Here is a 56,641-nt window from a genome sequence, read left to right on the forward strand (position 1 = left end):
CGCCGCATACAAGTCAATCCATGTCCCGCTCGATAGACTGAATCCGGCCTGTGAAACTCGCAGCGGAGCCCTGCCCTGGCAACCCCGCGCCATCCGTCGCCGGCCAGCGAACGTCGACAGCAATCCTGCGGGCGCGCCCCGCACGCGATGCATGTCGATACCAGTCGAGAACTGAGGGGCACGCAGCCGGGCTGCCACATGCCTCCAAACCGGAGACAACGCTCATGACGAGCTACTCATTCCCCGCCGGCGCGACCTCGTCGCCGCTACCTGGCTCGTGCGCCGCGAGCGCCACTGAAGTCGACGTCGAGGCCTTCATCGATTTGCATAAATTTTCTGGCTTCCAGTGGACCATCCTGGTCCTGTGCTTCCTGATTCTCGCCGCCGACGGCTTCGACACGGCCGCGATCGGCTTTATCGCGCCCGCGCTGGTCAAGCAATGGGGCGTGAGCAAGGCCGACCTGGGCCCGGTCATGAGCGCCGCCCTGTTCGGGCTTGCCGCCGGCGCATTGCTGGCCGGCCCGCTGTCGGACAGGGTAGGGCGCAAGATCGTGCTGGTTGTTTCGATCGTGTGGTTCGGCGGCTGGAGCCTGGCATCGGCGTTCGCCGGCTCAATCGAGGCGCTGACGGTGATGCGCTTCCTGACCGGCGTGGGCCTGGGTGCCGCGATGCCCAACGCGGTCACGCTGATGTCGGAGTATTCGCCCGCCACGCGGCGCGGACTTGCCGTCAACACCATGTTCTGCGGATTCACGCTGGGCGCATCCGCGGGCGGCTTCGTCGCGGCGTGGCTGATCCCGGCGTACGGCTGGCAGTCCGTGCTGCTGGTCGGCGGCATTGCCCCACTGCTGCTGGCCGTCGCCCTCGTTGCGATGCTGCCCGAGTCGGTGCGCTTCATGGTGACGCGGGGATCCGAAGGCGCCCGCATCGCCAGGGTCCTGGCGCGTATCGCGCCGGGACGGCTGACCGGGACTGAGATATTCATCGTCAGGGAACAGGCGGAAGCCACGCAATGCTCGCCGCTGGGCCAGGTCCTTTCGCAAAAGTTCGCGCTGGCTTCGGTGATGCTATGGGTCACCTACTTCATGGGCCTGCTGGTCTTCTACCTGCTGACCAGCTGGCTGCCGACCCTGATCACGGACACCGGCGTTCCGATCCGTAGCGCTGCGGTGATCACTGCGCTGTTCCCCCTCGGCGGCTGCCTCGGCACCGTGGCGGCAGGATGGCTGATGGACCGGGCCAGCCCATATCGTGTGGTTGCGCGGGCTTACGCGGTGGCAGGGCTGCTGATCTTCGCGGTGGGCTACGGGGCCGGCCACCTGGTCCTGCTGGGCGCCCTGATCTTTGGCGCCGGCATCTGCATGAACGGGGCGCAGTCTTCCATGCCGACGCTGGCCGCAGCGCACTATCCCACCAACTGCCGCGCCACCGGCGTGTCCTGGATGCTCGGCATGGGCCGCTTCGGTGGAATCAGCGGGGCGCTGCTCGGGGCCCAGCTTGTCGGGCTGGGGTGGAGCTTCATGACGATCTTCGGGCTGCTGGCGGTGCCGGCCTTCGGCGCTTCGCTGGCGCTGCTTGCGGCGCGCGTAAGGACCGGCAACGCCCACCATGCGCCGGGCACCGTCGGCGCGGAGGTCTGAGCCGCGCCAGCGCAACCTACCGCAGTGCGCGCTAGCGAACAGCGACCCCACCATCAGGCCGAGGTTCCAGCCGCGAAAGCCGCCAGGATTGGCCAGCGCGGCTGTCAACTGATCGCCGATCATTCGGCTTGCCAGAGCTTTCGCGTTCGCAGGGGGAAGTCCCGAGGACAGCGCCAGTCTGACTTGGAACCCCCTTTCCTCACCGGGTGAATGCCGAGCGGCGCAGCTTGGACATGGCGGCAGGGCGGCTGGTAGGGGGAGGAGCGACATAGTTAGTCGCGCTGTACCGTAAGGACGGCACCCCATATTGCGCAGGACAATATCGACCTGTCGCAGCGCACCGAGGAACAGGCGTCGTCGCTGGAGCAGACCGCGGCCAGCATGGAGCAGCTCACCGTCACTGCGCAACAGAACGCCGGCAGCGCCAGGTAGGCCAGCGAGCCGGCGCGCGAAGCCTCTGGCATTGCGCTGGCCGGCGGCGAGACGGTGGGCCGCATGCAGCAGACCATGCAGCAGATCGAGGCCGATTCGCGCCGCATCGTCGACATCATCGCGGTGATCGACAGCATTGCCTTCCAGACCATCCTGGCGCTGAATGCGGAGGTGGAAGCCGCGCGCGCCGGCGAGGCCGGCCGCGGATTCGCCGTGGTGACCGAGGTGCGCGGACTGGCGCAGCGCGCGGGCAGTTCGGCCAAGGAGATCCGTGCGCTGATCTCGCAGGCCGCGGACCGGGTGGCATCCGACAACACGCTGGCACTGGATGCGGCCGCGACCATGGAGAACACCGTCAGCGCGATCCGGCGGGTCACCGCCATGATGGACGAGATCAGCCACGCTTCGCGCGAACAGACCACCGGCATCGCCCAGGTCAACCAGGCGATTGCGCAGATGGACCAGGTCACGCAGCAGAACGCCGCGCTGGTGGAACAGGCCGCCGCCGCGGCGCAGTCGCTGCAGGAGCAGGCGCAGCATATGCAGCGGGCGATGGGGGTGTTTCGGGCGGAGGTGGGAGCCAAGCCGGCGCTGCCGTACCTGGCTTACGCGGCCTACCTGGCGTTCAGCGCCGGAAGATCCAGATCACGACCGATACCACCACCGACACCAGAATGCAGGTCGTGATCGGGAAGTAGAAGCTGAAGCCGTCCCGGACGACATGGATATCGCCGGGCAGCCGCCCGAGCGGCAGCTTCGACAGCCAGGGCCAGGTAGCGGCGGCGGCGATCAGCAGGCCGCCGAGGATGAGAAGCAGGCGTTGCATGGGTGGGATCGATCAGGTTCTGCAATGTTCTTAGGCGTTGGACCGACGCGTGGGCGCAGGATTCCGCCGACGTCCATCCGTATCTCGTGGCGCCACCACGCGTTGAAGTCGTACACATAGAGGAAGCCTTCGTGTTCGCGGAGATGAAACGCGGTCAGCAGGGTTCGTTTGCCACGGTGGAGAACTGCAAGACGCCCTCATGAGCTTCGCCGTAACGCCTGCCACGAATGCTGAACGTGTGCAGATGTTCGTCCGCCCAGCCCATGACTACCTGAATGACGTTGTGCAATTGTCTGAGCGTCAAGTGCTTGGGGACGAGGACGCGGCGGGCTCAGGCCCCGCAGAGCAATTCGAAGTTGAAGGACGGAGGTCGCCGGCCCAGGATCGGATGCCAGTCGCGCATTGTAGGTGCCTTATTGGACTCTCAGCAGCAGTCCGGTCGTCAGCCCCCGCTTTGGCGCGGTCTCCATCAACGGCGGGCAGCACATGCGGTGAGTCTGATGGGCCGTTCCAGTGCCCTACACAGGCCGGAGCGCTGGACATAGTCTGCTTTGACCGGAAGGAAACAGTGCGGCCTTCCTGCAGGCAGCTAAGCGTGGTTGGTATCTCTGCCACTGTGTCGAGCCAATGACGGAGGCGTCTGAGCAACACAATAGTTAACCCTGATATTAGGGCTATCTAATTCGCCTTTAAATTGAGCGCTGTAGGACCCGCTACCACCCGCGCTACCACCCTCGGCAACGCGGGTTCTTTTTTTAGGTCGGCCCCTGTTCAGCCCTCGCGCGCCGGCGTCTTCGCTCAGTGTACTCATTGCTCTAGATCCTATGAGACAGGGGGGCCATCGACAAGCGCCCATGCTTAAAATCAGCGTGTCATGCTTGGCTCACAGGAGAGCATCATGCGTACAGATCAGGCATCCACGGGTACCGAGGAGCGGGTGTTGGCGGTGTCGCTCGAACTGGCGGCCGCGAAGTGGAAAGTCGCGTTACACGACGGGCCAGCGAACACCGCCCTGGTTCGAATGTGGGCGTAGGACATACGTAGCGTCGTCTTCCCGAGTACCCGCCGCAAAGCCTTGCAGCTATTCGCAAGAGTTCGAGGGGCCCACAGGCGATGGCGGTGGCAATCCGGCAGGCTAGTCGACGCGAACTTCTACTCAAATGAAGTGCATCATGAGACATCTCCTGTTTAGGCGGCACTCCGCGAGTGTCGCGCAAAAGCGTCGCCATGTAACGACGAACCAACGTTGAACTCAACTGTTACAAGGCGGCGCAGGGTATGCCGTTAGAATCCGCCCGACCGCGCTCTGGACCTTCTACGAGCGTCGTTGGAATGTGCTTTGGCGGCCATAGGAGCAGAGGTTGATATTGGTGGAAGCGGTATGGCGTTGATGAAGTTTGCCGGGGCCTTTCTGGCACGCCCCCCTCTTTTCATCGTAGGGGCGCTTGCAGCCGCTGTGACCCTGGCGTGCATCACTGCCATATCGCTTTACCAAATGCGCTTGGACGCGCTCGCGCGAGCCCGCGACGCTGCGGACAATCTCTCTCTGATTCTGCAGCGTGATATCGAACGCAACATCGAGGTTTACGAACTGTCGATACAGGCCGTCATTGACGGGGTCAACGACCCGGGCACGCTGCGACTGCCGTCACAGATTCGGCAGCGTGTCCTCTTCGACAGGTCAACCAACGCCCAAGATATGGGCTCGCTCTTGGTTACAAACACTGCGGGCGAGGTCGTCATTGATTCTCACTCGGTTCCACCTCGACAGCTCAACCTCAGTGACCGAGATTACTTCAGGGTTCAACAACAGTCGGCCGATACCGGCCTCTTCATCAGCAAACCATTCTCACCGCATCTAACGAAGGCGGACACGTCGATTGGACTAAGCCAACGGCTGACGGATAGCCACGGCCACTTTGCAGGCATCGTTGTCGGGACACTTCGGCTTAACTACTTCCACCGCTTGTTTGATGGGATGACGCTTGGCGACCACGGCTCCATCACGTTGCTGCGACCCGACGGAACGGTCCTAATGCGACGCCCCTACAACCAGCGGGAAATCGGTCAGAGCATTGCAGGCGTCCCATCATTCAAGCCGCTCATTCAAGCTGACAGTGGCTGTTACATTGGTACTGCGGCGTTGGATGGTGCCCAGCGCCTGTACAGTTTCAAGCATATCGGGAAATACCCGTTGATAGTCGTCGTGGGGCTCGCGACCGAGGACATCTATGCAGAGTGGAAACGGCGCGCTCGGGCCATCGGCAGCGTTGTGGCAGTGCTCGATATTCTCATCGTTGTGATGTCGGTGATGTTCGCGAAGCAATTTCGCAAGCGACTCGGCATGGAACAGCAACTCCATCTGCTCGCGAATACGGATAGCCTGACAGGTGTGGGCACGCGCCGTCTTCTGGATTCAACCGTTGAAGCTGAGTGGCGGCGTGCGAGCAGAAACAGGCAGAGCCTCTCGGTACTGATGGTAGATGCCGATAACTTCAAGAGCTTCAACGACCATTATGGGCACGCTACCGGAGACAGTGCACTAAGAGCCATCGCTCGCTGTATTGTTGAGAACATCCGTCGTCCAGGCGACTTCGTCGGGCGCTATGGTGGCGAAGAGTTTTGCGTACTGCTCCCGAATACAGAGCTGTGGGGTGCGGTGCAGGTAGCGGAGAAGGTTCGTTCTGCGGTCCTTGCAACTGGTCATGCGAACTTCGCCAGCCCAGTCGGAAGACTAAGCGTAAGCATTGGCGTCGCCTTTTTTGACGGCAATGCCATGCCTGGTGATACGCCCGACCAGCTCGTGCACCTTGCCGACCGGCGGCTTTATGAAGCAAAGGCGGCTGGTCGTAATACCGTAATGCCGCAGCAAGCGCACCCTCAATTGGCGGTAGCCTGAGGATTGATTTCGGAACTTTCCGAAAATCCCAAGCCGCCTCGCCCCGCGTCCGCTCCGTTGTCCACTCGATATGCTGCCACCGGAGCCAAGCTCGAGTACGGCTTCGTCAAAGAGGCTACGGCGAGCGCGCCGGTTTGAGCGTGGCGGACACAAATTCGGCCACTGCCTTTCTGACTTCCGTCGCTGCCTTCTCGTCGTATGCGATGGTTGCTCCCCGTTCGATGCAGGGGTCGTCGTACGAGAACGTCTGCCTGGTCTGTGTATTGAAAAGCTGCCCGCCTGCCGCCTCCTCCCATCGACAATTTCTCATAGTCTGCGCTCGTGGCATGACTACGGGTTTTTTGAACGACCGCCCATCGAAGACATGTGCGGCACCAGAATATTCAATAAGCTGGGCGTCTTTCCCCCTGGCTTTCAATCTCTCGATGTACGAGCGGCACGGCGCAATGGGATTGTAATTGTCGCTCGTGCCGTGAAACACGCGGACAGGCCCAGCAATATTCTCGTCCTCATGGTATGTAAAGCTGCGGTCAGGGTAGAGGGCGACGTATGCCGAAAAATGTGCCTCTGATGCGGCAGCATGCATGCGCTGAAACCGGACGAGGCTCGCATAGAGGGTGTTTGTACCGCCTTGCGAGAAACCTATTAGCATTACCCGCGCGGGGTCAATGCGTGGGTGCTTTGCTAGAAGGCCGAGCGCACGGTATGCATCCTCAGTTTGCGCTAGTCGACCAAGTTGCGCTAGGTCGTTGTTCATGCTCGTAATGCCACGACTCGTGAAACTATCAATGACGAAGGTAGCGACGCCCATCGCGAGAAGCTCCTCTTCCCAATCGAGGAGGTAGCCACCGACACCTCCTGAGCCATGAAGCAATATGATAAGCGGAAATCGCTCGTTGCCCGCACGTGGCAGCCGAAGTTCACCAGCCAAGGTCACTCGTTTGCCGTCATCGCGACCTGCCAGGAATTCCTGGTCTGTCAGCGTAGTGGACTCAAAGGGAATGACCTCCATTCGTGCCCCCTGAGCGTATCCATCGCGCGAGAGAACGGAGAAGAGGATGTAAAGCGCAGCCAGAACTACGTGGCGGAGACATGTGCGAGACCTTCCAAACGTCACCATGGCGGAATCCTTCTTCATCGCGTTTAGTTGGCAATCCTGATCCTGATAGCGTAGTCCATGCTCCTGCAAAGGATTTAGCCGGCGACGAGGTATTTGGAAAGACTAGTATATGGATGCGGGATTTCATGTGAAATCAAGTTTATTCACAACAGCCTTAAACGTCATAAATTGGATGATGTCGTATTTGGCAGGCGGTTTGTGCCCACTTGTCGTGCTTCTTGACAAGCGCGTGCATCGCGGATGAAACAAATCCATCGGATTGGCCAACGACGGAAAGGCTGCTCGGTAGGTTGAGGGCAGCGGCTGGAATCCCCAGCCCGAACAATTAGTTGGCCAAGCCGGCTTGCTACAAGGGGACCTTTACACCACCATGCGGAAAGACACGGGCATCCGTTCGGTTGTCAGCGATGAAACAAAGTCTCGTCCTGACCAATTCGTGGCGCTCGCCGTAGTAGCGATAGAGCTTAGATACCAGGGTCACATCCGCTTCTTTCGCAGACCAGCGTTGGCAGGCTCCATTGACGATATCCCTGTGACTGACCCAACGACGTTTCGGGTGCAGTCACCACTCTTTCATTTCTCGATTCCAACAAACAATTGGTTACTATCTGAGGGCCTGAACACTCCCGTGGGGACCGGCTCTGCAGTCAGCGACGGGTACTAGCTGATGATAAGGCCACTGCCTCCTGGCTTACACAAGATTCATGTTGAAGGCGCCTTCGTCCAAGGCGGGTCTGTTGTGTTCTCAGAGAACGTGAACTACTTCATCACCGTAGCCCATCCATAGCAGCGAATTCGGGTGTCAATGACGCCCCCTTCATGAGATGGCAGGAAATGACGCAGTTCCTGTGGCGGCATGACTCTTCGTGAGAAATTCGGGGGGCTTGATGCTGGGGACCTATGGGAGGCAGACCCTCTCTATGACCCCGCGACCACGGCAGAAGTAGGGTGGCCCGTCCAGGTCACTGCGCGGAGGTACTCATGGCTGGACTCATTCGCCAAGCAGGCGTCCCAGTGACGCTGGTTTCAATCCTCCTCCTCGCAGGGTGTGTATTTGGAACCCGACAGCGACGCTGACTTATCCTCCCGCAGCTGGTTCCAGGGAGTCATCTGTTGCTCACGCAGCCGAAAAAACGCCCCAAAGAGACGTGCAATTTTTTCTTGGTCTGCTCACTAATAAGCGTTCGGATAAGAAGACAGTGGGTACCGTTAGAAATGCGTTCCGCATGCGCACTGCCGAAGTCGTGCCGACAAATAGTGTCCCTCACTGAGTACTACAGGCCGTCAGCAAGGAGTTGAAGGATACCCCCTTGATAAATTCCGGGGTAGCGCCATGCCTTTCTCGACGATGGGCCGAGAATTCATCGGCCAACTAGTCAATGTCACCTACTTGTGTCGAAGATGAAACGCTTCCGACGTTTCCGCTGCCACCTAATGTTGCTACTTCTCCCTGAGTCCGCCCAAATCAGCGTGCGGACTTAGCTGGCATGAGCATTGCCTACCTTGCCCAGTTGGCCTGAGCCATTGCGGGCAACGGCAATCGTCATATGGATTGCGAGTTAGTTTCAACGGAGGTCAATATGAACTGCGAGGCAAAGTATCAGCGCTTCCCGCTCGCCCTGGCAATGGTCGGCATCCTCTTAAGCGCCGCAAGCCGCAAGGTGTTGGTTCCGCTCAAATGCGGAGCCATCCTTCGCGTCCTAGCTATTCTAGGGCTGTCGCTGGTCGCGACCGCCGAAGAGGCGACCGCGCAATCACATGCTTTTGTCGCCAACGCCCGTTCGAACACGGTATCGGTCATCGACCGGACCACCCATGCCGTTGTGACCACGATTGCGGTTGGGTCCTTTCCGGTTGACGTTGCAGTCACCCCGAGTGCGGCGCAGGTCTACGTCGCCAACAGCGGCACGAACACCGTGTCCATCATCGCCACGGCAAGCAATACGGTGGTTACAACAGTTGAGGTGGGGGCCGGTCCCGTGAGTACAGCCTTCACGCCAGATGGGAAACACGCGTACGTCGTCAATGCCCGCGCCAATTCCGTTTCCGTTATCGACACGGCCACGCAGACCGTCGTCGCCACCGTGCCTGTTGGCATCGTCCCGAATAAGGTTGTCATTACACCGGACGGCGCGAATGCCTATGTGACGAATGCGGGCGGCCACACGGTGTCCGTTATCGCCACAGCGACAAATGCTGTCTCGTCCACCGTGACGGTAGGGGCCAATCCTTTCGACGTTGCCACTCCAGCCCCGACGTGCTTTGACGGTATGAAGAACGGTCAGGAGACCGATGTCGATTGCGGCGGCCCGACCTGCGCACGATGCGCGACGAGCAAGATGTGCTTGGTTGGCTCTGACTGTCAAAGTGTTGTCTGTTCGCAAGGCACCTGCCAGGCCCCGTCGTGCTCTGACGGTATCAAGAACGGCCTGGAGACCGATGTCGATTGCGGCGGGCCGACCTGCACAAAGTGCGCGACGGCCAAAGTGTGCGCGCAGAACTCTGACTGCGTAAGCAACAGATGTGGAATTATGGGCAGCATTGGCACTTGCCTGCCTTGATGGTTTGTTCGGTGGAACCTGCCTCACCGTCGAGGCTGGGCCAAGAGGAGTGAGGATTCTAATTGGCAAGACAGCCCGCATGGGGTCGATGGTGCTTCTCCTCTGTTTGTACGTGGAGAACATGGGGTATGGGAGTCCGAGCGACCCATATGGGGCGCACAAACCAGACGACCTGGATGAACGGCCGCCGCGATGTGTGCGCGTATATGTCAGGAAGGGGACGACGCCGCTCTGAAGCCACCCACAACACCGTTTCGACTGGCTTCATCGCCACCGATGGTGACGGCCGTGGCACAGGAGATACTCGATACCAAAATCATCCCGCAAATCCCTGTGGGCCGCCTTGGGAAACCAGAAGAAGTGGCGGCATTGATTGCGAACCTATGCTCGGAGGACGCCGCGAGGGAGCAACGGCCGGGCGAATCAAATTGAGCTCGAGTGGGGCTCTCAGCCGGGTTGCCGATAAGCCTTATGCTACCAACGAGCGACCGCATGGCGTGCCGCCGGGCATGCAGAAAGCGCGTACTCCGAAGTTCCTCTCCAGAGCGCGTTACGAAGCGCACTCGGTGCCAGACGACCTCAACGTTGTCGCGGGACAGGGAAGTCCCTCATATTTGAAAAGTTCTGTTGATACGGTTTCCCAGAAATCTCAGGCGTCCTCGAACCCTCAACCGACTGACGATTATCCAATCCGGGCCGGTCTGGGAGGTCGGGTTTTCGCAGATTCTGCCCGCGGAGCCCGCATTCGGCTGATCCCGCCATTCCGATCGCTTCAGTGTCCGAAGGTCCGCCAGAGCAGGAACTCCTGAGCGATAAGCGAATTTCCCAAACTGGCGGACTACACCCATTGAAGCTGGTGGTGGGGAACGGCCGCAACCGGCTACTGCCGTTGCGCCATCCCCGCTGGCGATCAACCGGACAGACTGGAAGACGCGGGGTGAGCAGGATGACACGCCGTCGCGCCGACGCAGATAGGGCGCGATAACGTTGCCTTATCTCGAATAATCGGGAGGCACGCTCCGATGCTTGGAGATCTTGCGTGCTTCCAAGATCGGGGGCACCGTCATCTCGGACTTCTTGCTCCCGGTTTCGCGCTGCCGCACGTGCGGATTAAGCATTCCGGGCTGTCCGCTGATTACGCCGGCTGCCGGAAGCGTCGCCACACAATGATGAGCCAGACCGCTATTAGGTGTGCCACCGCTGCGGTTATACTTCAAGATCGACACTGCAGGAAGCTACGCGACGAAGGCTGGCCTGCAGATTTCCGCCATTATGCGCATGCTTGATCGCCTCGCTGGCGCCTATAGCGGCTGGCAGGCACCCGCTAGCCATGGGCCGTTCGCCGTGACGGATTTCACCGATCGGCAGGTGGCTCTGCGCTGGGGACATGTGGCGCGTGCCGCCAGCTACAACTTATATCGTGCTGACTCGAGCGACGGCCCGTTTGCACGGATAAACATGAACGGCCCGATCACCAGCGATGTGTACGTCGATGTCACAACGGCCGTCATGAAGACCTATTTCTACATGCTGAAGGGCATCGACAGTGCTGGCCAAGAAATGAGCGGATCGAGGGTAATGGTCAGAACGGCGCAATCGCCGCCGCCGTGCGATCCGTATTTCAGCATTGTCGCAAACGGCTCCGTCACGAAGACGGGCGCCCCAACTGTCCAGGCGTGCCCGTAGGTTCGCACCATCGCTCTCATAGCCGCCGACAGGTGACACGTGACCGCGCTCCGTGCGGCTCCGGCTTGGGGCCGATGTACACATTGATCATTGATCGCCGTGAGAGCAGGCTACAGTGCCGTCTTTGACACCCTTGCCGCCGTCGCGCTGGTGGCCTGGCGGTCTTCGCCTGGGCCATGCCTGGGACCCGCCAGGCGGGTGAAAATGCCGCAGCCGCTCACTGGGGTCGCAACTAGGGGTACTTGTGAAATGCGCGTGCTCGCCCGATCGTAGGCACAGCCACGGCGTCTCAAATGAAGGTATCGGCAATGTCTATCGATGAGCGTTGCCCCAGCGCATCGAAGTTTGTCATCAGCCAGGCATCGGCGCGCTCGCGCCCCAGCGTGAAGAGCTCACGCACAAAATGCCAGTCGACGTTGAATTTGCTCGAGACCCCTAGCCGGACCATTTCGGCTTCGGCATCGATGCTGTGAATGAACATTCGCCGGTAGCGGGCTGAATCCAACGCGCCTTCGTCAATCAGATGGGTGATGAAGGCGATCGCACGCATCTCGCGCATCAGCGATGAGTTGAAACTGAGTGTGTTGACGCGATCAAGGATGTCCCTCGCTGCGGTCGGCACCTGAGGGATGCGGATCGGGTTGATCCGGATGATCAGCACGTCATTGCTGTCAGTCTCATAGATGAGCGGATAGATGGGGGGATTACCCATGTAGCCGCCGTCCCAGTAATACTCGCCATTGATCTCCACGGCCTGGAACAGGTGCGGCAGGCAACTCGAAGCCAACACCGCCCGGATGTCGAGCTCGGGATTATGAAAAATCCGGATGCGCCCGCTAAGCACATTGGTGGCGCACAGAAACACCTTCACGCCTGCGCTGGCGCGTAAGACGTCGAAGTCGATCATCTCGCTCAGCACGTCGCGCAGCGGGTTCACGTTGCATGGATTCAGTTGATAGGGCGAGAAGAAGCGAGTGAGAGAGTCGAACATCCACCATGCCGGCGACAGATTCATATTGCCGCGGTCCGTCATTCGGTCCAAGCAGGTGGGCTGCACCGGACTGAATTGCGCCCACTCGGAGATTCTGCGCCAAAACGCTTCGAGCGTCCGGCGCGCGCCCTCGTGCCCGCCGCAGACGAGGCCGTAGGCAAGCACCGTGGCGTTCATCGCGCCGGCGCTGCAGCCGCTGATGCCGTCGATCTCGATGCGGCCATCTTCGAGCAGGCGGTCGAGAACGCCCCAACTAAACGCCCCGTGGCTGCCGCCGCCTTGCAGCGCGATATTGATGCGGCGGGTACCGGCAGGGGTGGCGGGTGAGCCCTTAGTCTTCACAGCTCCCCTCCTCGAGTGAACGCGCATCGCGGATTGGGGGGCGCTGGCTGGGCGAGCCGCCAGGCCATGTTAGTGCGGGCGCGGGCTTCGCAACGCGCATGGAACAGATCGGTGTGATAAATGCGGTGGCGCGCCAGCAACGCGCCCAGAAAGTCCCGCTCGTGAGCGTCATAGGCGACATCGTCCAGGTCGGGGCGCTCTGCCCGAAGAAGCGCGCCGGCCCGGCGAAAGCGGGCACGATCGCTACCCATATCAGCCAGATCTATGTCGACGGTATAGCAGCTATCGAGATCGGTGGGAACGACGGCATGGGTGGTGGCCAGGACCATCTCAGTGATGCGGTTGGCCTCAGCAATGCGGCCGTGCGCCCAACGCTGCAACCATTCGGCGCTTCGTAGTTCGTTGTCTGGCGCACCAGGAAGATAAATCACGTCATGGCACCACAGCGCCAGCTCCACGGCATCAGGGGCGGGGATCGCGGCGCGCGCCCAGTCCAGATCGAGGATACAGTGGCGAACGTGGCGCAAGGTATGATAGCGACGCGCCGGCTCGGCGTAATGCCGCACCAGATCGGCGCAGACAGTTTCCGCCTGAATCCCGCCGCAGCACGACCACAGCGCCTGAAAACGCGCTTGCGCCGGGGTCATGCCGCCTGCTCGCCGCGACCGGGCGCCAGGGGAGTGGGTGCTGCGCCCGATTCAGGCGAACTTCCGGCCCTCCCCACCAGGAACCAGGTATGGAGCCTGCCGGTGCCCTTGGCCGGAATGGTTCCCCGCTCTTCGAACACAAACGCATTGCCCAGCAGCCTGCGGGTGATCTCGCTCACCTGCACGCGCCCGGGCACACCCCGGGATTCCAGCCGGCTGGCGATGTTGACGGCGGCCCCCCACAAGTCATAGATGAACTTGTGCTTGCCGATGGCCCCCGCCACGACAGCGCCGCTGTTCAGGCCGATGCGCAGTTGCAACTTGAAGCCAGTGCGCGCGTCGAACCGGGCCACCGCGTCCATCATGTCCAGTGCCATGTGCGCGGCCCGCGCGGCGTGATCGGCGGTCGGCACGGGCAGTCCAGCGGCGGCCATGTAGGCGTCGCCGATGGTCTTGATCTTCTCCAGGCCGCGTTCGTCGGCGATGCTGTCGAAGTCGGTGAAAATTTCGTTCAACACGGCTACAAGGTCCTCGGGGCTCATGCCTGCGGAGAATCTGGTGAATTGCACGATGTCCGCAAACAGCACGGTGGCTTGCGGGAAACTGTCGGCGATGATCTCCGGGAGCCTGCCGGTGACGAGGTCGGCGCGCGCTTTCAGGCGCTCGGCGATCGGGGAGGGCAGCAGATTGAGCAGGAGCCGTTCGGAGACTTTCTGCTCGGCGACGACCTTGTCATACAGGGCTTGCAGTTCGTCCCGCTGGCGCCCAATCACATCCTGGCTGGCCTGGAGCGCCGCTTCGGCCTGCCTGCGTTCTATGATCTCTTGCTGAAGTTGCGTGTTTTGCGCCTCCAACTGTCTGCGCATCGCGTGCAGGCTCAGGTGCGTGTTCACACGCGCGATCACTTCCTCGATCTCGAGGGGCTTGGTGACATAGTCGACTCCGCCCGCTCCGAAGCCGCTGACCTTGTCCTCGGTGTCCGTCAGCGACGTCATGAACACGACCGGGATATCGCGGGTGCTGTCCAGTGCCTTCAGGCGCCGGCAGGTTTCGAAGCCGCTCAGTCCAGGCATCATGACGTCGAGCAGGATCAGGTCGGGCCGGACGAATTCCGCTCGTTGAAGCCCTTCCTCGCCATCCTCGGCCACGAGGACACGAAAGCCTCGGTCCTCCAGGCTCTCCACGACGACGCCCAGATTCGCGGGCGTGTCGTCTACGATGAGGATCATGCGGGCATCAGACTCGGGCGCCGCGGTCTCTGTCATGAGGCTTGCCTCCTCTCGAGATATTGCTCCACAAGGCTGAGGATCGCTTTGGACCGGTAACCCTTAGCCAGCTGGGACAGCTGATCGGCGAAGGGTCGATACCGCTCGTCGAGCTCGGTCAGGTGCGCGGCGTGCTGCACGATGGCGCGCATATTGCCCGTCTGGGCCAGCCGGTGCAGCGCCTCCATCTCTTGGGGCGGCGGTGCGACCGGGAGGGCGGCGGAAGGCTTGGCCAGGGATTCACCCGCCGCCTGGCGCGGCCCGGCGGCTTGCGCCTTGGGAAGCTCGAAAGTCCATTCCACTTTCAGGAGGTCCGCGACCTGTGTCAAGAGCCCGCTGAAGTCGATCGGTTTCGGCAGGAAGGTATTTGCCCCGGCCGCCAGGCTGTTCGCCGCATCCGTTCCGGAGGCGCTGGCGGACACCGCAATGATGGGCAGATCCCGCAACTCCGGCAGCTGGCGCAAGCGGCGCGTGGCTTCCAGCCCGTCCATCTCGGGCATAACGACGTCCATCAGGATCAGCGCCGGCCGCAGGGCTTCGGCCTTTTCCAACGCCTCTCGGCCGTTGCCTGCCTCGACCATTGCAAAGCCGAGTTGGCCGAGCATCTCGACCGCCACGGTGCGGTTCTCCGCCACGTCGTCCGCCACCAGGATAGTCTTGCGCGGCCCCGCGTAGCCGCTCACGGCCCACTCGGGCGGGACCACGGCCGCCTGCGGCTCGACGATCGGGACGTCCAACTCGAACCAGAAGGTGCTGCCCTCGCCGGGGCGACTCTCGAGATGGATCTCGCCGCCCATTAAGCGCACAAGCTGCCGGCTGATGGCCAAGCCCAGGCCCGTGCCGCCAAACCGGTGCCGCGCCTCGCCCACTTGCTCGAAAGGCCGGAAGATCGCCTCCCGATGCGCTTCGACGACGCCAATCCCGGTGTCATGCACTTCGAAGCGCAGCCGGCCAGGAGGCAAGAAAGCGACCCGCAGGCGCACGCTGCCGTGGTCGGTAAACTTGACTGCATTGGATAGGAGGTTAAGCAGCACCTGACGCAGTCGCTTCTCGTCGACCCGCACGCCCGCGGGCAGATCGGGCGCTAGCTCGCAGGCGAAGGCCAGGCCCTTTTCAACTGCTTTGACGCGAATTGCCTCGGCGATGAAGCGCAGGAATCTATCCGGCGGAATGTCTGTGAGGTTGAGCTCCATCTTTCCGGCCTCGATCTTGGCCATGTCGAGGATGTCGTTGATCAGCGTGAGCAGATGTTCGCCGCTGCGTTGAATCACCGTCAGGCCGTCGATTTGGCGCTGGTCGAGAGTCTTCTCACGCCTCAGGATTTGCGCGTAGCCCAGAATCCCGTTCAAAGGTGTGCGCAGTTCGTGGCTCATGTGGGCCAGAAAGTCACTCTTAGCCCGGCTGGCCGCTTCGGCCGCGCGCCATGCCGCCCGTTCGGCTTCCGCCTGCTTGCGTTCGGCGAGATCGAGCACGAATGCCACCCCTTGCTGCCGCCCTTCGAAAAAGGCGCCGCCAATTAGCACAGGAACGCGACTGCCGTCCTTACGCAGGAAGGCCTTCTCAAACGGCGCGAAGCGGTTCGCCTGCATCAGTTCCCCGACTGCGCGTGCATCGGCGGCGCGGTATTCAGGTGGCGTCAGATCGGTCCAGCGCAGCGTGCCTGACCGCAGCTCGTCCCGGGTACATCCGAGGATCCTCAGAAAGGCGTCGTTGGACTCAGTGATTCGGCCGTCGAGTTCCCAGAAGAACACGCCGATGATGTTGGATTCGACCAACTGCTGGATGCGCGCCTCCCGCTCGCGCAGTGCCTGCTCGGCCCTCTGCTGCGCCAGGGTGCGCTCCTCAATCCGGGCGCTCATGGCATTGATGCCCTCCTGCAGCTTGCCGAACTCGTCGTGCGTCGTGATCGGGGGGATGCGCGCCGACAGTTCGCCGCGCTCGATCCGGTTGACGCAATCGAGCGTCGTCCGCATGCGCCGCATGAGACGTCGTCCGAAGAGACTGATGACCACGGCGTTCAGACAGAGGAGAACGAAGGCGATCGCGCCGATGGCACGCAGAAAAACGCCGCGACTTGCCAGCATCTCCTGCTTGTCGATGGAAATGGCGATCACCCAGTCGAGCGGAGCGAGCGTAGTGAAGACGGCGAAGCGGGAAACGTCGCGGCTGGTATATTCGATGACACCGGTCCCCTTGCCAAACATTTGGTCGACGAAATCGGTGGCGAATCGGGTTCCCGCGCGACGCGTCGGATGGTATACGATCCTGTCATCGGGCGCCGCGACGATGAACAGCTCCGCGCTTGTCAGGCCATCCTTATGCCGGAGGTGGCTCTGAAAGTCCGCGGCCGCTTCGGCGGCGGCCCGCACGCCGGAACGAGTGAAGGATTGGCCCACGGCCTCGCGCGCATTGGTCAACTCGAGCCGCAAGACATGCTCTTCGAATTTATACAGCACGTCGTTGAGGATAAGCGTGCCGACGCCCAAGGACAGCGCGGTCGTCGCCAGAATGATCGCGACCGACAGGAAATTGAAGCGGGTCGTGAGTTTCATGAAGAGGCCCCAACCTTCGAGCCGCAGTCAAAAATGATACCGGTCGACGGTGTCTGCGTTCCAGGCCATCAAGCCCATCGCCCGCCCGCATTGGCCGAGCAGGTATTCACTAGCCAACTGCGACCACATGAGATCGCGCGAGTGCAATAGCTGGAAGGTGTTTGCCAACTGGCGGCCGTTCAGATAGCCTTGTTCTCAACAGTTTAGGTGTCGGACGCCGCACGTCAATTGACGACACATCGAAATTCCAGCATGTAATTTTGCTGGCGAGCAGAGACCGCGCCAAAACGGGGGGGCAAACGACCGGACGACCGCCGAGAGGCCAATGCGGCACCTGAACATGTACCTTGCCCAGGCGCATGACGATAATTTCAGGATCGTCAAGAGCCTCGGGGTCATCGATCCGAAAGAGTGCGTGCAGGGTGTTGAATGTTCCAATCCAAGGGATCGGGCCGCATGGAGGCCCGCGAGCCGTCAGACCGCATGCTCCGCAATTGAACGTAACGCCCCGTACTGAGAAATTTGCAGTGTTGCTGGGAGGTTATGTTGAATGGGGGAGGGCGGACGTCTGTCGGCGACCGTCGGTCACCTCAGTCGGCCGTCGACGCGCCGGCGGTCGAAACGACAGCAAAGTCGAAATGGGCGGCTGCATACAATGCATTGCACGCCCAGACTTCTTCGCCGTCCTTGTAGAAGCTGACCCACTTGCAGTCGCTAATGCAATGGGCGCCGGAAAACACCTCATCATGGCTATTGCCACCGTCCAGCGGGAAGGGCGCGTGGGGCACGGCCCAGTAGTGGTCGCTCGGTAAGGCTTCGATCGATTTCCGGGACATTCTTTTCAGAGCCGCCATGCGGTGTCACGTAACGCACGACCTCGCCGCCGCGGCGAAACGGAGTGTATCAATCCTGCAAAGGCGTTACGCCGTTGCGAGACGACCTCGTGCAGGCTCACTGCCAATCACCTCATGCTTGTACAGTAGTTTCGCCATGGCGCGGTACCTGTCCATTGCCGTTCGAGCGTTCGGCGTCGGCGCCATCATTGCGATCATCGCCGTTGTCACGCGGCAAGTCTATCTGCAGGTCGCCGCAGATGATGGCTTTGCCGGTGCTGACCAGGAACCCGCAGCTACGATGATGATGGGGTGTGAGGCGATGCACAGCCGCCTGCAAAATCGGCATAGTTCTGCCTGTCCCAAGCCAGGCCTGATCGTTTGAGCGCATCGGAGTAGCGCGTAAATCCCTCCGCAGTGCCGGCTTTGCGCCCCCAGACTCCAGCCAGGCTCGGCCCCGTCATGTGGTGCCCGGGCGCAAATGAATGGCACGCCATGCACGTGCGAGCGGCCTGTGCCCGGCGGGCAATATCACCATCCCGTCTCGCGAAATCCCGTGGTCGCTGGGCGCAATTTTGGCAGGTGGCGTGGCGGGTCCGGCGTTGTGAAACAAGAGACCGACCGCGAGATGCCCACGGTGAAAGAATGGGGACAGCCCGCCGCGCCGTTGCTTGGCTGTGAATGTGGAGACTCGCTATCACGAGGTCAAAATTCCGCGCAGCTCAGTCAGAGCTCTGCTCTCGTTATTCACAATCCCAGTCCCCCATCGACGGGCTGTATCCGGATGATTGCACAATGGGTCTACGGCGTGGAATGGGCCATAAGGATGACTTAGGGGTGTGCCTGTCGATCCCCTATCGGGTTTCCGCGGGCCGTCACGTTGGCCTGACTTGTCCAAAAAGAAGCCCTCGGCCGAGGAACTCGAGGGCTACAAATAGTTTTGGGCGGATCGCGAATCCACGGCCATGTAGCGCCGCGAATTTTGAATTGTGCCCAACACCACAAAGCTCTCGGCCATTTAAAGCGAATCGTGCGGAAGGGCACCGTGAATAGTGACACACCCCGCCTAGGCTTGTGGCGAGCCGTTGGGCGCGATGGCACCAAACCACTCCGCCCGCTCTAACGTCTGGGACGACCCTGCCATGAGGTCCGCTACGACAAGGAAGGACTCCTCGCCGCGGCCAGTCCTGACGGTGGCATCAGGGCACCAGGCTGGATATCAGCCTGCTGTGATTCATCACCAAAAAAATGCGAAACGGGGTCAAATTATGAGCGCAACTGAAGCCGTCCCTTGCGTGCTATGCGCAGCACTCGCGCGGCGTTGGCGGGACCAGCACGACCGCCCGCACGGCAGCCGCATTTACCGCTGCGCCGTCTGCGGCGGGCGCTTTGCTATCACCGGCGACGCCTTGGTTGCGCTTGAGGAGAACCGGTGGGACGCGGCAGGGCTACTGGCCGCGGTCAGGCAGTGCATTGAGGTCGGCAAGCTGCCGCGAATCGAGGAGGTCGACGGTAGCCCGCGCGTGGTAGCGGTGGACCGCTAAGCGTACTGAGTTCTACGGACTTGTACTGGCGGATGGGTCGTCTTTCATCAAGATAATCTCCAAATTGCCCAGGCAGCCAGTTGGTCTCAAAGGCCCAGGCGGTGGCCATTGGGCGGCGCCGGACCAATGATTGAGATCGTCGGAGATCGCATGGAGGTGACCAATCCCGGTAGCCCGCTGATCAATGTCGATAGAATCCTGGACACGCCCCCTCGGTCCCTGAACGAAGGCCTCGCCTCACTCATGCGTCGCTTCGGCATTTGCGAAGAGCGCGGGAGTGGCATGGATAAGGTAGTGTCGCTGACGGAGGCATATCAGTTGCCGGCGCCAGAGTTTGATCGTCTCTGACCATACCAGGGCAACCCTGTTCGCCCGCAAGGAATTGACGAAGATGGACAAGGCCGACCGCGTGCGGGCCTGCTATCTGCATGCCTGCCTCCGCTACGTCCAGCGTGACTACATGACCAACGCGACGCTTCGGGAGCGTTTCGGCATCACTGTCCAGAACAGTGCGGCGGCGTCTGGCCTGATCAAGGAAGCGGTGGAGGCAGGGATGTTGCGGCCCTACGATGAAAGCGCTGGCCGCAAATACATGAAATATGTGCCGTATTGAGCATAACTAATTTGATGACTTACTTCGCTGATCCAAGGGCGCCGGACCATCAACAACGGAAATGCTAATAAATCCAGTAGGTTAGAAGAAGCACTTCTATTTGACGGTCATTTGACATCAACCTATTGGGTGCCGTAAGCGCCTCTTTGCAGAGGGTGTAGCAGAGGTGACCGCGCCAAGGCTGCGCGCCATCATGCGCTGCTCTGCGCACCAGGTAGAACCTAACGTCGTTTCCGCGCAAGCCGCGGGTTCTGGCAGGCGCTGAAGAGGTGCAGCAGGCGGCGCAAAAAGACCCGCCGAAGCACCGGGGGATACTAGGGCGGGGCGAATTGCAGGGATGGACCAATGCCACCCTGCCCCGGGGCCATACAAGCAGAAAGGCGCTTAATATGTTGCGTATTTCCTATTACTAAATCTGATATGAATCGCGGCACAATCGAGAAATGTTCGAAACCGAACGCAGCGAGCACTTGGTGTTGGCCAAGGCAGTGTGGACTCGCCCCACCTGTGCGCCCTGTGGGCTGTTTCCCGGCTGTTACGTCAGTTCAGATTCAGGCCGAACGTACGCGAACCCAGCGCGACTTTCCAATATGACTCGCGCCGGATCACCTCCTGGCGGGATGTATTGGCCGGCAACACCTCGAGCAGTGTGAACCGCAGATCTAGCTCGCGCCCAGGTGTAGCGGCAAGCATCTGCGAAAGCAGCTTGTTGCCTCCGTGTCCTGTGGTCGCGTAGTTGCTCCAACGCTGTAGCAGCCCTTGCGTGCCCGAGGCCGAGCCCACATAGTGTTGGCCGCCGCGCTCATCCGTGATCAGATAGATTCCGAACACGCCAGTCAACCCCTGTTGCCAGGCTGCGTCACGCAGTGCAATCCGCAGCTCTGCCATAACAAGCGACACACGTGTTAGTCCCTGAAACGGCACCGCCGACTCGAGCTGCGCCGTGACGCCGTACTGACGGCTCATCCGCATGGGCAATTGACTGCTGCTGCCTGGCTCTGCCCCTTGTGCAATGTGTTCGTTGGGCAAGGTTATTCTCCGGCGTACCTGTTTGGTCTTCGCCGGTCGAAGGATACGCCGCCAGGCCACTTCTTTTCCGGTCCACTCGATTTCGAGCTTCAAATGCAGATCGGCAAGCAGATCGAGCTCACGCAATTCGTGGTAGTACCCGCCCCAGTTCTCGTCCAACGGCTCGAAGCTGCCCTCAAGTAGCCCCCGGCGAATCGCCTCGCCGGGCGACAGCACACCCTCGACACGCCAGACGCCCAGAAGCAGGGCGTGGCCGGGCCTATTGCCGTAAAACGCTACAAGCAGGCTTCCCACGGGCATCTCTCTGGGTTGCATCGCCTGATACAGATTGAGGGCGCGCGTGCCGATATATTTCACGAGGGGATACCGCTTGTCCTTGTGGCGCATCAGCGTGATCTGCTGCGCGGCTGGATCGACACCGACGGACTTTAAAAGGTCTAGTAGGTCTTCAAACATAGCACTCGACTGTAACTGCATCCCGGCGATAACAGCAAGTAAGCATCGTTCCAACACTGCAGATTCACGTCCCGCCAGGAACACGTCAGCACCGCAGAGTCGACGGCCGCATTCGGTCGAGGCCGTGTGGAAACGCTACACTGCCGTGCGCGTCTCGATGGCGGCAGATCACGCTCCGCCTTTCGTTTTCTTCGGTCGGTTCGGTGACGAAACCGTACCAGCTGCTGGAGACTCGGCAAGCAGGTGTCCCGCCCTTCTGAAAAGTCTGATGGCCATTCATCCGTATGGCTAGGCGAGTGATACGGCTAATGGCGGATGGCATTGCAAGCCGTATGCCGTAAATTCAGGTGCACGTCTACTGTCAAGGCATCGCGAGCATGGAAATACGCGGTTGGGTCTACGTGATCCTCGCCAACGCATCGACCGACGTTGTTTGGGTCGGCTGTTCGACTATGAATCCCAGACAACAGCTCGGAAAGCTCAACAATGCGGGCGATGGGCGAGTCTATCGACTCGCGTATTGCATCCTAGTCGCCGACCTGCTGTGCATCGAAGATCGATTAAGCTTTGCGCTCGCCCACGCGCGTGTAGGCAAAGAGAAGTATCGCTGTTCAGTCGGGCAAGCCGTCAGCGTCGTTCGACAGGTCGCTGCCGCCTATGGACTCACTGAAACACAAGATCAGGACGCTTTGCACATTCTGGATACGGGGCGCCATGAAGAGGTCACAGCGATAATCAAGAAACTGCGCCAAGAAATTGACGCGCTCATCGGCCAACTACCTTAGCTAAGGGCATTCATTGGTTGGGCGCGAAGTTGGGGTCATGCCACCTCAGCCGCAGGCAAAAGCTTGCAAAAATGCGTAACCAGAGAATGTTGTGACCAACAACACCTTCGGGCCAGCGGCTCTCCAGTTGGCCACCGCCAGAGCGCAAAAAATACGACCCGGATGGATCCCGGGATCGCTGACGTCGAGCCTTAGCGCCCGGCGGCGAAGTCGGCTAGGCTCAATTCAGCACATCACCTGGAGGCCGACCATGTCATCACACGCGGGCGCATTCTGTTGCTGGGGATTCTCGCGGGGCTGGTGGGAGGCTGCCTGTCCCACCAGACGCACCACTTGCTGCGGCCGGGCCCGGAGCCGCCGCGCATGCCGCATCAACCACTCCGAAGCGGTCCGCGACATCCTGCGACGCCACCTCGATGGCGCTAGTCGATCGATACCGAAGGCCCCTGCGTCGACCGCTGCAATCATCGCTTCGATGATGCTGAAACCTTCTTGCAAGTTCTTCATGACAAGGTCTCAGTTCATGTCCGACCAACCTTTCCACCGTTGTGGAGAACAATAACTCCCGTATGTACTGCGTTTCACGCTCAACTCGAACAACTCGCCGTTGCAACCCGGGCACGCGATCACGCTGATTGGACTGTGTTCGAGTAAAGCGTCTCCACCACTGCGTCCAGTACCACGCCGCTGACTCCGGTTCTCGTTCAAGGACACGGATGGTGCCATGCCACACAGAACGTGCGCATTGTCATGTGTCAATGTTTCTATAAAGAAACGGACCCGGTGAGGATTATTAAACGCCGCCGGTCGCTGGGGATAATGCTGGGGGATGCAGACCAAAATGTCATATAGCGAGGAGGCCTGTGAGTGACAATTTGAAGATGAGCTTTCTGGTCTTAGCTGCGCTGGCGGCTGTCATTTATGTCTCAGGAAAAGCATTGGGCCTGGATTTGAGCATTGCCGACATCGCGAGGCAACTCATGCAGCTAGGCACTGATCTGCTGCACCGGCTGGTGCTCTAACCAGGCCCCAGCTCGCCGGTCAAGCCGCCTGGTCGCGAATGTGACAGAACCGCTCCGATGCCAAGCCGAAAGGTAGACTCTGCTTTCCGATGCGGTCGCACATCTACAGCTCCGCCCCCCCTTTCCGCCATTTTCGATAGCACGCTTGGCAGAGGTAGTGGCCTACTGCGTATCGGGAGGTGCTTCTTCAAACCTGTGCTGCGCTCGAACGCGGCGCCGCGCAACATCGTCACAGAGCGGCTGCGCAGCTATCGGGATAGCGAAGGCAGATATTCCCGAACTCGTCGACAATCAACAACGTGTTCGTGCATGCTCTGTATTCTTTTTTGGATAGTCAATCGCCATCTTTTTGGACCACGCGTATGCGATTGATCATTCTTGTGGAGAGGAAACACTCGGGTCACTTGCCCCAGCCAAGCCGGCGCCCGCCCTCGGCCCTCCCAGCTTTTTCGGCATTGGATTCAATACGTTTGGCGTCTACGGGGTTCATCCGCCAATGTGCAGGGCTGGAAAACGAATACTTTGCGGACCGACTTGGGAGGCCTGCGCGACTAAGGTGGCGAGGATCATTGAACAGATTTCGGTGTCCGAGGTTCCTTTTCCACGGGGGGCGGAAGCGGCACCGGTGGGCCAGCCCCGACGGGCCCTCGGCGCCACATCTTCCGGCGAAAGGCCATTCTAAGTCCGACCGCTTGAAATCCCACTATAGGGGTGCTCTCTAAATCGCCGCGCGAGCTTGTGCAAGCGCTCGTCGTCCTCTGGTGTCTTTCGATCTGCCGTGAGCCTCGACCATGCTAAGTAGAGGCCATAGGCGACCCAAGCGTCTCTGATATTGTTGCAGCGATTGTCTTCTGACTGACTGAGGATAAGCCGCATCGTTTTCTCGGTCGTTGCTGTCATTTCCTCGTAGGACCACTTCCGAGGACTCGAACTCGGATCCGTCGATAGTGTTAAATCGACCATAACAACCGCAGTGTGAAGGGATCTATTGAGCATAAACCAATTGCGTCGGCATTTTATTCAGTGTTGCTCATGAAAGCGAACCAACTCCAGCCGCTGATGTGGGATGCCCGCGGCGGCACTGGTCAGCTGAAAGCTCCCGCTGCTGGAAAGCGGTCTTTCCGGCAGCCTGTTACACGGCAGGCCAGAAGCCACCTTCCAGCCAATAACGAAATACAGGTCAGGAATGCCAGAATGCGCGGTCGGCGTTGTCTTGTGTTGCAGTGTCCGAGCGATGGCGGGGATGCAACTGCTATGTCTTGTGCCAGCGCGTCCCATAGTGCAAGGTCGGTCGGCGCTCTCTCCCCGCGCGGCTTCCGGTCACCCATGACTCCCCCCGGCTTCATCTGTGTGATCTTTACGACGAGCGTAGTGCACCAAGACGCGTGAGCCCATCATGCAAACAGGCTAATGCAGCCGCACATGACTGATTCAGGATTGAATCGCCTTGACCATTTTCCATTTGGTTAAAAGTCAGACCCCGGGGCAAGTTGAACACTGCACAGGATCAGCAGAAGAGAAACGTCTGTGCGCTCGCCAAGCGCCGCGCACAGCGAAGCCATTTTGTGTAGGTGGTTTGTTCAGGGCGCTTTGAGGCTGGTGGCATCCTGGCCTTCCTCGCCAACAAACTTGAGCATGAACCCTAGATTCCCATTCGCCTCCCTATAGACCACCAGCGGCGCGGCAGGCCCCGGCAACCCCATGCGCACCCAGTTGTGACCGCCATGCAGCGGCATCTGGTTTGGATGGTCGAAGTGGTTGTCGGCGATAAATCGGTTCCGTAAGGCGCGATTTGCCGCTTGACTACTGATTGATTCGGACTCGACGCGTTTCCCGTCGTGCTCGCGGCTGGTCATTCTCACCGGCACGTCGCCCCGATCGATGGGCACAGGTACGCGTCGGGTGGCGCTGCGGCACAGCCAGCAGCTGCTGCTCGCATCCAATTCGGAGCTCGAGCGACTGTCCAACTCTGACGGTCTTACCGGACTTTCCAACCGACGCTACTTCGACGAATGTCTAAGAGCTGAGTGGAAGCGCGCGCGGCAAGAGCAAGGGCTCCCGGCCCTCGTGGTTGAGCGGCGGCCTGGGGAGGTCGCATACGTCCCTTTAACAAGGGCCACATCACCTGCCATGCCCCTCCAGTACGTACTTGCTGAATTTTCAAGGGCACTCGCGCGCGCGACCGACGCACACGACGAATACCCAAGCTGCCGCTGTTGAGGCAAATGCGACAGCCGTTCGAGAGCGGCGAGAAGGCGGTCGGGCGCGCCGCTGCAAAAAACATTGATTCGAGACTGGATGTTCGAGCCAACCCCCTTTACCGCCGGAGCTACCGCAGTCGGCCCCCAACCTAATAAGGTTGCGATGACGCGCGCAGCCGGTCAAATCGTGCACTGGACGGTTGTCTTCCTCACCAAGTCCTGCGAAGTCGCACAGGCAACAGCTCGCAACGTCAAATGGTCGGTTTAAGGTCTGCCAATCGCCCGGTCGGATTGCCGACGCCTAAGGTCTGCGCCACGGGTGTTGTGATGACACCAAAAACGGGCTGTCGGGTGGACCTGGGTCAACGCTTCTCCGCGTCGAAGGCGTTCTGCCAGACATCTGGGTCGGGCGGGTAGACTGCGTCAAAGTGCTGGCGCAGCACATCAATCTCCTGCAAGATGTCGAACGAAAAGCCTTGGCGGCCGAAACGATCGTCGAACTGCAAGCTGTTCAAGTAGTGGCGACAACCGATCACATCAAACCATTTGGCGGCAATGGTATTGATAATGCGTGGAAACCTACGCCCGAGCTCGACTGGCCGGACATGGGCGGGCAACTCCATCATCCACCGCGTGGCCTCGTCGCGAAGCGCGCTATCATCCTCGGTGTGGCTTTTGCGTTGGAACGCTGGATCGTGAGTCATAGGGGAACCTCCAGTCGCCAGCAGGATAGGCAATTGTAATGCACTAAAGCCGTGAGAAACCAATCCGGACTGCCCATAAATTCCGGAAGTCGCCACCCACAATGGCTTGCATCAATGGCGGAGAGCAATCGAGAGATGCGCGCGTATGAGGCGGATGTAGCGAACTACGAAAGCTGCTAGGCATGCGCGGCGCAGATGTTGGCCAACCTCGGCCGCATTGACATCCTGGTGAACAACGCCGGTATTACCCGTGACATGGCGTTCAAGAAGATGGACAAGCCGAACTGGGATGCGGTGATGAAGACCATCTCGACTCTGTGTTCGATGTCACCAGGCCCCTCTGTGATGGGATGGTCGAGCGCGGTTGGGGCCGGATCATCAACATCTCGTCAGTCAACGGTTCCAAGGGCGCCTTTGGCCAGACCAGCCACTCCGCAGCCAAGGCCGGCGTGCATGGTTTCAGCAAGGCGCTGGCTCCCCGGAAAGGCGTGACGGTCAACACGGTGTCACCGGGCTATCTGGCCACCAAGATGGTGATGGCCGTGCCCAAAGACATCATGGATAGCAAAATCCTGCCGCAGACTCCAATGGGGCGTCTGGGCAAGCCAGCGGAAGTGCCGGGACTGGTCGATTTCCTTTGCTCGGACGATGCGGCCTACCTGACCGGTGCGAATCTCGCCATCAACGGCGGGCAGCATATGGGCTAAAGTACCGCTGGGCTGTCTGTCGCTCTCAAGGCGGTGGACTGCTCAAAGAGGAATCGGCCAAGGGCGGAAGCAAGCTGACCGCATTGGTATCCGCCCCAGCCACCTTGCTGGAAAGCCGTATTAACGAATCACTTATGCCCCTATCTGCCGGTTGCGGTTTCATGATCGCGCTGACTCCAGACGAGGTTCTTAAAGTGTTCTCGCAGTTCAGGTGGGCTGCTGGCCGCAGACGAATCACGCCCGATCTGGCTGGTCTGGTATGCGACAGCTCAGTAGATGCGCGGTAATCGGTAGTTTCAAGAAGCTCGGTATTGTCACCAACATGGGTTTCCAACCCTTGAACAGGGGGCAGTGAAGAGCTAGAATTTTTTTGCGAATGCTAAGACTAGCGCGCAGGCCAGACCCCAGGGTCCGAGAGAGAATAGATTCGGCCTACTGCCACGGGCGATAGCGAAGTTCCATTGCAGCTGTCATCGACACCGAAGATTCGCAACGGCTTTCATGTGGCCGCAATGCCGCCCGCCAACCGAGGTGTATTCGCATAATGGAACGAACCTAGCATGTTGTCTAAAACCGTTGCGCCTGTGGACAGGCAACCACGGGTTACGCTCGAACGCTGGCGGGTCCGGGAGACAGCACGAGGTGATCGATATTTCGTCGGATTCTGTGTTGAAACCCAGACGGGACGTGTGAGTACGGCCATCCAGTCCTTTGACGTTGTCACCGGCGTGGGCACAACCGCAAGCGGACGGCGATACTTGCTGTCCGGCTGGCCATGCTTCGATGCTGAGGCTGAACGTCTTTGGCTCCAATTGGCGGAACAGTATGCCATCACCGAAACCAACGATGTCAGTATGGAATACTTGACTGCCCAGAAGGAATGACATTCTATATGTTATTGGGGGGCGACCGTCGAAAATAGGGCATCGCGCGCTGGAAAGACGAGGAAAACTCCGGCATTGGGTGGACTACGTACGGCCTGTGGGGCTGGAAAGCCGGAATCCGATCGGACAACGCTGCCCCCGGGCCATCGTTAGGGATGGGACTTTTCTGGCGGCTCATTGCTTTGCTGGACCTGAAGAGTACCCTTCACGTAGGCACCAATATAATAATAGCCACGTTTGACTGATCCATTTGTCTCGGGTGATATGGCGGCCCCTCATGACTTGAGGCGTCAGGAGCGAACTCGACGTTCACCGAGCGACATGGACCAACTTGACGATCTGGTATTCGATTCACGTCTAACCGAGCAAGCGCGTCGCTTAGGGAAAGACTGATTTAATCAGCGCGGCAGTCATCGTTGACTGGCGTGCAAGCGTTGTCATGTGCATGCCCACGATATGAGTCGGAGATGAAGCGACAGATCAGTTTTGCGGAAGCCGAGAGCCACGGCAAGAAGCGGGTGACGCGACGCGAGCGCTTCCTGACGGAGATGGAGAGTTTGGTGCCGTGGTCGCGCCTGATTGAGGCGGTCGAGCCGTACTACCCCAAGGGAAAACGTGGACGGCCGCCGATCGGTCTGGAGCGGATGCTGCGCATCTACTTCCTCCAGCAGTGGTACGGGCTGTCGGACGAGGCGCTGGAAGACGCGCTGTACGACAGCATGGCGATGCGGGCATTTGCCGGGATCGACTTGGCGGTCGAAGCGGTGCCAGACGCGACCACGCTGCTGAAGTTTCGCCGCCTGCTCGTCGAGCATGAACTGACGCGAAAGCTGTTTGACGAGATCGGCATCATGCTGTGCGAGCGGGGGCTGATGATGAAGGAAGGCACGATTGTGGATGCCACCATCATCGAGGCGCCACCATCGACCAAGAACAAGGAGAAGAGCCGCGACCCGGAGATGCACCAGACCAAGAAGGGTAATGAATGGCACTTTGGCATGAAGGCGCATCTCGGCGTGGATGCGACTTCGGGGCTGGTGCACAGCGTGGTGGGCACGGCGGCCAACGAGTCGGATGTGTCGCAGGCGCATGCCTTGCTGCATGGCTACGAAGAGCACGCGTTTGGCGACGCGGGCTACACGGGCGTGGACAAGCGCAAGGAGATGCAAGGCAAGTCCGTGAAGTGGCACGTGGCCGTCAAGCGCGGCAAGATTAAGGCAATGCGTGACGGTGCGGTCAAGGACTTGCTGATCGCTGTCGAGCGGGCCAAGGCCCAGATTCGGGCGCGGGTCGAGCATCCGTTCCACGTCATCAAGAATCTGTTTGGTCATCGCAAGGTTCGCTACAAGGGCCTGGTCAAGAACACGGCACAGTTGTTCAGCCTGTTTGGTCTGGCGAATCTGGTGCTCGGCAGGAAGCTGTTGTTGGCCTCACAGGGGAGCAATCCGTCCTGAGCGCGCAAAGCGCGCCAGAAATGGTGCCAAACGAGAGAAAAATGGCTTGAATCGGCCCATCTCTCCCGCGTTGCGAAAACCGAAATCCTTGGCTTGTGCAACATCAAGCGCAAACCTCATTGATCAGCGATTCCCTAGGTATTGAATCACCCCTCGAAGTCAGCTTAATCGAGTGGAATGGCCATTGTTTTTATCCCGTCACTGGCCTGGATCATCGCGAGCAGCGTATCCTCATCGAGGTGTTCAGGATCGATGCCCGCGGGAAGCTGGAAGCCGTTTTGGTGTTCCAGTATCCGCCGCCGATCCGCGATCTCTACCCGAATTAGAACGAAAGTAGCCCTTGCTTGGCGATTTCCTCTTGGCAGGGGTGATCGTCCCTTTCGTGTTAGATCCGGCAGTATGACCCAAAGAATCTATTGCGAATCAAAGAGTTGAAATATCGCTACTCAAGTGAAGGCGGGCGTCACAAAGGCAATTTCGAGGCGCGATACACTACAAGCGTCTGTATCCGGTCACCACGAGTTTGTTGCACGTCCTAGCAGGAGGTAATGCGAAACCTTAGGGACAGGTGGTGCTTGACCTGAATCCGATATCTCTTCTCTCACGCTGCCACCTGTACGATGCGGCGGAGACGATGGCCGGACATTTGCACTTCGCCGCCGGGACACGAAGACAAGGCACGATAACGGCCCCTTATCGCAGGGTGCCAGAACGCAGATGGCCACAGACCGCCCCGTCTCCACTAGAATCGACCAGAAGCCGTTTCCCAGTATTTTCAACGTGGCACATCAGCAGGGTTTCATCCTGACCCGGCATTGGCGCGATATGCCGGCTGGCACCGAAGTCGAAATCTGTTGGGAGAGGGCGGGCCGGTAGCAAGCGTTTCTCGGGCGAACGCTAGCTTGTCCGCTGCTTCGGCGCCTGGCGCAGACGTAAGCCCACGGCCATGGAGTCGTAGCGACGCCGCACTATCTCTCGATAGCGCACGACCAAAGCTGCAAGGCGAGGGTGCGGACGGAAGATCGGTAAGTGGTCTTCAATGTCAGCGCAAAGATGCATGCCCAGATCCATCTCGACCTCCGTGTGTCTGGTCGGCTTCGTCACGACCGATTGCCTAAGACATCTGGTCGCAAGTGGAGTATCAACGCCACGCATATGAGACCGAAGCCCAGGCGCGGCGCGACGAGCGCAGTCAGCGTTGCGGTTGTGAAGCCTGCAAGGACGACGAGTGATCGGCGCCTTGCCATACGCCGCATCCGAGCCGACACCTGCGTGGCGTCCGCACGAGCCAATATCTGGTGTTCGAAGACGTTGTAGGCAATGTCAATGCAAACAAACAGCCCGGCGTAAAGCATTACTGGGGACGACGCGAGCTTAGTGCGCGCAACACAGCGGCCAGAGGGCCGCGAACACCGGCTGATCCGGTGCCTAGAGTTCCAGCACCATGATGGTCACGATCACCTCGAAGACCGCGTCGGAAAATGCAGTCAGCCGGTCCGCGGTTATCTTTCCTTCACGCATAACGCCCTCCTTGAGGTGAGCAAGAGCTTGGTCACGTGATGAAGACGGTGAATCCTGCGACCGAGAAGCACCTAAGTGTTTCCCCGATTGTCTTGTCGAATGTATGCACCAATAATCCTGCCCTCGGCTGGCACCAGATTGGCGCATCGATTCTCAAGGGCCATGTTCTAACAACAAGATAGGAGGAGGCCCGCGTGTTTCGATTTGAGTATGGGCGACCAATGTCTACGCACTGCTTGGCTTCGCAGACGCCGAGGAAATTCCGTTAAAGGCGGAAATCGTGAAGGACATGACGGCATGTATAAGAGCCGCGGGCCTTACCGTGTCCGACGCTGCAGCCATGCTCGGGACACTTCCGTCGGATCTCGCCCTGGTTCTCTGCGGCAAGTTTCAAGACATCGGCGCAGATGAGCTGCGCGGTTGGCTCGCGCGCCTTAGCTCGCGGTTGTGGTGATTGCAGCGCCTACACCCAAAAGAGGGTTGTCCGGCCAAGCCGGTATCCAGCACCATTCGGCGCCCCAGACAGGCGAATGACACAAAACTGAAAAATCACCGCGCTAAGCTGGCGCGGTAGCGTTTTTTGTTGGCGCCACGTGCATACGTGGTGGTATGGGTCGAAAGCCGAACACAGAATCGGGACGACCGGAAGACAGGGGTCAGACAAACTTTGTGAGAGACAAGCAGGATGACGAGACGCATTGCATTGGTGACTGGCGGTATGGGCGGGTTAGGGGAGGCCATCAGCCTCAGGCTGCACGACGCCGGCTACGACGTGGTCGTGACGCATACGCCAGGCAACCCGAATGTAGACAACTGGCTCGCCACTATGGAGGCTGCCGGCCGCAATTTCCGTGCGTACGCGATGGACGTTGCGGACTACGATGCCTGCCAGGCAACGGTGGCAAAGATTTTTGGCCAGGTCGGGCAGGTCGATATCCTGGTGAATAACGCCGGCACCACCCGCGACATGGCCTTCAAAAAGATGGACAAGGTGAACTGGGACGCCGTGATTCGCACCAACCTGGATTCCGTGTTCAACGTGACCAAGCCGCTGTGTGACGGCATGGTCGAGCGCGGCTGGGGGCGCATCATCAATATCTCGTCCATCAACGGTTCGAAGGGTGCGTTCGGGCAGACCAACTATGCGGCCGCGAAGGCAGGCATGCACGGGTTCACGAAGTCGCTGGCACTGGAGGTCGCTCGCAAAGGGGTGACGGTCAACACGATCTCTCCGGGTTACCTGGCGACCAAGATGGTCACCGCTGTGCCGCAGGAGATCATGGATACAAAGATCCTGCCTCAGATTCCGGCGGGGCGTCTTGGCAAGCCGGAGGAAGTGGCAGCCCTGGTTGCCTATCTGTGCTCCGAGGATGCGGCCTACGTGACCGGATCCAACATTGCGATCAACGGCGGGCAGCACATGCAATGACCGACGGGGCGGAACATGATTCTGCCCCCTTTGTGACTCCATATCGCGGGAGCACATACAGATCTACCTCACACCCGATTCGCCATCAGTCCCCCGCCTTTTAAGTGAAGAGGACTGAGCGTCCAAACGCGTGTCGGAAGAGCGATAAATCATCACAATCGGAGAGCAGCGTGATCTTTACTCAGGAACAAATTTTGGCGGTACAACAGACCAACCTCGAATCCCTGTACAGCCTGACATCCAAGGCCATCGAGGGCTTTGAGAAGCTGGTTGAGCTGAATATGCAGGTCGCGAGAACGGCTCTGACGGAGAATCTGGACGGCGCTAGGCGCGTGCTCTCCGCCAAAGAGCCGCGGGAATTTCTCGAGGTGCACGCGTCGCTGGTGCAGCCGGCTGGCGAGAAGGCTATGGCTTACGCGCGCCACCTCTATGAGATCACCTCGGAAACGCAGAAAGAGCTTGCCGAAGTGGCAAAGGCCATGCTGACGGAGGGCTCACAGAAGCTCTGAGGGACTGTCGACACCTCGCCAAGAATGCGCCGGCCGGCGCAGCCTGGGGAAATTGCTGAATCCAACATTCAGGGGGCCACTGTGGCAACGAATTCCGCCCAGCAAGTCGGTGTGATGGCTCGTGCCTCCTCGAAGAAGAACCCTCGAAGAAGACTACGGCTTCCGCCTGATCCTGCTGCCAGGGATATAGGCAAGCGGCCGCTACGGACTACGGAACGGTCGGATTCTCACGTGATCGGGGGCGTCTCTTTCGGCCCACGAAGCGTCGACCGGTTTGGGCGCCCGAGTGTCCGTTTGCGAATGGTTGCGGCAACGCTATAGGCAGGAAGGCCCGTCGGGACTGGTGTCCTGCAAGCGCGGCCGGCCGAGCAACATGACAGGTGTGCCGCTCGTTAAGTCGTACCTTGGGCGCAGCGCTTGGGGAGATGTCCATCGTCCATATCCTGCTGCGCAATCGTGTGATTTACTGGTTTGTGGAGTTCAAGGAGAAGGTTCCCATTGCGCGCATGGAGGCAGGCAGCTGGAGTCCGCTGTTGACGGTAGCTCGGCCGGCCAAAACTGATGAACGCTTCACGGTCTACCGCCGTAAAATGGCAGGGGCCGGCATCGATTCGATTCTAGGTTTGTGCGCGTCATCAGCCAAAGCCCTGGAAGGGGCAAGCTCAATCTGCGCTCGGGCGGGAGCTGGAATCCGAAGAAATCGTCCGCGACTTACCGAAGACAACGAAGCGGCCTTTGCCGGCGTGTTTAGCCGCGTAAAGTGCGGTGTCCGCCCTCAGGAAAAGCTCGTTCCTAGTGTTGCCGTCGCCGGGCTTGTGAAGCGCACCACCAACGCTCGTACGGCATGTAATCTGCTGGTCATCAATGATGCAGGGCACGGAGGTCGCCGCGATTATCGCATCGGCGACACGTTCCACTGCATGCAAGCCAGAAACCTCCTCCAAAATCACGGCAAACTCGTCGCCGCCAATCCGGGCGACGGCGTCGGTTTCGCGAACACAGCACCTAAGGCGCGTCGCGAGGACGTTCAGAAGCTTATCGCCTATCGGATGACCGTGAGTGTCATTCACAAGTTTGAAGTTGTCGAGGTCGACGAGGAGCAAGGTCACTATCCGCCCGCTTGTCTCGCTCAGTGCCATGGCCGATTCCAGGCGTCGGTCAAAGCCTTTCCGATTGAGCAGGCCAGTCAGGTAGTCTGACACCGTCTTTTGTTCGAGCTCCCGCATCTTCTGGCGCTCTACCGTTATGTCTCTGGCGAACACATGCACGCCAACGACGGCGTCAGCCGTCCCACTCCAGGCAGGCTGATAAGTGACCTTAAAAAAAACAGGCGGGTTCTCGTCAGGATGCTCAGCGTCAAACGTGACCAGCTCGCCTGAAAGCGCGAGTTTGAGGTGAGGCCTTATCGCGTTCGCATAATGGTCTTCGCCCCAAAGGCCCCTGGGTGTCAGACCGATGATTTCACCCGCAGACATCCCGAATCGCTGTTCGTACGCTTGGTTGACGAACACGTAGCGTTCGTCCTTATCGAGATAGGCAACGAAATCCGGTATGTGATTGGCAATGGCATGGATGCGTGCTTCCCGTTCCTCCGCCAGCTTCCTTGCTTTCAACAGGGCACTCGTGTGTTCGGCAAGTTGGCCCATGACGCTAGAGAACGTCCTGGCTAGGGCGCCGATTTCGTCTGCTCTGGAGGTAGGAAGCGCCGCGCGCGCTGGCAAGTCCATCGCGCTTTCCTGCACGGCCCGCTCCAGATTCTCCAACGGAGCCAGCAGGCGTCTGGCTACCTGCCACATCAGCAATCCAGCAATAGCCAAGGTTGCTCCTACCATTGTTAGAATTTTTAGCCTGGCACGGATGATTGGCGAGAAGGCTTCTCTGGCCGGGAGTGTGGCAACCAGCTCCCACCCTGCTGTTTCAAGTCGATGTCGAGCCACAATGGGCCGCGTTGGCCAAGCGAATTCCCATATGGAGATGGCCTGGTCGGTGCCGCATGACTCATGTCCGGAAGCTGCAGGTTGAAGTACCTTCGCCGGGTCAGCATGGATGACGTAGCGAGGGGACTGCCCGGACGAGACAAGGCAATAGGCTCCGGTTATGCCGATGCGACTCCGGGACAGCGCCTTCAGGAAGTTTTCGCGCTGGAGGTACAAGCTTCCCACAAGAACCGCCCGAACGCGTCCATCAGCCGAGCGCACAGGTACGGCCATGGCGATGCCTGGCGCACCGGTTACCTTAGTTATCACCGGTTCGGAAATGACAACAGATGCGCCGCGCAGAATGTCCTGAAAGTACCGCCGGTCCGAAACATCAGGACTCTGGTCTATCGGCCTGGTATCAAATGCCCGCTTACCGTCCGGCCAAGCGAGAAATACCCAATCGAACAATTCAGGAATGGGAGCGGCCTGCTCAGTGACGCGCTTTAGCGCCGCCGGGTCACGGTCCAGCAGCGGGGCAAGCTGCTCGGCAAGCCGGCGCAGGATGAGGACACGTACTTCGAATTTGTCGTCAAGTTGCTCAGCAACCAGTTTGACCTGTGCATCCTGCTGTGCCTGCAGGGAATCCTTCAGGTTGGCGAAGACGTAGTGGCGTGCAACCAGAATCAGCAGGACCGCGAGAAGAAGAACCACAACGACTGTTGAAGCGACCACCCTGGACTTTAACGACCAGCGCACCATTCCTTCAGCCTTGCTCTTCTTCACTGGCTAATCGCTCATGGTCTAATTCGCCGCCTTACTTGGAGGCGAGCCGTATTGTTCGGAACGTTGACGGAGGAGCGACCATTGGCTGCTCACCCGAATGGGGCATCGAATGTTCAATGTTAGCGGAATTCCGAAGGGGCATGCGCGTTTTCACACTTGGGGTGAGAGCCACCAGACGCGGCCTCGGGAGCAACTTGCTTCCCCTACGAGTCATGGCGAAAATGAGCCGTCAGGCGCACAGCTACCCACAACTGACGCACAAGTTGGCCGATGGAAGAAAGCATTGACAAGTCAGGCGGGGCGGCATCGTGGCAGGCTTCAACGGGTCAACCGTCGGGAAGATGGCTGCATAATCGGCCGTCACGGTATGGCAGAGCGTGGCCGACATCAAGGAACATGCATCGAGGTTACTCGGCCCAAACAGTATCGGTGCCCCGTAGTAGATGCCCGGCCAGGATGTAATCGCCAAGCCTCATGGCCTTCGCTTCCAAGGCTGCCAATTCGCTGGCAGTCAACTCGGTCAGCGCAAACTGGCAATAAAGATTGCGCTGACGAAACGTTAGCTTTGGGCGCTTCAATCCGGCGACAAGTGCCGCCGGCGACTTGACGGCAATACTCTCATGGCCGCGATACTCAACGCGGACTCCAGCCTTCTCACCCAGGTGACTGAGTTCAGAAGCGTCTTGCCAGCCAGATTCGTAGTCCAGTTCGACGAGTCCAACCCCTTTTGCCTCAAGTAGCCTGATGGCTTCCCCTCTGGTCCCAGCTCGAGCCGTCGTCATTCCTGCCCCCGTTCAAGTCCACGACGCGGCCGCCAGTTGGCGTCTGCGTCCCGTTGAGTTCAACCCAATGCTGTTCTTTGCACCTTGGTCTATGGCGAGTCCAGCGTCACCAGCGTTGGCCTCGCAAACGCCTTCGCTTGTCACCACAGGGAGTCGTGTAGTCTCCCTCAGATTTAAGGTAAAAATGTCTCTTAATTCTGACGTAAGAAAATTTTAAGTCAATATAGACTGGCCCTGTAGTCCTGCTACCACCCGCGTAACCACTCCGGTAACGCGGGTTCTTTTTTTGATTCGGAGGGGGCAGTCCCATGCAGGGGAAGAATCGATACTAGGGATTACCACAGACATGCCTTCGAGTCGTTGAACAGTATGTTGCGAGCAGCTAAGATGTCCCTTCTGGGCGTGATGGCACAAGCGCCCACCAGCCAGACCTTTGCGTCCGAGAGCAACCAAGCGGCCAGTACTAGCTAGGCCAGCTGTCACGGACGGACGGTAGTGAAGTCCCGTAGCACTATTAGACCAATAGCTTAGGAGACGAATGTGCTGAGTCATCATGAGTTCGCCACCCTGGTACTGGTAAACGACAGCCCTGACCCTGCGGAGTTGGACAGCGCGGATGTGGAGGCACTGTGCGCGCGGCAACTGGTTACGCTGGAGCGGCTCGGGCCAAACCGTAGCCGACCTCGGATCACAATCCAAGGATACGTTGTTCGCAAAGCCCTAGACCGGGTTCGAGCGAAGGCTTGCCGAGCACAGCAGGCCTGTCGATAAGTGCATCGCTCTGTCCCATAGAGAGTCGCCGGCATCGACGCTTCCTTGGGCCTTCACGTCGGCGACCGCCGCAAGAGGGCGCGACATTGTAGTTGTCATTCACTTGATTCCCACCATAACGCCTAACCACCGGTTAGCTCAGGGGATGGGCCGCACTTAGGAGATGCAAGATGACTCAGTGGACCGCAGAACAATACACGAAAGCGCAGTTGGCGGGCCTTGAAGCCCTGGTCGGACTAACCAACAAGGCCGTTGAGGGCTTCGAAAGAGTGATGGAGTTGAACCTCCAAACAATGAAGACGACCCTGGCGCAGACCCGGGAGGGCGTAATGAAAACCCTCTCAGTCCAGAACCCGCAACAACTCGTCGAATTGCAAATCGAATTATTTCAACCTGCAGCCGACAACGTTTTGGAGTATCGGCGTCAACTGCAGGACATTCTTGCGGCTACGCGGGCAGAGTTCGAGAAGGTCGCCGAAGTCCAATACACAACAAGCAAGGGCCAGTTGCAGAATCTCATTGATAGCGCAGTGAGCAACACCCCATCGGGCTCGGCGGCGCCTCTGGCCGCCTGGCAGGAGGCCGTGAAGGCGACTACTACGCTCTATGAGTCGATGCAGTCGACGGCAAAGCAGGCCATGGAAGTAGCCGAGAATGGTTTCAATACGGCTGCGGCGGCAGCCTCGAAAGGCGCGCGACATCGTGCAGCACAGGCGTCTTCGGCAGCTGCGAAGTAGGTCAGCTTTGGCTCCTGGTTGGCGCATTCACGGTGCCGAGGGGGCCAAATTCTCGGAGGATGCTGGTTCTCGGTGAAGAGCGCTGGGCCTCGCCTCATCCATGCGGTTATACCAAGACATAGAGGATTGGAGACATGACCAAAAAGCTTGCCGTAGTCACGGGTGGTATGGGCGGTCTGGGCGAGGCCATCAGCATCCGGCTCCAGGACGCTGGTTATTTGGTGGCTGTCACGCATTCTCCCGGCAACAGCGGTGTCGCAGACTGGCTTGCGCGGATGGCAGAGCAAGACCGGAAATTCCACGCCTATCCCGTCGACGTCGCCGACTATGACTCGTGCCAGCAATGTGTGGCCAAGATTCGCGCTGAGCTGGGCTTCATCGACATACTGGTGAACAACGCCGGGATTACGCGTGACGCGAGCTTCAAGAAGCTGGACAAGGTCAACTGGGATGCGGTCATCCGCACCAACCTTGACTCCGTGTTCAACATGACGAAGCCAGTCTGCGACGGGATGGTCGAGCGGGGTTGGGGACGTATCATCAATGTGTCGTCCATCATTGGGTCCAAAGGCGGCTTCGGTCAGACCAACTACGCGGCCGCCAAGGCCGGCTTGCATGGCTTCACCAAGTCGCTGGCGCTCGAAGTGGCTAAGCGTGGCGTGACCGTCAACACCATCTCGCCGGGCTATATTGCCACCAAGATGGTCACGGCGGTGCCGCAGGAAATTCTGGACACCAAAATTATTCCGCAAATTCCTGTTGGCCGTCTGGGACGGCCCGAGGAAGTCGCGGCGCTTGTCGTGTATCTTTGCTCCAAGGAAGCCGCTTTCGTGACTGGCGCGAACATTGCCATCAATGGCGGGCAGCACATGCAGTGAAACGATACTCCGCTCAGGTCGGAACTGGGGCGGAGCATCATTGCTAGCTGCGCTGGCAGATCGACGAGGGCTTGTGCAGTCGCACAAGCTGATACTGCCCGGTCCGCGAAAAATGGACCCGACCGTTTGAGGGTGCAAAACGTACCCCACGGCCTGGAGACCCGTCGAACCCTCAGTTGTCCGTCGGCGAGCGGCGGGTTGGAACCGGTGCAAAGTCGAAATGGGCGGCGGCATACACGGCATTGCACGCCCATACTTCTCCCCCGCCCTTATAGAAGGTCACCCATTTGCCGTCGCTAATGCATTAGGCGCCTGGGAAGACCTCGTCATGGCCGTTGGGACCGTCCAGCGGGAAGGGCGCGCGTGGCGTGGCCCAGTAGCGGCCGGTCGGTAAGGCCTCGATCACTTTTCTCGACATTCTCTTCCGGACCGCCATGCGGGGTCACTCAACGCGCTATCCACCCGCCGCCCCGGCGAAGCGTATTGTGTCAACCCTGCAACGGTGTAACACCGCCACGAGACATCCTCGTGTAGTCTCACTGCCAGTCACCTCCTGCTATACGGTGCAATTTCGCCATGGGGCAATACCTCCAAATTACAGTCCGAGCCTTCGGCATCGGCGCCATCATTGTGATTGTCGCCCTTGTATCCCGGCAAGTATATCTGCGGGTCGCTGCGGAAGCTGGTGTTGCCAGTGCGGACAACGAATCCACGGCAACGAAGTTGATCCGATGCGAGGCGATACATAGCCGCCTGCAGAATCGGCATGTTTCCGAAAAAGCTGTGGATACTGACGAGGGGCGACGCGCCCATTGCATGGAGTCCTGAGTTCGCAGTAAACCTAACCGGTCCGGTTGACTGCTGTGCCATCTCTTTCGCATAAAGGCGCCGATGGCTGTGAACAGGATTTGTCCTCCGCTTGGATAATCCGATCTCGCGCAGTCACGCGGGGCAGGACGACTGACTGGGAGCTCCGGACAGAAGTAGCGCCAGCGCGCTGCGTTGACATACCCGTGGGGCCGCAAGGCGGTGGCGAGCGGTTGTAACTGCTGCATGCCCTTTCCGACCGCATCAACTGCATTTCACACGATGCGAAAGCCCGACCAGGCCAGATAGAAAAGTCCAGCCGTCGCCACGAGGGCTGCCAGAAGCGCGTAATAGCGCATTCCATGACATGGCTGTTCCGGGTGTCCCGGCTCATGAAAGATTACGTTCCTCATCCCTTACTCCCGTTCAAAAGGAGTCTGATTGCAGTCTACGCTTTACTGGACAAAACCTAACCATCCCGGAGTGTGGGACGTACCGGGGAGACGGAAGCAAAGCATTCCGCAAGGGCCCTCGGGATCGGACAAGGTGAATTTCAGGCGAGGCTACCGCAGCAAATTCCTTGCCAGGAGGCCCTTTACCAAGAGGCGACTCTGATGCATTCTGCGCGTACTTCCACTGCAGGGGCAGTTTGTGAAAGCCAAAGCCAGGGCCACAGTTGTTTGCGTACGCGACGACCGTGTGCTACTCGTTTCTAGGGACGGAAGCAAGTGGGCTCTGCCTGGTGGGCGCCCGAGCAAAGAGGAGGCATTCGCTGATGCCGCAGGCCGAGAGTTGGAGGAAGAGACGGCCTTGACTGCCAAGGGACTGGTGTTCTTGTTTCAGGTAATTGGCGCGACGACAGTGCATCACGTTTTCGGAGCAAACATTGGCAGAACTGCTGTCCCGAGGCCTGGCAAGGAAATCTTGCGTTGCCAATGGTTCTCGCTTTTGGAGATGGCTGAGATCATCGTCAGTCCTACAACGCGCCAAATCGTCGAGTCGATTTTTCAGCTACACCGACGCTAGATGCTAGCGGGGCCGATGGCGGAGAGCAGGTGGCCGTTCGATAGCGCGGCATCGAAGCGAGGACGAACGGCATGAGGGCCAGGATTGCGCGGCCTCAGCGTGGATGCCAGTCGGCGTCCCCCATGCGGGCGATTGCAGAGCCCAGTATCGACACGGCCGGACAATCCTCTCTTAGTAGTGGCGCAGCTATCACAAAAAGCGGGAGCTAAGGCTAGCGAGCCAACCGCGCAACTCTTCTGCGCGAATATCTTGAAACTTACCGCAGAGAACCAGGGCGAAATCCGATTGAAGCGTCCCAAGCAGGGTTGCAGCGTCGGACACGGCAATTCCTGCGGCTCTCATAGATACCGTAATGTCTTTTACGATTTCCGCCTTAAGCGGAATTTCCTCAGCGTCTGCGAAGACAAGCTGAGCGTAGACATTGGTCGGCCCATACTCGAATCGAAACATGTGGACTTCCTATCTTGTTGTTCTTGAACATGGCCATCAAGCGTCGCTGCCAATATGGTTTCCGGCTAGCTACAGCGCGTTGACCCGAAGGAACGCGAGGCCGGCGTAGCCGGGAGGCGGGCGATAAGACTCGGTAACAGGGCTTTGTCGTGCGTGATCAGCACGCAGATGTCTCGCGCGCCACTAGTTTCGCTTGCCCTCGGACCACTGTTCTGCGTGGCGGACTATTGACGGAATCTCCTTGTGTCGCCATGGCTTCCGTCCTCCATGACGGGGCGCACACTCGATGCCTGCCGGTCCGTACCGCGCAATCTCTGGCCGATGCGAAGGGTTTTGGGTTCATCACTCCGGACGACGGCGGCGATGACCTGTTCGCGCACTTCTCCGAGGTTCAGGGAAACGGCTTCAAATCACTTCAGGAGGGCCAGAAGGTCAGTTTTGAAGTCAAGCAAGGTCCCAAGGGAAAACAGGCAGCGAACATCAAACCGCCGTAAGTTTTTCGCGCCGCAAACGCGTCCTGCCAGGGCAGCGATCGGCCCGATGCGTGATCGCTGTGGGTCTGGAGCGTCGAAAGGGGGCGCGTACTCCTCGCCTTTGCCCAGCGCTCGAGAAAGGGCCTCAACTTGTCAGCGCGACTGGGATGCATCAGCTTGCGCATCGCCTTGCTTTCAATCTGACGGATCCGCTCGCGGGTCACGTCGAACTGCTTGCCGACCTCTTCAAGCGTGTGGTCAGAGGTCGTATCGAGCCCGAATCGCATCCGCAGGACCTTGGCCTCGCGCGGCGACAACCACGATGGTGCTAGCCGATACGCTTAGTACGGCGACTAGCTCAGCTTGGCCGCACGTCTTGGCTCACGGCAATGCCGAATGGGGAAGTCTTTGCTTGCACGCAGTTCCTCAAACCGGACTGCGGCATCGCCGACGCACGCCCACCAACAATCGCTACGTTCTCCCTAGTCATACATGTGGCTGCGCCCGAGCAGAGCGCAGGAACATCGGCCGGTTGCAGCCAGCCAGCTATGAATTGCCCCATCGCATCAAGCAACACGTCAGACGTCAGTCCCGCTGCGCCGGCCAGAGGCGGGCAGATGATCCAGGCGGTGCCGTCGCTCTCCAGCACTCGCAGGGTCTTCGGCAAGTCAGCGGGCTGCAGGATGTAGTCGGTGCCGCGCACATCCTCGAGGGCGAACGCCTGTGCGAAATCGTCGGCGTGCCGCTCGCCCAGGCAAACCACCACTTTTGGCCTCCAGAGTTGGCGGATCTCATCGATGAAGGTGAAGCGCCGGCCGCCGCGGCAAAGGTCGAGGTAACGTTGTTTGGGCACCAGCTCCGGCTGGCCGCGGAATGCCTTCGACCAGGGTGTCTGGTTGATCTCGCGGGCAGGCAGTGGAAACAGACTGAGCTTGAACTCCGCGCCGTACGGCGCGTACAGATGATGGTCGAAGTAATGTTTCCAGTCCCGCTCACCCAAGGGGGCCTTGAGGACGTGTGCGCGTGCCGCGGCCATGATCCGCGCGATTTTCTGGTGCGACTGCCAGCGCGCCATGTGGTCGCGGTGCCCGTCTCGGTACGCATCGTCCCAGGCGCGGGGCTGCGCGTGCGGAACGAGCGGGGCCATTAGCGACTGCGCCGTCGGATGCGGTGAGCTGTCACAGAACCAAACTGCCGCGCCCGGATTACCCCCTTCCATCCCTACGTACGACGCGAAATACCGGTCCAATTGCTCACGCGTAAATACCATCTTAAGTTCTTCTTTTTTCATGCCTCTACCGCGTGGTTAAGTGAAGGACGCACAAACGCTGAGCCGCATCAGCGTTTTGTGCACTGCACAAACTAGGCGGTTATGAATTCTCCGCGCGAATCCGGATGTTTTCTCCCCCCATACGAGGGGTATGCCCCTCTCTCACCCCCCCCCTTGAGTGGGGTAGCGCAAAATGCAACCTCAAGGCGCTGGCGCGCGAGAGGTGGCGCAGCCAGCAAAGAAAAAATCCCCGGCCGAAGTGGTCGGGGACTGTGAGCATGCCGGCTGATCGCGGAACCCGCCGGCGAAGTAATGATCACATGCCCTGACGCCAGGGCGCATCCCTCTAAATAGAGGTATCGCAGGAATGCGACGGCGCCATCGCAGTCAGAGCATCATGAGCGCGAACGGCATTGGCTGGGAGGACCTCACGGCCACCTATCTGAACGACGGCGACTCCCGGGTCGTGCGCCGGCAGGGTCTGGCAGCGCAAGCCTGGCTGGTGCGGCCATTCTTCAATGACCATTTGACCTTTGGCATCGGCTTTGGTCCCTATTTCGCGCGGGACCACGACGGTGGTGGCGGCGTCACGCGGACTCTCGGCCTGTTCATCACGTCGGCGAGCTATCGCATCAGTCCGTCCTGGACTACGCGCTTTTCCTGGCATCGCACCGTCACGACCAATAGCCGGGATTAGCCTGCCGGAGCCACCAATCGAGTTGGACTGGATATGCGTCCGAATGGGCCAGCAGGCCGATGGCCGTCGACAGCAGCAAGTTCAAGGCAGTCAACAGTCGGGACCGCACTTTACGCCAGGCAAGATCGACAAGCGCCAGCAGCAGATTGAGCAGAGCATCCTGCGCTATCTCGACGCACTGGAGACCGCCGACCGAACCCAGCCCGCTGAAATCGTAAGTCGCACGGCGCTCATTTGACCTCCCCGCTGTTTCGGGCTGGACATTCATGCTTTTGTAACCTTCCTGTCTTACTTTTCCGCCAGCCGTAGGGAGGGCGCGATGGAAGGTCTGGTTGGGCGGTTCGAGAAAACAGCTGCCGGTCGGCAGGAAATAGCCTCACGAATAGGAACGCTGGACCGTCGCACTCGGGCGCTCCTCATTACGGTGGACGGGCGAACCAGCGCGAGGGACCTGTTGGTGCGCGCTCGCCAGCTTGGCCTTGAGTCGGAGGCCGTCCATGCGCTACAGCAAGCGGGACTTATCCAGCACGTTGGCGAGCTTGGCCATGTCAGCGATGTCCAGCCATCTGTAGCATCTCTGCCTTCTGGCGCGAAGCAGAATATGCAATTCCGAAAGCGCTCACTTGCCGCAGCTCGAATGTATCTGATGGATGTCATGGTGCGCACGTTGGGCACGGGAGAGCATCCAATTCGGACACGTCTTATCGAGGCCACGGATCGGAGTTCCGTCGAACAAGCTTTTGAAGCGTTCTTAGAAACGCTGCGAGAGACCGCCACGCCATCCGTGGTGGCGCATATCGAGGAATCCTTTCGCGACCAACTCCCCCTTTGACAATGATGGCGCTCAACTCGGTGAATGTTGTCCGAGCCAGATCGTGGGACCGGATGATGGGTGCAAGGACGCTCCTTTAGGAGGCCATCTAATGCCGGGTGGTGACCTAGTCTAGGCAGCCAACTTGGGCGAGGACCAGGCCGGCCGCAACCTGTGAATGTCCCGCAGCAGGGGATATCCACTCGGTATTCAGAAGCGCCCGTCACAGCGGGGGGCGTGCACCGGACGCCCCGCGTGGTCGACACCTTTCTATCGAGCGAGCTTTATCGGTGCTCGTCGCGGTGTTGACATGCGATGCACCATTGCAAGGCAGGCCGGCTTGGGATCTCCCGAAGTTTGTGACGTGGCTCGTAACCGCGCAAGGTTGCTACCAGAAGATTCGGTACCTCCCGGGGGCGGTGTCGGAGAACTCCCGATTGGTCTGCGGCGCACTGGCCCCCGGATTTCGAGGCACTGGCTCGTTGATCGGGTGCACACTCGACACGTTTCTCCCCAGCCGACGTGGTGAAATTGGTAGACACGCTATCTTGAGGGGGTAGTGGCGAAAGCTGTGCGAGTTCGAGTCTCGCCGTCGGCACCAAAAAACTTAGAAGCAGGATGCAGACGGCTGCGGTTCTGGATTTTGAAACGACGGGATTGTCGCCAAGTCTTGGTGACCGAGCCACGGAGTTCGCCGCCATCTTGCTGTGCGACGGTCAGATCGTCGACCGTTATCAAAGCTTGATGAACGCTGGAAGGCGTATCCCCTCGCAGGTTGTAAGCCTGACCGGAATAACCAATGACATGATTGCAGATGCGCCCGCTGCATCGAAGGTCATGAGTGAAGCGGCCCGTTTTATCGGCAGACATCCGGTGGTAGCCCATAATGCTAGTTTTGACCGAAGGTTTTGGCAAGCCGAGCTTGGGCTACTGGACATCGCAGCCAATCAGCACTTCGCGTGTACGATGCTCACTTCCAGGCATATCTACCCACACGCTCAAAATCACAGGTTATCGACACTCGTCGATATGCTGCAATTACCTGTGACCGGGCGTGCGCACCGAGCGATGGCCGACGCTGAGATGACCGGCCATCTGTGGCATCGCCTGCAACACGATATCGCTCAGACGTACGGAATGAGGCAGGTCGATTACGCACTCATCGCCCGTGTGCAGGCCACGAGCAGGGCTAAGGTCCCGACGCTCCTGCGCTCGCTAGGTGAGGCCTAGACGCCAATCATCACCCACCGGTTACCAAACGGCCTCCGTATAAAAGATCCACTTTGGCGAAAGCCTGAGGCAGCCTTGGCTTCACGTTCTATCGGTCGTTGTCCAAGATTGACTCCTGACCCATTTTCTTGAATTCAGGCGGCATTACATCGATGTTTTTCCATTGGATGGTGGCCTATGATGATGATGTGTAAATAATTTTGCGTGTAAGCTTGATCAGCTTTAAAATATCTTCTCTCATCCCTCGACTAGAAAGGAAACTTGCATGGCATCCTATAAGGAACTCATGTCCCAGAAGCAGGCCCTCGAAGCCCAACTGGACGAGGTACGCGCTAATGAAGTAGCGGGCGTCATCGAGAAGATTCAGACCCTGATGGCGGAGTATGGCTTGACGGTCGAAGACATTTCCAAGCGCCGTCGCGGCCGTCCAGCGGGCAGCGGTGCAAGCAAGCCAAAGTCGGAGCTGCCCCCTAAGTACCGCGACCCCAAGACCGGGAAGACTTGGTCCGGCCGTGGTCGCCAACCGGCCTGGCTCGGCAAGAACCCCAAGAGATTCCTGATTGCAGAAGAAGCCTAAACCTCAGCTTCTGCACCCCAGAATGGAATTCGCCCCTGCCCGCAATGCAGGGGTTTCGTTTTTTGAGCGCAGCGCCATGTCCTTTGAAGCGATTCACGCCGAGATCATGCTTGCCCGGCCATACCTGATTCCTCGCGAACGTACAGAGAAAGGGATAAGGAATGGGTATTCTTATTGGCTGCGGGTTCCACCCAGCAAGGAACTGCGAGTCATCCGTCTTTCGCAAGAAAGTGGCAGCTACGAGCTCGTGCGTTCGGCCAGCGAGCGCAAAACACGAGAGAAGGTACGACAGCGTTTCTCCGGCTCAGTATCCGAGCTCTTGGCCATTATCGATGAGCAGGTTGAAATCATCCGAGAACAGTCACGCTAGCCACCTTTGCCGGCAGGGACCGAAGCAGTGGTTCGGCCATGGGGCAATCCCTCCGCATGTTCAGCCATTGCCGCATCGAGTTCCAGCGCCTTGCGCGGCACGCTGATCGTGCACTGGCCGCTCCCGGCGGCGCAGCAATGCTGCCCAACTGCTCGGGGACTGGATGCGATGATTCGAATTGGCGTGCTGCGGTTGGCTCTCGAGCCCATCGACGTGCGTGCCAATACCAAGCGGCTGCTGGCGCGCGTGGTGCAGGTCTTCGGCACAGCCCGATCTCATCACGCCTACCTGTTTGCGAACGCCCGCCACACCATGACGGCCTCGGCGTCTGGTGCGCCGCTCGCCGCCTCAACGAAATCATAAACTGGTGCAGATGATCGTCTGTCCGGCCCATGGACGCCTGGATGATCTCATGAAGCTGAGCCGACGTGGCTCAGGAATGAGCACGCACACGTCGCCAAATCTGCGACACGCAGCCATACAGCGTAAATCGGAGGGACAAGCGCCCTACATCGACGATGATCGCCGCGACCCAAGGAATCAGTTTTTCCACCGATCTTTGGCACTGCAGCAATAGCTGTCCCGCCTATAGTGAAACTCTGGTACAGCCCCTGCACCGGCATAGGTATGGGGGCCGCAGACGAGATCCCGCGGAACGTCTGCCTCGACATCGCCCTCATCAAAGCGATCTGGACCGATGAGGTCTGGAGCTTGAATCGTGGCCGCCGGCCAGCCCGGTGTACTTTCTTGGAGGCCTCCATGCTCTACCGGTTCATGGAGTATCAGCGCGCAATGTTCGCGCCATTCGCGGTGTGGGCAGCGAACGCGGCAAGCGCGTTTTCCGATCATGAGAACCCGCTGTCACAGATACCGGGCGCTCCCGCCTTTGCCACTGGTTACGAAATGCTGTCCCGTCTGGGACAAATCTACGACAAGCCGGGGTTCGGTATCGCAGCCGTCGAGCACAACGGCTGCGTCATCCCCGTGGTCGAGGAAGTCGTCCTGGAGAGGGCATTTTGCCGCCTTTTGCGCTTCGCACCTGATCCGGTTGCACTTGGCGCCGCCGCTTTGCATCCAAGACCTGCTGTGCTGGTCTGTGCGCCGCTGGCTGGGCATCACGCCGTCATGCTTCGCGAGGTCATCGAAACCTTGTTGTCCGAGCATATCGTCTATGTGACGGACTGGTCTGATGCGCGCTGCGTGCCCCTGGTGGCCGGGCCGTTTCACCTGGATGACTATGTCACCGAACTGCAGGCGTTTATCCGTCAGATTGGCGCGGCGGAACAGCTACACGTGATCGCCATCTGTCAGGCCACCGTGCCGGCCCTGGCGGCTATTTCCCTACTGGCCAGCGCGGATGAGCCGACTCCCAGAAGCCTGATCCTCATCGGCGGGCCGATTGATGCGCGTCGCAGCCCCACCGCGGTTGGGAAAGTGGCGGCAGACCACTCGCTCGTGTGGTTTCAACGGAATTTGATCTATACAGTGCCCGATCGCTACGCCGGTGCCGGTCGCAAGGTGTACCCGAACTTCCTGCAGCTTGCCGGCTTGATGGCAGCACAGCCAGGTCTTTTGGTGGCGTCGCACTGGAACTACTATTTGGAGCTCGCGCTGGGTGACTACGAGCGTGCCGAAGCCCTCCGGCGCGTTTGCGATGCGCACCATGCTGTACTCGACATGGCGGCCGAGTTCTACCTGGAGACCATCCAGATCGTGTTCCAGGAATTCCGTCTGGCGCGCGGCAATTGGTTCGTGCAAGGCCAGCCCGTGCGTCCGCAAGACATCCGCGCTACTAGGCTACTGACCATAGAAGGGGACCACGACGCCATTACCGGCTGCGGACAGACCCAGGCAGCGCACGGTCTGTGCCGAGGCATTGCGGCACGCGACAAGCAGCACGTGACAGCGCGCCGGTGCGGCCACTACGATCTTTTCGCTGGCCCCCGGTGGCACTCCGAGATATACCCTGGCATCCGCGCCCTAACTCGGCAAGATACATAACTAGCCGCGGTGCTCGCGACCATCATGCAAACACCACAGTTGGCATCACCTGTGCCTCGTTGGAGAAGCGGTATTGCTAGGCCCAGTGGTGAGCAACGTCATCGTGGACGGCCGACATCGAATTCTTACGACTGCCGCTTGGATGGTGATCCGCGGCATTCGCGTGAGCTATCCTTCGCGACAAATAGCTCACAACGTGATAGGGGCCTCTCGATTACAACTCTTCTCGAGTCACGGAGGTAGACACGATTCATTCCCGGAGCCAAGAACGAAGATCGCACCACCTGCCGGACGCGCCGTGTTACGGAATGCGGCGCAGGGCTTCAAGCATAGAAGCCCCTTGACTCGTCAGGCGAGGGTGGGCATTACCGCTACCATGGCCATGCTCCATCGTCACCAGTTTGTGGACCAGCAATCCGTCCAGTTGTTCTGGTTCGAGATCGTCTATGTCTTGCGCATCGCCAAGCAGTAGCAGCGCGGCGATTTCATGCGGACTGAGCATGTCAGGCTCCTTTGTCGGGGGGCGGAAAAAGGAACTACGACTGCTGGTCCGTGGATGGAGTTCCACGGAGGATGGTCGGAACGACACTGAGTGAACTCGGTGCGAGGACGCGCTGAGTATGCGCACACCGAGCCTTTACCGTAAACCGTCTTGTCGGCGGAATCAAGCTCCACGTGTGCTGCGATGCAGCGGAGCGAAGCTGAGATACATCGCTGGTTGATTGTCTAAGGCGTTTCGCGACACCATGGCGAGCCGGAGAAAGTGGCACGGACCGTCGCGACACCGGAGGCTTCAGCGTGATCTTTCGCCCCGGCCGGTAGTGGCCCTCGACAACCGGTCGATTGAGGCAGGATGGGCGCAAACCGGCGCCCAATCTTGATCGGCCCGGACAGGCCCCACCGAGCACTGGCCAATTCTTTGCCTTCTTGCAGTATCGGGCTCTAGCTCATGCTTCGTTACGACAGCGGACGCATAATCCGTTGGCGCTGTGTGCGACTCACGAGGGGCCCACCACATCGCCTATCCGGCGCGCCCGATATCTTGATCCCACGATTTTCCTCTCGCTTAACGCTGACCGTCTGAATACGCCAATACGTGTCCATGGCATCCGCCTGTGGCTGTGCGTACCCGTTTCTGCGAGCCATGAAGAGGAGGGTCTCCGAATGTGGGCATCTTGCGCGCCCGTGCGCCGGCGGCGATGACGTGCCGCCGTATTGGGCGCAAGTCGGTGGGGAATGGGCTGCCACTGGTGGCACTGGAAGCGGCAGGGTGTTTTGAACCGCCCCCGCCCCCTCCGCCGGTCAGCGACCGCCATGCCGAGGAATTACCTGGGGCGGGCAGGGGAGATGCCGGCAAGTCATGGGCTGGACCAACGATCCGCTGCACCAGTTCGTGATTCGTGGCCACCGCTACGGGGAAGTCTGCGAGGGCGCTCTGCAATTTTCCACGGTGCGCTCTGAGTGTCATTGCCTATGGGACTGGCGTCAACCCGTAAGGCCCGTCGGGCTAACAGGTGAATTGCAATCGCGAATCCGCCTCAAACTGGGTGTTTACACCACGCGAGCGCTGACATGTTATCGCGTACGGATATAGGCTTCGAAGAGACCCGCGTGCAGGCCGCGTAAGTCCTTTCGCCGCTCTACCAAATCATGCCGGCGGCCTTCGCGCTCAAGGGTCAACCCGGGAAAGAATCCTGGTGCTCAGCGCGAATTTGGAGCGGCACCTGTCACATGGTGGTCTGCCATCGCGACACAAGCCTCGAATCGCCCGATGCAGGATGTGAAACAAGTGTTGGCCCCCGATATCGCTCTGACGTTGCTTATGGAGTCCGCAATTTAATGCAGCAAACTTGACCAATCGAGTATCGAATCACGGTAGAGCTGCTTGAGGCCCTGATAGCAATGCCTGGGGCATATTGAGACTGTTGCGGGCTTTGGGGCGTCGAACCAGCGGCTATTGTCGGCGATCTACGTAGGTCCGTCGACTGTCCGCTCTAGCCGGCAAGCGCCGTCCGTCAGCCGCTCGCCAGTTGGCTCTTCCCGACCCTTTATAGATAACCAGTCAGCCGGCGTGACAGAGGAGCTCCTAACCCAACGCAGCGGCTTCGACCAAGCCCGGTTTCAGTCCGCGCAGGCCAAGAGAAAGCGACCAAGCCCTTTCCGGCGCACCTGAAATCCGCGCCGACAATCGGTCCCTGGCCAGGTGTACGCAGCATGTGGGATGCCAGAGTCGTTAGCAGTTCGATCGCGTCCTAGGCTCAATACCAAATTCCGACATAGCCATAAACAAGGGGCCCGCAGCGCGCTAGCCAGCGGGCCCATTTACGCGGCGTTTCAGGTCTGAATCAACCTTTTCTGAGCTAAGTCCGTCGTTCGATCGATACTTTTTTTCTTCGGCGTGTGCAGAATCTAAGCACGAGGCCAAGGATCAAAACAATCACCTCATTAGGTCGAAGGGGTCTAGCAGTGCAGGCGGAGACGTCGGGTGATCTGCCTGGAATCACTAGGGTCGACATAGTAGCGACCCTGCTCTGGCTTGATAGTTAAAGTGATCGATCGGAGCTCGGATCTCGGACAGCTACCCGACCGACACCATTTACCTCAACGTGACTTCGGTGAGCGCAGCCGGCGAGCTGACAGGCACCGTGTGCAAGGACCACGAGTTCTTCGAAGAGATGGCTGCCGGCACCGAGTCCATTTCACCCGCGCCCATATCCCCGTGACCGGTCGTGGCTGACTAGGCGAATCCGGGCGGCCCGGAGTTCCTGAACGCTCACCTACCTCGGAGCTTTCGATGCAACTTGTCTCGAAATTCCTGCGGCCAGAAATCGCCGCCGAACGGCGCCGCCTGAGCCAGGTTGCCCCCCGCCAGCAGGGGCAGATCGCCCGCGCCCTCGACGGCCGCTCGGTGCCCTTCGCGTTATTCCTCGGCGTGCTGTGCGCGGTGCCGGCCGCACTGGTTGTTGTTCTGCTGATCGTGATCCGGCTGTAACCCACCGCCCCGCACTGGTGGGCTTAGCTGCCGAAGTGGCGTTGTAGCGAATAGATCCACCTACGGACGTGGACCTGGTTAGCGTGTACGGGGTCTTGCCGCCGTGTGTAAGCTGCCCTTTGTTGACCACCTGTGGCACAACCAGAGCGGTAGGGCGCTGCCATTGCCTGGCCAGGCAATGGGCCGGCGGCAACGGCAGCACAATCACGCTTGCGCTGTGTCCGCTGTGGTCGCTGTGGTCGCGGGCATGCGCGGCCTGGACCGGGATGGCCGCGACAGGACTGCAGGCCGCAGCCAGCATGTCCCGGAACGGCCGGCTTAGGCGCCATTTGTCATGGTGTGCCTGGCATCCGGAGCCGCTCTGGATCCCCGGCAATATCCGCCCTCGCATTGCCGAGTGGCACCTTGCCGTCAGCCGCGAAGACGATCAGGCCAAAGGGGGGAGCGGAATGGCCAAGTAGTGCACAGGCATAACCGTGGTGTCCAGGGCGCCGGCGGGCAGCAAGTGACGCTCTAGTGCAAAGCCGTCCCAGCGAGAGGCAGCGCTCCCATAGCGCGGCGTGGTAGGGATGGCTGGCACGGTGCCGCCGGCTGTGGTTGCCAGCAACTGGAGGCGTGAAGGTGCGTGACCCATGGTTGGCGCGACGCACGACCAAAGGCGCAGATCCGATTGAGCTGTCTTCGGCAGAATGAAGAATGCCGTTCAATTATCCGCATCTATCTGAACCGATAATTGATTCCCTGGCGACGAAACTGCAAGTTTGCTCCTATTCCGGGTCGGACTAGGCGTCGCACGCCCGGGATAGGAGGGGCTACTGATACCCTCGGCTAAGGGATTCGTCGAACAGGGGCAAGGTCAATGCATCGCCTTGGCTCCTTACGGGAATCCCCCTGATCGTTAGCAGACTCTGACATACGTTCCCACCTATCGTTTGGTGGGGACCTATTGTGCGTATCGATGCTTCGATGTCTAGACGGTACTGGCTGGAGGCTTATGAAATTCGGTACGTGGGGTACGTGCGTTTAGCACCTTGACCAGCGTACCGTGGTCAAGTCGGGTGTTCATAACTCACCTTGTTGTGACTGCCAGTTTGTTCTCGGTCGCCGACTCCCTACTTTAGAAGGATGGGGAAAAGGTTGCCATGTATCTGGTTAAATACTTCAATCAGATTGTGATTTTGTGAAATGCATAGGGGGGTCAGCGGTAGGTATGGGTCCTTGGTCAAGTCAGCGGCAAAGCACCGTTGGCGGCCAAGGAAACCCACAATTTGGGGAGCAGCATGACGAACAACAATGAGCCACGGACAGCGTGGCCGCCGATGCAAGAACAAATCGAATGCACGGGGTGGCAGGGCACTTGGGGGCAACATTGGCAGCGCATGTAGGCGGAAGCCAGATCTGCTGGCGTGAAACCTTCCACGGGCGGGCAGTCCAATTTTGGAAGCAAACGCCGATGATTTTTGGCTTGCTTCGTCGCCACTTGGATGACCCAACTCGGGCAGTCGCATAGGCGAGGGTGGCTTAGCGAGGCTTAGCGCTCTGCTGCCGGTGTTGGCAAGAAGCCTCCTTGCAGGAATGCGAGCGCGATGCACCGTGAGCGGCCCGGCCAGGCAGCGCCCGGCGCTCGAGCAGGACGAGCAGCGGCCTGGGCACAGGAAAAAAAGAAAGAATTTGGCTCGCCTCCTGCTAGTCACCCAACGAATGCGGGATTCCGGCAAAACTGGGGTACAGCTTGTCGGATCCATTCGAAAAACCCGGATTGTCGGCGATGGCTCACCTGTGATACAAGATAGCCGCACGTCTGGCGCAGGCCGATGGCGTCATCTACAACTAGCTTCCTTGGAACATTCAGAACATGGCAACAGGTACCGTCAAGTGGTTTAACGATGCGAAGGGTTTTGGGTTCATCACGCCGGACGACGGCAGCGATGACCTGTTCGCGCACTTCTCCGAGGTTCAGGGAAACGGCTTCAAATCACTTCAGGAGGGCCAGAAGGTCAGCTTTGAAGTCAAGCAAGGCCCCAAGGGGAAGCAGGCAGCGAGCATCAAACCGCTGTAAGCTTTCCGCGCCGCAAACGCGTCCTGTCAGGGCAGCGATCGGGCCAATGCGTGATTGCTGTGGGTCTGGAGCATCGAAAGGGGGCGCGTACTCCTCGCCCTTGCTCAGCGCTCGAGAAAGGGCCTCAACTTGTCAGCGCGACTGGGATGCATCAGCTTTCGCATCGCCTTGCTCTCAATCTGACGGATCCGCTCGCGGGTCAAGTCGAACTGCTTGCCGACCTCTTCAAGCGTGTGGTCAGAGGTCGTATCGAGCCCGAATCGCATCCGCAGGACCTTGGCCTCGCGCGGCGACAACTCGTCGAGTGCCGCATCGATCGTGGCGCGCATGTTCGCATGAATCGCGGCCTCAGTCGGTGAACTCGCAGAGACATCCTCAATCATGTCGCCGAGCGTCGCGTCGGCATCGTCGCCCACAGGGGTCTCGAGCGAGACCGGTTGCTTCGCGCTCCTGAGGATACTGCGCACTTTTTCCTCGGACATCTCCATGCGCTCGGCGAGGACGGCGGGATGCGCTTCCTGTCCCGTCTGTTGCAGGAATTCGCGCGAAATCCGATTCAGCTTGTTGATCATCTCGATCATGTGGACCGGCACACGAATGGTCCGCGCCTGATCGGCAAGCGCACGCGTGACAGCCTGCCGGACCCACCAAGTGGCGTACGTCGAAAACTTCCAGCCGCGTCGGTATTCGAACTTGTCCACCGCCTTCATCAGGCCAATATTGCCTTCCTGGATCAGATCCAGGAACTGCATGCCGCGGTTCACGTATTTCTTGGCAATGGAAATGACAAGACGAAGATTCGCTTCGATCAGCTCCCGCTTGGCCTGCCGCATTTTCAACTCCGCGGCACTCATCTGGCGGTTGATCTGCTTGAGCTGCTGGAGTGGCAGCGAGACCCGGGCCTCGATGTTGATGAGTTTCTGCTGCCCGGCCTGAATGGCCGGCAGCTGTCGCTCAAGCGCCGCGCCAAATTGCCGCGAAGTCGCAGCCATACGGCTGGTCCATGCAAGGTCGGTCTCGTGGCTCGGGAACGACTCGACAAACGCCTCGCGTGGCATGCCGCAACGGTCGACGGCGATCTCCAGGATGCTGCGTTCGATCGCGCGAACCTCAGTAACCTGTGCGTGCACACTGGCGCACAGGCGGTCGATGGTTCTGGCCGTAAAGCGGATCGGCGCCAGTTCGCGCTGGATCGCCGAGCGCAATTGCGCAACGGCCGCGGGACGGGTTTTGCCAGTAACGGGTACATCCGGCAACTGCGCGAACAGCGCACGCACGCGCGCGAAAACCGCAAGGCTGTCGTTCGTGAGTTGTTCGAGGCGGGCCGCGTTCGTTTTCTCCGGATCGCCGGCTTCCATTTCAACGTCGTCACCGTCTGGGTCATCGTCGGAGCCGTCTGCTTCCACTTCAACTTCTTCGGACTCCAGCGTCATTTCGCTTTCGTTCACGTCGTCGCTGATGCCATCGACCAGTTCGTCGATACGCAGTTCGCCGGCAGCGATGCGGTCCGCATCGACAAGAATCGTGGACACGACCGACGGACACGTGGCGATCGCCTGAATCATGTCCTGCAGGCCGTCTTCGATGCGCTTTGCGATCTCGATTTCGCCAGCGCGGGTCAGCAGTTCGCGGGCACCCATTTCACGCATGTACATTCGGACCGGATCCGTAGTGCGGCCGAATTCGGAATCGACGGTCGACAGTGCAGCTTCGGCTTCCTCGTCCGCCTGATCGTCGGATGCCACGGCGGCCGCTGCGTCGTTTAGCAGGAGCGTCGCTGCGTCCGGCGCCTGCTCGTACACGGCCACCCCCATGTCGCTGAACGTGCTGACGATCGTTTCCATCGCAGCAGTTTGCGTAAAGTTGTCGGGCAGGTGATCGTTGATGTCCGCGTGGGTGAGATAGCCGCGCTCACGGCCAAGCGCGATCAGCGCGCGCATCTGGCGGTGACGCTCCTCGTCCTGGCGCGCCATGGACGCGATGTCCAGCGGTGTTGTGACGGCCTGGGTCTTCTCCTTTGACGCGCGGCGGCCGGCTTTTGACGTAGCCGCGCTCACGCGGGACACTGAATTGTCGCGAACTGGCTTTGCCAATACATTCTCCTCGACAGGTTGGCCGACGATCGTCGCGGGCATGACGGCAGGTCCATTTGCCTGTCGAGGTGCGAACGAAATCGTGGAATGATGCACGGACGGTCGAGGCCGGGATGCCTCTCGCGGATTCCGGTGCGCGCAGAATGGGGAACAATAAAGCATACCGGACGACGTTGTGCAACGCAATATGCGGTGGGTAGAGATGTTGCTCGAACTCGTCGAGAAAGGCCGAAAGATTCTCCTGTTCTCGCAGTTCACCAGCATGCTCGAGCTCGTTGCCACCGCGCTCGACGAGGCGCATATCCCGTACCGGCGCGCACGGTCGATACCATCACCTGTTTCTGCGAAGAGCACGTGCGGAAATCGCCCGGACCGGCACCGTGCGTTCGGACTCAAGCACTCGGCGAGCTCAGCATCCTCACGCGTTTTCAGCGCTAGTGGCGGGCTGCCTAGGCTCAGGCCTCCGGCTGCGATCAAATCGAAGGCATCGACGCTGTCCGAGCAGAAGGCACCACCTTGAGCACGCGAAAGAGATTTTTGGGCGTGCTCCGGTAGAAAGGCGAGTGGCGAGGTACGACTACGCTGGCCGTGCTCGGTCCCATGCGGGTCTGTTGGGGTGGGGCAGAGCACCAAGGCGTGACTCGGGGAGCTGAATCTGATTTCGGCTTCACGAAGGCCGCCTGGCGATGCGTTACCCAGACCACACCGCATCTACACCCGTCGTTAGGTGTCCCGCGAGGATGTAATCGCCAAGCCTGGCCGCCTTTGCCTCGAGGCGCTCTAGCTCACCCGCCGGCAGCTTGCTGAGCTCAAATTGGCAGTAAAGATTGCGCTGACGGAAGGTCAACTTCGGGCGACTCAGCCCGCCAACGAGCGCCGCCGGGGAGCTAACGGCAATGCTCTCATGGCCGCGATACTGGACGTGTACGCCGAGCTTTTCGCCCAGCCGGCCAAGTTCAATCGCATCTTGCCAACCAGACTCGTAGTTCAAATCCACGACCGTTACTCCCGATGTTTCCAGGAGCTTCAGCGCCTCGCTTTTCGTCGCAGCCAGAGCTGTCGCCATTTTCTCCTCCACTACATGCAGGGCGTGTGGCGATTCGCGCTTCTTCAGCCCTGATCCATATTGCATAGCAGCATTGTAAGCGGGGAGCGGCCATCTTTGTCAGGTCCGGTCATCACGTGAGCAGGGTTGAACCGAGCAAAATGCTGGAGATCCACGTCTGCGGACGGGTGCCGCGGAACGGGGGGAAGCGGGCGGAA

Annotated in this window: 48 protein-coding genes, 1 tRNA gene and 7 pseudogenes; 36 read left to right on the forward strand and 20 right to left on the reverse strand. The window is 59.7% G+C overall.

Annotated elements, in window-relative coordinates:
* Window positions 1–224 precede the first annotated feature (224 nt).
* Together ACZ5MJ_RS34480 and ACZ5MJ_RS34485 are read left to right on the forward strand one after the other, a co-directional pair.
* The gene (locus ACZ5MJ_RS34480; RefSeq protein WP_464227316.1) at window positions 225–1,640 is read left to right on the forward strand and encodes an MFS transporter; all 1,416 of its coding nucleotides are present in this window, start codon (window positions 225–227) and stop codon (window positions 1,638–1,640) included.
* Window positions 1,641–1,937: 297 nt separating this feature from the next.
* Window positions 1,938–2,654: pseudogene (locus ACZ5MJ_RS34485) on the forward strand (methyl-accepting chemotaxis protein); the annotation flags it as partial.
* 43 nt (window positions 2,655–2,697) lie between these two features.
* Here ACZ5MJ_RS34485 and ACZ5MJ_RS34490 read toward each other — a convergent pair.
* Complete coding sequence (locus ACZ5MJ_RS34490) at window positions 2,698–2,898, reverse strand: DUF2905 domain-containing protein (RefSeq protein ID WP_464227317.1); 201 nt, start codon at window positions 2,896–2,898, stop codon at window positions 2,698–2,700.
* A gap of 154 nt (window positions 2,899–3,052) precedes the next feature.
* Window positions 3,053–3,202, reverse strand: a complete 150-nt coding sequence (locus ACZ5MJ_RS34495; RefSeq protein WP_464227318.1) for an IS1096 element passenger TnpR family protein — start codon at window positions 3,200–3,202, stop codon at window positions 3,053–3,055.
* A gap of 594 nt (window positions 3,203–3,796) precedes the next feature.
* Between ACZ5MJ_RS34495 and ACZ5MJ_RS34500 the strand changes: the two genes are divergently transcribed.
* Both ACZ5MJ_RS34500 and ACZ5MJ_RS34505 read left to right on the forward strand, forming a co-directional pair.
* Entirely contained in the window at window positions 3,797–3,931 is a 135-nt protein-coding gene (locus tag ACZ5MJ_RS34500; RefSeq protein ID WP_464227545.1) for a hypothetical protein, read from the forward strand.
* A gap of 348 nt (window positions 3,932–4,279) precedes the next feature.
* Window positions 4,280–5,797, forward strand: coding sequence for a sensor domain-containing diguanylate cyclase (locus tag ACZ5MJ_RS34505; protein WP_464227319.1), 1,518 nt, complete (start codon window positions 4,280–4,282; stop codon window positions 5,795–5,797).
* 115 nt (window positions 5,798–5,912) lie between these two features.
* On the opposite strand, the gene ACZ5MJ_RS34510 is transcribed toward ACZ5MJ_RS34505, so the two are convergent.
* Window positions 5,913–6,935, reverse strand: a complete 1,023-nt coding sequence (locus ACZ5MJ_RS34510; RefSeq protein ID WP_464227320.1) for a dienelactone hydrolase family protein — start codon at window positions 6,933–6,935, stop codon at window positions 5,913–5,915.
* Window positions 6,936–8,497: 1,562 nt separating this feature from the next.
* Here ACZ5MJ_RS34510 and ACZ5MJ_RS34515 point away from each other — a divergent pair.
* The 3 genes and pseudogenes from ACZ5MJ_RS34515 (at window position 8,498) to ACZ5MJ_RS34525 (ending at window position 11,164) form a co-directional block, all read left to right on the forward strand.
* A complete protein-coding gene (locus tag ACZ5MJ_RS34515; RefSeq protein WP_464227322.1) occupies window positions 8,498–9,478 on the forward strand; it encodes a YncE family protein in 981 nt (326 codons plus the stop codon).
* Between the two features lie 227 nt (window positions 9,479–9,705).
* Window positions 9,706–9,910 (forward strand): annotated as a pseudogene (locus ACZ5MJ_RS34520) (SDR family oxidoreductase); the annotation flags it as partial.
* 759 nt (window positions 9,911–10,669) lie between these two features.
* On the forward strand, window positions 10,670–11,164 hold the full coding sequence (locus ACZ5MJ_RS34525) for a hypothetical protein (protein WP_464227323.1): 495 nt from the start codon (window positions 10,670–10,672) through the stop codon (window positions 11,162–11,164).
* A gap of 289 nt (window positions 11,165–11,453) precedes the next feature.
* Here ACZ5MJ_RS34525 and ACZ5MJ_RS34530 read toward each other — a convergent pair whose 3' ends face one another.
* The 5 genes from ACZ5MJ_RS34530 to ACZ5MJ_RS34550 form a co-directional block, all read right to left on the reverse strand.
* Window positions 11,454–12,497, reverse strand: a complete 1,044-nt coding sequence (locus tag ACZ5MJ_RS34530; protein WP_464227324.1) for a patatin-like phospholipase family protein — start codon at window positions 12,495–12,497, stop codon at window positions 11,454–11,456.
* Window positions 12,494–13,144, reverse strand: coding sequence for an HD domain-containing protein (locus ACZ5MJ_RS34535; RefSeq protein ID WP_464227325.1), 651 nt, complete (start codon window positions 13,142–13,144; stop codon window positions 12,494–12,496). Before ACZ5MJ_RS34535 ends, ACZ5MJ_RS34530 begins: the two co-directional genes overlap by 4 nt.
* Window positions 13,141–14,409: an adenylate/guanylate cyclase domain-containing protein gene (locus ACZ5MJ_RS34540; RefSeq protein ID WP_464227326.1), complete on the reverse strand. Its 1,269-nt coding sequence runs from the start codon at window positions 14,407–14,409 to the stop codon at window positions 13,141–13,143. The genes ACZ5MJ_RS34535 and ACZ5MJ_RS34540 overlap by 4 nt, the downstream gene beginning before the upstream one ends.
* Entirely contained in the window at window positions 14,406–16,961 is a 2,556-nt protein-coding gene (locus ACZ5MJ_RS34545; RefSeq protein ID WP_464227328.1) for an ATP-binding protein, read from the reverse strand. The genes ACZ5MJ_RS34540 and ACZ5MJ_RS34545 overlap by 4 nt, the downstream gene beginning before the upstream one ends.
* Before the next feature lie 590 nt (window positions 16,962–17,551).
* A complete protein-coding gene (locus ACZ5MJ_RS34550; protein WP_464227329.1) occupies window positions 17,552–17,815 on the reverse strand; it encodes a hypothetical protein in 264 nt (87 codons plus the stop codon).
* Window positions 17,816–17,951: 136 nt separating this feature from the next.
* On the opposite strand from ACZ5MJ_RS34550, the gene ACZ5MJ_RS34555 reads away from it, so the two are divergent.
* The 3 genes and pseudogenes from ACZ5MJ_RS34555 to ACZ5MJ_RS34565 form a co-directional block, all read left to right on the forward strand.
* Window positions 17,952–18,179, forward strand: a complete 228-nt coding sequence (locus tag ACZ5MJ_RS34555) for a hypothetical protein (protein ID WP_464227330.1) — start codon at window positions 17,952–17,954, stop codon at window positions 18,177–18,179.
* An 883-nt stretch (window positions 18,180–19,062) separates the two neighbouring features.
* Window positions 19,063–19,338 carry a hypothetical protein gene (locus tag ACZ5MJ_RS34560; RefSeq protein WP_464227331.1) on the forward strand — a complete coding sequence of 92 codons (276 nt, stop codon included), beginning with the start codon at window positions 19,063–19,065 and terminating at the stop codon, window positions 19,336–19,338.
* 108 nt (window positions 19,339–19,446) lie between these two features.
* A pseudogene (locus tag ACZ5MJ_RS34565) lies at window positions 19,447–19,951 on the forward strand (ATP-binding protein); the annotation flags it as partial.
* Window positions 19,952–20,491: 540 nt separating this feature from the next.
* Here the strand turns inward: ACZ5MJ_RS34565 and ACZ5MJ_RS34570 are convergent.
* The gene (locus ACZ5MJ_RS34570) at window positions 20,492–21,436 is read right to left on the reverse strand and encodes a GIY-YIG nuclease family protein (RefSeq protein WP_464227332.1); all 945 of its coding nucleotides are present in this window, start codon (window positions 21,434–21,436) and stop codon (window positions 20,492–20,494) included.
* A gap of 377 nt (window positions 21,437–21,813) precedes the next feature.
* On the opposite strand from ACZ5MJ_RS34570, the gene ACZ5MJ_RS34575 reads away from it, so the two are divergent.
* Window positions 21,814–22,221, forward strand: coding sequence for a hypothetical protein (locus tag ACZ5MJ_RS34575; RefSeq protein WP_464227333.1), 408 nt, complete (start codon window positions 21,814–21,816; stop codon window positions 22,219–22,221).
* Between the two features lie 225 nt (window positions 22,222–22,446).
* On the opposite strand, the gene ACZ5MJ_RS34580 is transcribed toward ACZ5MJ_RS34575, so the two are convergent.
* Window positions 22,447–22,728: a hypothetical protein gene (locus ACZ5MJ_RS34580; RefSeq protein ID WP_464227334.1), complete on the reverse strand. Its 282-nt coding sequence runs from the start codon at window positions 22,726–22,728 to the stop codon at window positions 22,447–22,449.
* A gap of 356 nt (window positions 22,729–23,084) precedes the next feature.
* On the opposite strand from ACZ5MJ_RS34580, the gene ACZ5MJ_RS34585 reads away from it, so the two are divergent.
* Window positions 23,085–23,243 (forward strand): hypothetical protein, encoded by a 159-nt coding sequence (locus ACZ5MJ_RS34585; protein WP_464227335.1) that lies wholly within the window; start codon window positions 23,085–23,087, stop codon window positions 23,241–23,243.
* Window positions 23,244–24,823: 1,580 nt separating this feature from the next.
* Here the strand turns inward: ACZ5MJ_RS34585 and ACZ5MJ_RS34590 are convergent.
* Complete coding sequence (locus ACZ5MJ_RS34590; RefSeq protein ID WP_464227336.1) at window positions 24,824–25,099, reverse strand: hypothetical protein; 276 nt, start codon at window positions 25,097–25,099, stop codon at window positions 24,824–24,826.
* Window positions 25,100–25,148: 49 nt separating this feature from the next.
* Here ACZ5MJ_RS34590 and ACZ5MJ_RS34595 point away from each other — a divergent pair.
* A pseudogene (locus tag ACZ5MJ_RS34595) lies at window positions 25,149–25,316 on the forward strand (diguanylate cyclase domain-containing protein); the annotation flags it as partial.
* Window positions 25,317–25,806: 490 nt separating this feature from the next.
* Here ACZ5MJ_RS34595 and ACZ5MJ_RS34600 read toward each other — a convergent pair.
* A complete protein-coding gene (locus ACZ5MJ_RS34600) occupies window positions 25,807–26,148 on the reverse strand; it encodes a hypothetical protein (protein ID WP_464227338.1) in 342 nt (113 codons plus the stop codon).
* A 51-nt stretch (window positions 26,149–26,199) separates the two neighbouring features.
* On the opposite strand from ACZ5MJ_RS34600, the pseudogene ACZ5MJ_RS34605 reads away from it, so the two are divergent.
* The 8 genes and pseudogenes from ACZ5MJ_RS34605 (at window position 26,200) to ACZ5MJ_RS34640 (ending at window position 32,652) form a co-directional block, all read left to right on the forward strand.
* Window positions 26,200–26,855: pseudogene (locus ACZ5MJ_RS34605) on the forward strand (SDR family oxidoreductase).
* Between the two features lie 560 nt (window positions 26,856–27,415).
* Entirely contained in the window at window positions 27,416–27,739 is a 324-nt protein-coding gene (locus tag ACZ5MJ_RS34610; RefSeq protein ID WP_464227339.1) for a hypothetical protein, read from the forward strand.
* Between the two features lie 467 nt (window positions 27,740–28,206).
* Window positions 28,207–29,193, forward strand: coding sequence for an IS5 family transposase (locus ACZ5MJ_RS34615; RefSeq protein WP_464222743.1), 987 nt, complete (start codon window positions 28,207–28,209; stop codon window positions 29,191–29,193).
* A gap of 119 nt (window positions 29,194–29,312) precedes the next feature.
* Window positions 29,313–29,519 carry a hypothetical protein gene (locus tag ACZ5MJ_RS34620; RefSeq protein ID WP_464227340.1) on the forward strand — a complete coding sequence of 69 codons (207 nt, stop codon included), beginning with the start codon at window positions 29,313–29,315 and terminating at the stop codon, window positions 29,517–29,519.
* 391 nt (window positions 29,520–29,910) lie between these two features.
* Window positions 29,911–30,069, forward strand: coding sequence for a hypothetical protein (locus ACZ5MJ_RS34625; protein ID WP_464227341.1), 159 nt, complete (start codon window positions 29,911–29,913; stop codon window positions 30,067–30,069).
* Between the two features lie 925 nt (window positions 30,070–30,994).
* The gene (locus ACZ5MJ_RS34630; RefSeq protein ID WP_464227342.1) at window positions 30,995–31,168 is read left to right on the forward strand and encodes a hypothetical protein; all 174 of its coding nucleotides are present in this window, start codon (window positions 30,995–30,997) and stop codon (window positions 31,166–31,168) included.
* Between the two features lie 231 nt (window positions 31,169–31,399).
* A complete protein-coding gene (phbB, locus tag ACZ5MJ_RS34635) occupies window positions 31,400–32,143 on the forward strand; it encodes an acetoacetyl-CoA reductase (RefSeq protein ID WP_464227343.1) in 744 nt (247 codons plus the stop codon).
* Between the two features lie 170 nt (window positions 32,144–32,313).
* A complete protein-coding gene (locus ACZ5MJ_RS34640; RefSeq protein WP_464227345.1) occupies window positions 32,314–32,652 on the forward strand; it encodes a phasin family protein in 339 nt (112 codons plus the stop codon).
* 662 nt (window positions 32,653–33,314) lie between these two features.
* On the opposite strand, the gene ACZ5MJ_RS34645 is transcribed toward ACZ5MJ_RS34640, so the two are convergent.
* The gene (locus ACZ5MJ_RS34645) at window positions 33,315–35,354 is read right to left on the reverse strand and encodes a bifunctional diguanylate cyclase/phosphodiesterase (protein ID WP_464227346.1); all 2,040 of its coding nucleotides are present in this window, start codon (window positions 35,352–35,354) and stop codon (window positions 33,315–33,317) included.
* Between the two features lie 407 nt (window positions 35,355–35,761).
* Complete coding sequence (locus tag ACZ5MJ_RS34650; protein WP_464227347.1) at window positions 35,762–36,136, reverse strand: PHA-granule associated protein 4; 375 nt, start codon at window positions 36,134–36,136, stop codon at window positions 35,762–35,764.
* Window positions 36,137–37,077: 941 nt separating this feature from the next.
* On the opposite strand from ACZ5MJ_RS34650, the gene phaP2 reads away from it, so the two are divergent.
* From phaP2 to ACZ5MJ_RS34665, 3 genes are all read left to right on the forward strand, one after another.
* The gene (gene phaP2, locus ACZ5MJ_RS34655) at window positions 37,078–37,644 is read left to right on the forward strand and encodes a TIGR01841 family phasin PhaP2 (protein WP_464227348.1); all 567 of its coding nucleotides are present in this window, start codon (window positions 37,078–37,080) and stop codon (window positions 37,642–37,644) included.
* A 134-nt stretch (window positions 37,645–37,778) separates the two neighbouring features.
* Window positions 37,779–38,522 (forward strand): acetoacetyl-CoA reductase, encoded by a 744-nt coding sequence (gene phbB / locus ACZ5MJ_RS34660; RefSeq protein WP_464227349.1) that lies wholly within the window; start codon window positions 37,779–37,781, stop codon window positions 38,520–38,522.
* A gap of 1,458 nt (window positions 38,523–39,980) precedes the next feature.
* The gene (locus ACZ5MJ_RS34665) at window positions 39,981–40,355 is read left to right on the forward strand and encodes an NUDIX hydrolase (RefSeq protein ID WP_464227350.1); all 375 of its coding nucleotides are present in this window, start codon (window positions 39,981–39,983) and stop codon (window positions 40,353–40,355) included.
* A gap of 189 nt (window positions 40,356–40,544) precedes the next feature.
* On the opposite strand, the gene ACZ5MJ_RS34670 is transcribed toward ACZ5MJ_RS34665, so the two are convergent.
* Window positions 40,545–40,805, reverse strand: a complete 261-nt coding sequence (locus tag ACZ5MJ_RS34670) for an XRE family transcriptional regulator (RefSeq protein WP_464227351.1) — start codon at window positions 40,803–40,805, stop codon at window positions 40,545–40,547.
* 251 nt (window positions 40,806–41,056) lie between these two features.
* Here ACZ5MJ_RS34670 and ACZ5MJ_RS34675 point away from each other — a divergent pair, with 251 nt between their 5' ends.
* Window positions 41,057–41,299, forward strand: coding sequence for a cold-shock protein (locus ACZ5MJ_RS34675; protein WP_464227352.1), 243 nt, complete (start codon window positions 41,057–41,059; stop codon window positions 41,297–41,299).
* 107 nt (window positions 41,300–41,406) lie between these two features.
* On the opposite strand, the pseudogene ACZ5MJ_RS34680 reads toward ACZ5MJ_RS34675, so the two are convergent.
* Both ACZ5MJ_RS34680 and ACZ5MJ_RS34685 read right to left on the reverse strand, forming a co-directional pair.
* Window positions 41,407–41,595 (reverse strand): annotated as a pseudogene (locus ACZ5MJ_RS34680) (sigma factor-like helix-turn-helix DNA-binding protein); the annotation flags it as partial.
* 41 nt (window positions 41,596–41,636) lie between these two features.
* Complete coding sequence (locus ACZ5MJ_RS34685; RefSeq protein ID WP_464227353.1) at window positions 41,637–42,569, reverse strand: transcriptional regulator; 933 nt, start codon at window positions 42,567–42,569, stop codon at window positions 41,637–41,639.
* A 376-nt stretch (window positions 42,570–42,945) separates the two neighbouring features.
* On the opposite strand from ACZ5MJ_RS34685, the gene ACZ5MJ_RS34690 reads away from it, so the two are divergent.
* The 9 genes and pseudogenes from ACZ5MJ_RS34690 (at window position 42,946) to phaZ (ending at window position 48,234) form a co-directional block, all read left to right on the forward strand.
* Window positions 42,946–43,245 (forward strand): hypothetical protein, encoded by a 300-nt coding sequence (locus tag ACZ5MJ_RS34690; RefSeq protein WP_464227354.1) that lies wholly within the window; start codon window positions 42,946–42,948, stop codon window positions 43,243–43,245.
* Between the two features lie 62 nt (window positions 43,246–43,307).
* Window positions 43,308–43,450 (forward strand): annotated as a pseudogene (locus ACZ5MJ_RS34695) (IS5/IS1182 family transposase); the annotation flags it as partial.
* A gap of 114 nt (window positions 43,451–43,564) precedes the next feature.
* Window positions 43,565–44,077: a hypothetical protein gene (locus ACZ5MJ_RS34700; RefSeq protein ID WP_464227355.1), complete on the forward strand. Its 513-nt coding sequence runs from the start codon at window positions 43,565–43,567 to the stop codon at window positions 44,075–44,077.
* 495 nt (window positions 44,078–44,572) lie between these two features.
* Window positions 44,573–44,657 (forward strand) — tRNA-Leu (locus ACZ5MJ_RS34705).
* Between the two features lie 17 nt (window positions 44,658–44,674).
* Window positions 44,675–45,286 carry a 3'-5' exonuclease gene (locus tag ACZ5MJ_RS34710; protein WP_464227357.1) on the forward strand — a complete coding sequence of 204 codons (612 nt, stop codon included), beginning with the start codon at window positions 44,675–44,677 and terminating at the stop codon, window positions 45,284–45,286.
* A gap of 265 nt (window positions 45,287–45,551) precedes the next feature.
* Entirely contained in the window at window positions 45,552–45,863 is a 312-nt protein-coding gene (locus ACZ5MJ_RS34715; RefSeq protein WP_464227358.1) for an H-NS histone family protein, read from the forward strand.
* On the forward strand, window positions 45,847–46,233 hold the full coding sequence (locus ACZ5MJ_RS34720) for a hypothetical protein (protein WP_464227359.1): 387 nt from the start codon (window positions 45,847–45,849) through the stop codon (window positions 46,231–46,233). Before ACZ5MJ_RS34715 ends, ACZ5MJ_RS34720 begins: the two co-directional genes overlap by 17 nt.
* Window positions 46,234–46,323: 90 nt before the next feature.
* The gene (locus ACZ5MJ_RS34725; RefSeq protein ID WP_464227360.1) at window positions 46,324–46,596 is read left to right on the forward strand and encodes a hypothetical protein; all 273 of its coding nucleotides are present in this window, start codon (window positions 46,324–46,326) and stop codon (window positions 46,594–46,596) included.
* A 396-nt stretch (window positions 46,597–46,992) separates the two neighbouring features.
* A complete protein-coding gene (gene phaZ / locus ACZ5MJ_RS34730) occupies window positions 46,993–48,234 on the forward strand; it encodes a polyhydroxyalkanoate depolymerase (protein WP_464227361.1) in 1,242 nt (413 codons plus the stop codon).
* A gap of 301 nt (window positions 48,235–48,535) precedes the next feature.
* Here the strand turns inward: phaZ and ACZ5MJ_RS34735 are convergent, their stop codons facing one another.
* Entirely contained in the window at window positions 48,536–48,736 is a 201-nt protein-coding gene (locus ACZ5MJ_RS34735; RefSeq protein ID WP_224081630.1) for a hypothetical protein, read from the reverse strand.
* Window positions 48,737–51,028: 2,292 nt separating this feature from the next.
* On the opposite strand from ACZ5MJ_RS34735, the gene ACZ5MJ_RS34740 reads away from it, so the two are divergent.
* Entirely contained in the window at window positions 51,029–51,226 is a 198-nt protein-coding gene (locus ACZ5MJ_RS34740; protein ID WP_464227362.1) for a hypothetical protein, read from the forward strand.
* 1,855 nt (window positions 51,227–53,081) lie between these two features.
* Entirely contained in the window at window positions 53,082–53,285 is a 204-nt protein-coding gene (locus tag ACZ5MJ_RS34745; protein ID WP_078201785.1) for a cold-shock protein, read from the forward strand.
* A 104-nt stretch (window positions 53,286–53,389) separates the two neighbouring features.
* Here ACZ5MJ_RS34745 and rpoD read toward each other — a convergent pair whose 3' ends face one another.
* Window positions 53,390–55,420: an RNA polymerase sigma factor RpoD gene (gene rpoD / locus ACZ5MJ_RS34750; RefSeq protein ID WP_464227363.1), complete on the reverse strand. Its 2,031-nt coding sequence runs from the start codon at window positions 55,418–55,420 to the stop codon at window positions 53,390–53,392.
* 649 nt (window positions 55,421–56,069) lie between these two features.
* Window positions 56,070–56,444 carry a PHA-granule associated protein 4 gene (locus tag ACZ5MJ_RS34755; RefSeq protein WP_464227364.1) on the reverse strand — a complete coding sequence of 125 codons (375 nt, stop codon included), beginning with the start codon at window positions 56,442–56,444 and terminating at the stop codon, window positions 56,070–56,072.
* Window positions 56,445–56,641: the final 197 nt, after the last annotated feature.

The sequence above is a fragment of the Cupriavidus sp. LA-1 genome (genome assembly GCF_055385985.1).

Coding starts and splice junctions, on each gene's coding strand:
- phaZ (WP_464227361.1), top strand. CDS start 46,993: ATGCTCTACCGGTTCATGGAGTATCAGCGCGCAATGTTCGCGCCATTC.
- ACZ5MJ_RS34685 (WP_464227353.1), bottom strand. CDS start 42,569: ATGAAAAAAGAAGAACTTAAGATGGTATTTACGCGTGAGCAATTGGAC.
- ACZ5MJ_RS34735 (WP_224081630.1), bottom strand. CDS start 48,736: ATGCTCAGTCCGCATGAAATCGCCGCGCTGCTACTGCTTGGCGATGCG.
- ACZ5MJ_RS34600 (WP_464227338.1), bottom strand. CDS start 26,148: ATGACTCACGATCCAGCGTTCCAACGCAAAAGCCACACCGAGGATGAT.
- ACZ5MJ_RS34700 (WP_464227355.1), top strand. CDS start 43,565: ATGGAAGGTCTGGTTGGGCGGTTCGAGAAAACAGCTGCCGGTCGGCAG.
- ACZ5MJ_RS34490 (WP_464227317.1), bottom strand. CDS start 2,898: ATGCAACGCCTGCTTCTCATCCTCGGCGGCCTGCTGATCGCCGCCGCC.
- ACZ5MJ_RS34535 (WP_464227325.1), bottom strand. CDS start 13,144: ATGACCCCGGCGCAAGCGCGTTTTCAGGCGCTGTGGTCGTGCTGCGGC.
- ACZ5MJ_RS34575 (WP_464227333.1), top strand. CDS start 21,814: ATGGAAATACGCGGTTGGGTCTACGTGATCCTCGCCAACGCATCGACC.
- ACZ5MJ_RS34560 (WP_464227331.1), top strand. CDS start 19,063: ATGAGCGCAACTGAAGCCGTCCCTTGCGTGCTATGCGCAGCACTCGCG.
- ACZ5MJ_RS34625 (WP_464227341.1), top strand. CDS start 29,911: ATGGCCACAGACCGCCCCGTCTCCACTAGAATCGACCAGAAGCCGTTT.
- ACZ5MJ_RS34740 (WP_464227362.1), top strand. CDS start 51,029: ATGCAACTTGTCTCGAAATTCCTGCGGCCAGAAATCGCCGCCGAACGG.
- ACZ5MJ_RS34610 (WP_464227339.1), top strand. CDS start 27,416: ATGTTGTCTAAAACCGTTGCGCCTGTGGACAGGCAACCACGGGTTACG.
- ACZ5MJ_RS34510 (WP_464227320.1), bottom strand. CDS start 6,935: ATGAAGAAGGATTCCGCCATGGTGACGTTTGGAAGGTCTCGCACATGT.
- ACZ5MJ_RS34615 (WP_464222743.1), top strand. CDS start 28,207: ATGAAGCGACAGATCAGTTTTGCGGAAGCCGAGAGCCACGGCAAGAAG.
- ACZ5MJ_RS34590 (WP_464227336.1), bottom strand. CDS start 25,099: ATGACCAGCCGCGAGCACGACGGGAAACGCGTCGAGTCCGAATCAATC.
- ACZ5MJ_RS34555 (WP_464227330.1), top strand. CDS start 17,952: ATGGCGCGGTACCTGTCCATTGCCGTTCGAGCGTTCGGCGTCGGCGCC.
- ACZ5MJ_RS34715 (WP_464227358.1), top strand. CDS start 45,552: ATGGCATCCTATAAGGAACTCATGTCCCAGAAGCAGGCCCTCGAAGCC.
- ACZ5MJ_RS34480 (WP_464227316.1), top strand. CDS start 225: ATGACGAGCTACTCATTCCCCGCCGGCGCGACCTCGTCGCCGCTACCT.
- ACZ5MJ_RS34650 (WP_464227347.1), bottom strand. CDS start 36,136: ATGACGACGGCTCGAGCTGGGACCAGAGGGGAAGCCATCAGGCTACTT.
- ACZ5MJ_RS34505 (WP_464227319.1), top strand. CDS start 4,280: ATGGCGTTGATGAAGTTTGCCGGGGCCTTTCTGGCACGCCCCCCTCTT.
- ACZ5MJ_RS34670 (WP_464227351.1), bottom strand. CDS start 40,805: ATGTTTCGATTCGAGTATGGGCCGACCAATGTCTACGCTCAGCTTGTC.
- phbB (WP_464227349.1), top strand. CDS start 37,779: ATGACCAAAAAGCTTGCCGTAGTCACGGGTGGTATGGGCGGTCTGGGC.
- ACZ5MJ_RS34580 (WP_464227334.1), bottom strand. CDS start 22,728: ATGAAGAACTTGCAAGAAGGTTTCAGCATCATCGAAGCGATGATTGCA.
- ACZ5MJ_RS34545 (WP_464227328.1), bottom strand. CDS start 16,961: ATGAAACTCACGACCCGCTTCAATTTCCTGTCGGTCGCGATCATTCTG.
- ACZ5MJ_RS34710 (WP_464227357.1), top strand. CDS start 44,675: ATGCAGACGGCTGCGGTTCTGGATTTTGAAACGACGGGATTGTCGCCA.
- phaP2 (WP_464227348.1), top strand. CDS start 37,078: ATGACTCAGTGGACCGCAGAACAATACACGAAAGCGCAGTTGGCGGGC.
- ACZ5MJ_RS34675 (WP_464227352.1), top strand. CDS start 41,057: ATGGCTTCCGTCCTCCATGACGGGGCGCACACTCGATGCCTGCCGGTC.
- ACZ5MJ_RS34500 (WP_464227545.1), top strand. CDS start 3,797: ATGCGTACAGATCAGGCATCCACGGGTACCGAGGAGCGGGTGTTGGCG.
- phbB (WP_464227343.1), top strand. CDS start 31,400: ATGACGAGACGCATTGCATTGGTGACTGGCGGTATGGGCGGGTTAGGG.
- rpoD (WP_464227363.1), bottom strand. CDS start 55,420: ATGCCCGCGACGATCGTCGGCCAACCTGTCGAGGAGAATGTATTGGCA.
- ACZ5MJ_RS34515 (WP_464227322.1), top strand. CDS start 8,498: ATGAACTGCGAGGCAAAGTATCAGCGCTTCCCGCTCGCCCTGGCAATG.
- ACZ5MJ_RS34540 (WP_464227326.1), bottom strand. CDS start 14,409: ATGACAGAGACCGCGGCGCCCGAGTCTGATGCCCGCATGATCCTCATC.
- ACZ5MJ_RS34755 (WP_464227364.1), bottom strand. CDS start 56,444: ATGGCGACAGCTCTGGCTGCGACGAAAAGCGAGGCGCTGAAGCTCCTG.
- ACZ5MJ_RS34550 (WP_464227329.1), bottom strand. CDS start 17,815: ATGGCGGCTCTGAAAAGAATGTCCCGGAAATCGATCGAAGCCTTACCG.
- ACZ5MJ_RS34745 (WP_078201785.1), top strand. CDS start 53,082: ATGGCAACAGGTACCGTCAAGTGGTTTAACGATGCGAAGGGTTTTGGG.
- ACZ5MJ_RS34690 (WP_464227354.1), top strand. CDS start 42,946: ATGAGCGCGAACGGCATTGGCTGGGAGGACCTCACGGCCACCTATCTG.
- ACZ5MJ_RS34570 (WP_464227332.1), bottom strand. CDS start 21,436: ATGTTTGAAGACCTACTAGACCTTTTAAAGTCCGTCGGTGTCGATCCA.